This window comes from Methanooceanicella nereidis, assembly GCF_021023085.1.
In the GTDB taxonomy this organism is placed as follows: domain Archaea; phylum Halobacteriota; class Methanocellia; order Methanocellales; family Methanocellaceae; genus Methanooceanicella; species Methanooceanicella nereidis.
The window spans coordinates 1-57,671 of the sequence record NZ_PGCK01000002.1 but is presented as its reverse complement, the minus strand read 5'-3'; the positions used below and the strand labels follow the sequence as shown (position 1 = coordinate 57,671).

Genomic DNA, 57,671 nt, shown 5'->3' with positions numbered 1-57,671 from the left:
CACTATGTCTACGACTTCCCGGAATTCTTTTATGGCATTCTTGAGGCTGCCTTTTAGCCCGTATGCTATGCCCAGATTATAATGGGCTCCGGGGGAGTCAGGGTTGATCTTGACTGCTTCTTTCAGCTCTTTTATTGCCTCGTCCAGCAATCCTGCCTCGGTGAGTGCCTTGCCCAGATTGCTTCTGGCGTCGACGTATTGCGGATCTAGCTTTATGGCTTCCTTGAATTCCTTTACTGCCTCTACATGCGAGCCTTTTTGGGCATATGCGATGCCGAGGTCGACGCGGACTATGGCTTTGTCGGGATGGGCTTTTATGACCTCTTTGTATTCCTGGATGGCCTCATCGTATTTGCCCTGCGTCCTGAGCTCTTTTGCGAGGAAATATCTTGCAAGGGAATAGTCGGGCTTTATTCTCAGGGCCTCTTTCAGCTCTTTTATCGCTTCGTCCGACTTTTTTAGATCGCCGAGAGATCTGCCGAGATTGTAATGGGCGTCGACATACTCGGGATTGATCTTTATCGCTTCCTCGAACTCTTTCATCGCCTCTTCGATCTGCTTTCTGTCCGCCAGGGATGTTCCGAGGTTGTTGTGCGCTTCCGCATAGCTGGGCTTGATCCTGATGGCTTCCCTGTATTCGAGGATCGAGTTGTATAGTAGAATAGGATCTTCTTCGATCTGGGACTTTCTGGATAGTATGACGCCCAGGTTAAAGTGTGATTCGGCGTTGTCGGCCCTTATTCTTATGACGTCGCGGAACTCTTTCATCGCGTCGTCTAATTGTCCAATATCGCTGAGTATTAGACCGAGGACGTAGTGAGGGGCTTCGGACTCGCCGTGTTCTAGCCAGATGGATTCGCGGAGAGCGTGGATGGCGTCGTCTATGAGGCCTTTTTGGTAGCATGCGTAGCCGAGGTTGAACTGGGCTTCGGCGTATTTTGGCTCTATCTTTATGGCGTCCCTGAATTCTTGTATGGCGGCGTCTATGTCGCCTTTGGTGGCGTAGGCTATGCCAAGCGTGTTGTGGGCTAACGGGTCCTGAGGGTTCTTTCGGACCATTTCTTGTAGTTCTTCTATGTTCAGGGTGACCTGTTGCTGTATGTCCTGTTCTGCCATCTTGTCCCTCGTTCGTGAATTTAGTATGTTAGTGTGTTATGTTATAAATATTTGTTTTATGACAAAGTATATTAATACTTGTGATGGTTACGGTTGGTTGGTAGTTCTTTGGATAACAAATGGTTATATTGCTGATAGTATGAATATTTATTCAATGGTTATTTTATGTCGTGGATTTTAAGAAAGGATGAATGGCCTTAACGAATTTTTCTTGTGTTTTATCATGATGTTTTTGTGTTGTTCCTGTCGGATGGCAGGTAGATACAAATTTCACAGAAACACGGAAACACAAAAATTTTTAAATGATTTTTTAAGGTCTCTAAGGCACTAAAAGTTGACTCACAAAACCTCTAAGGCTCTAGCATCACCGTCAATGCACTAACGCCTCAAACGCTCAACTCAATGCACAAAAATACACTAATTCACTAACGCTAAAACAAGGCCCGAACCTCTCCAAAGCACGAAAGTTTAATAACCCGGTTTCGGTTAAAAAAGCTGGTGGTATAAACTTGTACTCTTTTGACATTTTTGTTTTACACGTTCTTTTTATTTATAAATAACATAAAATTATGTTATAAAACAAAAATTGATAATATTTATATATCATCAGCTATATCTTTTATAACCTGGATAGTAATCCATTATATTAGTATCAATTATTTGGGTGTAATTATGGATTTTTTCGAGTCCTTCAGGGAGATCACGGGGAGGATACTTAACAATGAGCAAAAACAGGCGATAATGGATGTTGAAGGCCCTGTACTGGTCACGGCAGGCGCAGGTACTGGAAAGACCACTATGATCACTGCCAAGACCGCTTATTTGATCAAAGAGAAAAAATTGAAGCCTGAAAGGTTATTGATGCTTACTTTTTCGCGCGAAGCCGCCGGACATATGAAAGATGAGCTTGTTAAGGTCGTTCCTGAAGGGCGCGATGTTTACGCTAATACGTTTCATGCGTTTTGCTCTAAATTTCTGAGGGATAATTCGGATACTACTGGCATCACCGATGATCATAAGATACTGGATGAGACTGACGCTAAATTTTTACTTTTTAAGGAACTGGATGTGCCTGCTTATAAGATTGGTAATTACATTACCAGTATACAGAGGGCGAAAGACCTTGACCTGTATCAGCATGACTTTGAAGAATATATTTCGGGTCTTGAATCTCAATTGAAGGGGTATTATTCTAAGAAAAGCGATCTTGAAACGGAAGTTTATAATGCACGTTTCAGGATCAAGACTTTACATCTGGATGTGCAGACAAAGGAGCTGAGGGAAGAAAAGAAACGGCTCAACGAATTCCTTGCGCTGTATGATGAATATGAGAAATATGTCGAGTTTTTAAAAGCATGGAAAGGCTATGAAGAGAAGAAAGCCGAAAAGAAAATGCTTGACTATGCCGACCTCATTAAATTGACGCTGGAGTATGCCAGCGATATCGATGATGAAGTACTGGCCGATCTATATGATTATGTTATCGTCGATGAATTCCAGGATACTAACAGGCAGCAGTTCAAGCTCCTTAAGATATTGACATCTAAATGTAAGAATATCACAGTCGTCGGAGATGAGAATCAGGCTATCTATGCTTTCAGGGGTGCATATCCGGAAAATATCGGGGACTTTAAGAAGGAACTGAAAGCTAAAGAGTATAAGCTTATAGAAAATTATCGCTCGACAGATACGATATTGAGGACTGCGCACAGGCTTATTGTCAATAATTATGATGATCCTGAAGATACTCCTCTGTTAAGATCGGCAAATAATACTGAAGGGGATAAGGTAAGGCTTATCAGCTTGAAAAACCCGAATGAGCAGGCCAGAAGGATAGTCGAGGAAGTTGAACTGTTAGTCAATAACGGCATAAAGCATGATGATATCGCTGTTCTTTTCCGTTCTCACTCGTCCGCGTCTATGATCCAGACTGCTTTTCAGCGACGGGGTGTGCCGTTCCAGCTTGTAAGCAATACAGGTTTCCTGAAGAGGCAGGAGATCAGGACCGCTCTGGCTTATCTTTACGTTATTGCTAACCTGGAAAACCCGAGATATAGCGCGGACCAGCAGTGGTGGAGTCTTTTACATTATAAGTACGGACTGTCTATGTCTGATTCTCACGTTCTCGCAAAAGCGGCAAAAAGGGGCAGCATACAAAATGTCATGATGGGAGCTTTGCCTTCCGGCCTGTCTAAGGAAGGAAGAAATAAGATCCGTTTACTGCTGGCAAAGATACAGGAATTGAGGAATAATAAAAATAAGCCTTTACAGGAACTCTTGCTTGATATTTATGATGTTTCCGGGCTTTCGAGACAGTTCTCGCATGAGGCGACTATTGATAATCGCCTTTCGATGCTTAATTTAAAGCATCTTTATGATGTCATACTGGAATTCCAGGAGTTTTACGGGACTGACCTGCCCGGATTTATTGAGTACATGGAGATGCTGGACGAGCTTGGCGATGACCTTGAGTCTCCACAGATCGAGGATGCTCATGGCGTGGTCTTGATGACCTGTCATGCGGCGAAAGGGCTGGAGTTTGATCATGTCTATATCGCTGATCTTGTGGAAAGTAAGTTCCCCATAACGTCGGGTGGAAGGGAACCTTTGATCCCCGATGAAATGAATGACCGCTATAAGGCGATATTCGAGGCCGGGTACGGATCTGAAAAAGAGATGGAAGAAGCGTTGAAAGCCAGGAAAAAAGAGTTGAGGATCAAAGAAGAAAGGCGTCTTGCATATGTCGCATATACCAGGGCAAAGAAGGTGCTGAATCTTTGTTATGCGAGAAGCTATGGGGATAAAGAAAGGGATCCGTCTGAATTTATCGATGAAGCATGTTATGAAAACGATGAATTGCATAAGGATGTAGAATTTGTTGAGGACATAACTGCAATAGTCGTCGGAATGGACCGGGATTCTGATCTCGATAGGAAGAAAGCAGAGATCAAAAATCTATTACTGGCCAATATGGATTCCGATCCGGAACTGGCTCTCTATAATCTTTTACTTTATCAGAGCCTTTCAGGGAACGGGCATTCGATAAACATACCTGAAGCGAAGACTGCTGCAGAAGAAGCCGGGATCATTCTATCGAATATTAGCGACGGTATTCCCAGAGGCTTAAAATTCGTTCCTGAAGAGTTTAAGTTATCTTTCTCCGCTTTGAAAACTTACCGCGAGTGTCCTAAGAAATTTGAGCTTTCCTATGTGTTGAGGATGCCTTCGCGCGACGATGACAGCGAAGGGGACAGCGCGTTAGGGTTTGGAAGCTTTGTTCATGAAGTGCTCGAACTTGCGGTAAAGAATAAAGTGAATTCGAGAGAGGACATTGATAAGATTGCAAAAGACCTCGCTAAGATGCAGAAATATAATGGAGTAAACATCAAGAGGGCTAATTTGATATTTGACGTGTTTTGGGCACGTAATAAGGATAGGATGTCAAATAACCTGATGACTGAGCAGATGTTCAATTTCGTTCTTGACGGGTATCACTTTACCGGCAAGATAGACCGTATAGATAGAATTGGCAGCAATGGCGACATCGAGATCATTGATTATAAGACTGGAAAGGAGCCTGCTGCCGTTGACCGGGATAGCCAGCTTGTGGTTTATAAACTTGCATTTGAGAATGATCCTGCTTTGAAGGCTTTGGGGTACAATCCTAAGAGGTTGACATTGGAGCTTCTTGAAGATGAGGTTCCTAGGGTGTTTGAGGTTTCAGATGATGGATGTATGAAAAATGTCAATGGGAGATGCAAGGCGGTTAAGATTGAGGATACCCTGGCGGATTTACTCAAGCTTGCAGATGGCATTAAAAATGACTATGAGAAAGGGTTTAATGTGATAGAGAACTGCGGTGGGAATACGGGGCCGGGGAGATATTGCCCGTACCAGATGTATTGTCCGAAATGGAGTTAATATTTCGTGAGTATACAATATATGATAACAAATTTTTTTCTTTCTAATTGAGTAACCTCCACATAATTTAACTTAGTGAAACGTATTCCTTAATTTTTACTCACTCATATGGCGCAGTCCCTAAAACAATCCCCAATATTTTAATTCTCATTTATCATAAATATTAAAAATTTGTGATAATAGAGGTTTTTTGTATAATTTATTTTATGATTATTATTCTTGGGTTTGCTATCTTTTTTCTGGTGAAGTACCTGTATTTGTCTTACTATTTGTGTCAATCATGTTTTTATCAGTTTTATAAATATTTAAGTGATGTTTACATACTTTAGGTAGGTTAGTATGAAAAATCACTCGGCACACATATCCAAATACTTTTACCCATTTATATAAAACATCTCTATTAAAATACAAATACAAATCTCTAAAAATCCAACAATATATCTTATTTATTATCGACAAAACCTATATGCCTAAACTATATTTCATGTTTTATATTTGGAATACACTTAGTGCTCTCGATTTTTCTGTGATAAATGTTGGGTAATACATTCTTTAAATATTACTCGGGTCATTTGGTTAGCTTAAGAATATTCCTCTTCTTGTTAGAACAATTTTTATATCATGCATATTAAAAATATTCTATGTTATTATGCATCATGAAAGTATTTTAAGAACAAAAAATCAAAGAGGAAAACCTGTACCTTTACGAATTAATAGGGAAAAAATGATAAGTGAAGCAATATCTTGGAATAAAGGCACAATAGACAATCCTTGTAAACATGTGGTAGAAATTTTATCCGACAACGTAGAAGTCTATTTTTTAAAACCTGGAAAAGAAACAGAAAGAGAGAAAAACAATAATCCATTTGATATGACCCCTCAGGTAGGAAACTCAGGTATAAAAATGACTTTTCAAGACATCTGGGGACCCTTATCTAAAATCGCTGGAATTAATGAAGATTATTTTAAGTATCTATTGGTTTTAATATATAGAAATGCATATTTATTGGATCACACTATAGTGAATGGGAAAGTAAGATATGAACCTAACGAGCAGATTCTATCTGTAATAACTGATATTGATGATTCTGTTGGGAAGTATCTGCCATATGGCACATTAGGTTTTTTGCATTTTTTAAATATTCTGGGATGGAATGAGGATGTTAAATATCATCATACTGATGATGGTAAACCTACATTTGATGGAAAATATGATTATAATGTCGGTCGGATAAATACTCTCCTAACATGTATTAGGATACCCTATGAGACTTATAAATTCGTTGAATATGTGCACGATATTCCTAATTTGAATAATATCGATTATAAAAAAGTATTTACTCAAATGCAGCAATTAGCGGTATCAAGAGGTACATGTGTTCCTACACAAACACAATTGTTGGAATGGCTGTCTCCGATTCTATATCAATAAAAATAATATAAATATTTATTTTCACAAAATTATTTTTTACACCATTTTTTTATCATATCTTTTGCTTTAATTAAAGATTTATAATATGGATTATTAATATCTTCATCCTGTTCATACATTTTTATTAAAATACAAATATTTAATGTTGCAGCAGTCAAGGTCACTAGAGGTATATCAGTATTATTAATCTCGTTTATAATTCTAGGATCTATTCGATTCGGATAATTATTATTATCTTTAATATGACTGATTCTAATCATTCTATTTTTTAAATGTAAAAATTCTTCGTTATTAAATAATAATAACATAATTGCATCTATACTGTCGAATATGTCTATTGGGCCTACATATCCATTCAAATCCGGGACATCAGTTGTAAATGCTTTTTGTAACAACGTTGTCGCTGGGAAATTTATTCTTTCTGCGGTAATATATGATAAATACTCATTATTATCCGCCAGCCATCCCGGGAACTCTGACCAATTATCTGTGAATTTTGGTGCTCCCTTATCAACCTCATTTATTCCTTCTCTTACCAGTTTTCTTAATAAAAATGAATCAAATGGTATACTTAAATCCAACAATATATTTGATATACTTGTCTCGTCTATATATACTTTATAAAATTTACTACCCATTCCCCTCTGTATACACGCTTTCCAAACTAAACTACCAGAGACCTTCCCATCTTCAGAGTCTGCATTCTCAAATATTACTACACTTGAATCCTGCTCTAATTTTGAAGATAATAATTTTCTACGAATGTTCTTCAATGGTTTTGCTTTAAAGGTCTTATGAACATTACCATTAATTATTGCTTCATCAACTATCTGTACTGGTCTTGATACTATAGGTCCATTATTATTCAAAACTTGCATATCTAATGTCGATTTTGCCCTTTCTTTAAAATCCATATCTTTTATTTTTGAATAGTTCATTTTTATTTTTGTAGATATTGCTTTAGCAAGCGCATAAGATAACTGGCATGGGACTGCATTTCCAATCAATTTATATCTATCATTCAACCTAGATGCCACTAACTGAAAGTCGAGGGGAAATCCCTGTATGCAGGCTACTTCTCGAACTTTTGGCTGTCTAAATATCTTTCTTTTTTTACCTTGGTATAATTGATACTCATCTGTCTCGAATATCAATGACTCTCTTGAGGACGATGTCGCTGTTGCCATGATAGTTCTTGCCGGTACGCTTGGGTCTTCTGGCAAGTTCATTCTACCATACTGAATATGTCGTCTTTTTAAATGTCGCATCTCTTCCCAATACATTGGATGTAAAGAAGTATTATAATTATAATCTCTCAGATCATCTTTTCTAATAAAGTGTCCTCTATAGTTAGGGTCTTCAATAAAGCCAGTTTTTTCACTCACAATTAAACTGTCTTTTAATCTTTTTAAGAGTCCACCTAAACTTACATCAACATCCTTTCCAACTTTTTGGTCATTCATTAATCCTATTGGAAAGTTACCCGCTATGAACCTTTTTCTATTCTCCGGCGCACCAAAATCTGAAGCTGTGAATACTTCACCATATGGTATCTCTAATGAGGATCCTTCTAGACCTAATTCTCTAAATCTATGGGTGGGTATCCCTAATTTTTCATATGATATAGTCCAACCGGAGTTTTTTGAACCATCGCATTCTTCGTTTAATACTGATTCTAATCTTGGAACATTCTCCATAAGCCAATATTTTGGTTTAAATAATGTGACGAACAATAAGTGCTTTCTTACTAAAAGCATACCTTTTTCAATATCCCCTCTACCGGCTTTCTTAGCATAGGAAAATTCTGTACATGGTGGGCTTCCAATAACGATGTCTATTTTATTATATTTTATTTCAAGTTCTTTTTTAATATTTAATATACCATCAACATCAATTTTTAAAAGATCTATGCGATCAGTTTCACCTAAGCCATTAATTGTATGTGTATCGCATGCGGGCTTCCAATTATCGATACCATACACTACATTATAACCTGCTTGATGGAATCCTTCGCTAAAACCCCCTCCTCCACAGAATAAATCGATAACTGTTATTCCTGATGCTTTTTCATTCATTTTGTAGTCACTGTCCTTATAGATGTCACTTTTCATATATAAGATTGACGATCAATCCTTACTATTCTCCTTGGACTTATAACTAATTATAGACCGCGGTAAAAGTATTTTACTATGATATTAGCAAATTAGAATAGGTAATGTATATGGAATTCATAAGGGACGGAAGGTCTCCTATACCCGAGTCAGAAGTAACCTCAAGAGTTATGAGCTCGATAAGGGGAAAAGATACCAAACCTGAACTAAAATTAAGAAAAGCATTAAGAGATGCAGGGCTATCAGGTTATCGGTTACATTGGAAAAAAGCACCTGGTAGACCTGATATTGCTTATCCTGGGAAAAAAATCGCAATATTCGTTCATGGTTGTTTTTGGCATAGATGCCCTAAATGCAATCCCCCGACAACGAAAACACATAAAAATTTTTGGGACGAAAAATTTAGGAAAAATGTTGAAAGGGATAAGAAAAAAACTGAAGCTTTAGTAAATACGGGATGGAAAGTTTTTGTTTTTTGGGAATGTGAGATTGAATCCGATTTGCAAAAATGTGTAGACCAAATACATGAATATATCTCGAATATCGATTACTAAAGATGTTTCAATATTTAATTTTATTATTAATATATTATTTTTACGAAAACCTTTTATACTCTCCAAATAAAACCATCCTATCATGCCTTCCGACTCTTCATCCACCGTCAACGACCTGAAATCCGAAGTCCAGCGCTTCTGCGAAGACCGCGACTGGGACCGTTTCCACAACGCAAAGGATCTGGCGATAGGCATCTCTACGGAAGCCGCCGAGCTACTTGATAACTTCCGCTTCAAGTCAAACAATGAGATAGAAGGCTTATTCTTCAAGGACGAGACCCGCGAGCAGATAACCCAAGAGCTGGCAGACGTCATGTTCTTCATCCTCAGGTTCTCCCAGGTATACGACATCGACCTGGCCGAAGAGCTTACAAAAAAGATGGAGATCAACGAGAAAAAATACCCGGTAGAAAAAGCTCGAGGGTCAAACAAAAAATACACTGAACTCTGAGTATCCAGATAATGATCATAGTTCCATTAATTCTTTTTTGATCTCTTCTTCGCTCTTACCCTCATTCATAGCCAGGTATTTAATAAGATTTCTCAGTGTTCCTTCCCGGATCTCATCATTTCCATGCACTGCAACTGTGATAATTGAACCTTTCCCATCAGCTCTCTTATAACTGTGATGGCTACCCTTGCACGATCTCTTGACGTATCCATGTTTTCTTAGATACTTAAAAATGTCTTTACCTTTAATGACCGGTAACTTTGACCGGGTATCGCCAGAAAAAAGAATTATTACAGGCCAATGATCCTGATGTCGACTTCCATGGAAGGCACATCAAAATGGCATTCTACGGCTTCATCGATATTTTTTAATAGCTCATCCCTATCTTTTCCATCCGTTAATATGCCCTGCTCAAGATCAGCGGCACAAAAATAGCCGTCCTTATCGACTTCGACTTTAAAAGTAGCAGAAAATCTTTTGGACATATCTATAATAACGTTGATCCCTGCGATTTTAAATATATTATGCCTTATTAAAGACATGAGTTGATCTCCCGAAACAAATACTAATGTTTTATACAATATAGTGAAAATTAGTATAAGAATTTATTGATTTTCTGATCTAATCACTTACGTTAATCCCTTCAGCTTAACATACCTTTAAATAAGTTACCAACAATAATTAACCATAACCCTCCTGATCTCATCGACAAAAGAGGCTTCCATAATGACCTCAGACATAAAAACAAGTAAGATCCTAAACAAAGCACTAAACGACCTAAAGTCGCTGTACAGGGAAGAAGGCTTCGAGCCAGGCAACCTTATCCGTCTTGCGGTCAAGCCCCAGTGGAATGTCCTTATAGGCTCAAAGAAACAATGCGGTATTTCAATGAACTATACGGGCATCCACTCGGTCTACGGCAAGTTAGACAAACAGGAATACATAAACTACATAAAAACCCTAGTGGGTAAGCCTCTTTTTGAGATCGCGGAAGAAACAATAAACACCGACGACATCCATAAAAGATCCATCGGCCTGGCAGCATTAAACGCCCTCTCCGGGCCACTCATAATCGGAGACCGTCTCTACGAAAAAGGCTATCGCAGCGATAAGGCCATAAAAGACTTCACCAGGCCTACGGACGTAATAACGATAGTAGGCTACGGCGGCATGGTAAAAGAGTTCCTTGGAAAATCCAAAGAGCTTCATGTAACCGACATCAGGCCAAAAGAATTCTTCGAGACAATAATAGTAGGCGATAAGATAGAACACGGCCCCAGGGACGTCATCCTGCACGGCGCAGAAGAAAATGAAGAAGTCTTGTCCAGGTCGGACGTCGTTTTAATCACCGGCTCAACGCTGATGAACGGCACCTTCGATGATCTGGTGAGCTATGCTAAGAACGCCCGTATCATAAGCATCTACGGCCCCAGCGCGCAGCTCTTGCCCGACTCACTATTCGACAGCGGAGTAAATGTCATACAATCAGTCATGATAGAAGACACAATGAAGCTGCAATATGACATGTATAACGAGCTGGATATGGAAATAGCGTTAAGGATGCATCAGTACAGGTATACCCTGTATAAAGAATGACGTATTAGCGCTTTATAAAGAGAATAATTGCGCCTGACGGATGGCAGGTAGGCACATAACCTCACAGAACCACAGAAACACAAAATTTTTTATATGATTTTTTAAGGGCTCTAAATCTCTAAAAATTACTCACCAAACCACGAAGGCTCTAGTATCACTGTCAACGCTCTAACACCTCTAATGCTCGGCTCAACGCACTAACTTCTCTAATTCACCAACGCTAAAACAAGGCCCGAACATTCTCCAAAACACTAAAGTTTAATGGCGCGGTTTGTGTTGTTCAATGATCGTATACCTGTTCACTTTTTTAGTCTGATGGATAAACTTATAATACTTTATTGCAACTAATAGCAAATTAGTATTGTTTTGTTAAGGTGATCATGATGGAAAGAAAATACGAGAAGTTACCTGATATCGTTGAAACAGCAGCAAAATATACTGTGGATTCGGCTTAACCATCCATAAAAGGCTTGGGGTCGGGCTTCCTGAAAAGACCTATGAGAGATTCATGGTTAAAGAACTCAGAAGCAGAGGGTTCAATGTCAAGACACAGATCAAGATACCTATAGTGTATGACGGCATCGTGTATGATGATGAGTATTTCATCCTGGACATGCTAGTCGACGACTGCCTGGTAGTGGACTTCAAATCCACAGACCAGGTACAGCCTATACACAAAGCACAATTACTCAACTACTTAAGGCTTAGCGGAAAAAGACTCGGCCTATTGATAAATTTCAACGAACAGAACATAGGAAAGGGAATAACAAGAATAATTAACTAAAACGCAAATTTTTTACAACACAAACCGGGATATTAAACTTTCGTGTTTTGGAGAATGTTCGTGCCTTGTTTTAGCGTTGGTGACTTAGAGATATTTGAGCGTTAAGCCGAGCATTAGGGGTGTTAGAGCATTGACAGTGATACTAGAGCCTTAGAGATTTCGTGAGTAACTCTTAGAGAATTTCGTGCCCTTAAAAAATCATATAAAAAATTTTAGTGTTTCCGTGTTTTTGTGAGGTTACGTGCCTACCTGCCATCCGTCAGGCACAACCACAAGATCAACAATATAGTTCAAGTTGAAAGCATAAAATAAAACACCCTATTTCTCGAATTATTTCTAATATTCAGTAATTTTAATCCAATCTTAATATTTTTTTCAATAATATTAAGGTCAATGACTATTATATATTAAATCAGGCAGTATCCATGCCCGATAACAAAAGCGAAGCCAGCGATAACGACAAAACCCTCGACCAGCTAAAAAATGAACTCGATGAGCTTCGCAGCCGCGTGAACGGCCTCGAGGAAGCAAGAAGAAAACAAAAAGAAGCCGAAGACGCGCTAAAAGAAAGCCAGCGATTTCTCTCAACACTCATAAGCAACCTCCCAGGCATGGTCTACCGCTGCCGCAACGACAAAGATTTCACGATGGAGTTCGTGAGCGAAGGCTGCTATCAGATCACAGGATATCTCCCGTCCGACCTTATACATAACAACAAGCTCGCATACAATGACCTGATACACCCCGAAGATCAAGAGCATGTATGGACGAACATACAAAAGGCACTGGAAAAACACGAGCCTTACAGGATAATCTACCGCATAAAAACCGCCACGGGAAAAGAAAAGTGGGTATGGGAGCAGGGACGCGGAGTATATTCATTTAAAGAAAAAGAGATGATGCTCGAAGGCTTCATCACCGACATCACCGAGCGTAAGAAATTCGAGGAAGAGTTAAAGCTTGACCAGTTCCTTGTGGACAAGGCCGCCGACGCGATATTCCTGGTGGACATCGAAGGTAATTTCCACTATGTCAACGACGCTGCCTGCAACTCTTTAGGATATACCTGCAAGGAGTTACAATCCTTAAAAGTGTGGGACATCGACCCGCTATTCACAAAAGAACGATGGCCGAGTCACTGGAAAGAGATCGAGATAAAATCCCCCTGCAAATTCGAATCAGAGCATAAGACTAAAGGCGGAAGGATCTTCCCGGTCGAGGTATCCGTTTATAAATTCACTTTCCATGACGAAGATTTCCACTGCGCTTTTGTCAGAGACATCAGCCGGCGTAAAAAGGCCGAGAAAGGCTTAAAAGAGAGTGAGGAAAAGTATCGGCGCATAGTCCAGGACCAGACTGAGCTGATATGCAGGTTCACTCCCGATCTCCTCCTGACGTTCGTGAACGATGCGTATGCCAGGTACTTCGAAAAGACGAAGGAAGAGCTTTTGGGCAAAAATTTCCTGCCCCTGGTCGAGCCTGAAGATCGGCAATTAGTTATTGATACAATTTATTCTCTTTCTCCTGAGAATCCCCTGAAGACACTGGAAGAGCGTGTTGTTCTTCCGGATGGAAAGATCAAATGGATGCAGTGGATAAACCACGCGTTCTTTAATGAAAAGGGCGAAGTCATCGAGTACCAGGCAGTGGGGCGAGATATGACCGAGCATAAAGAGTATGAGAGATTTTTAAAATGCGCCAATGAATATAACCGCAGCCTTATAGAGTCAAGCCTGGATCCTCTTGTCACGATCTCTCCCGATGGTAAGATAACCGATGTCAATGCCGCTACTGAAAAGATCACCGGCTTTGCACGGGAAGAGCTTATAGGCACCGATTTCTCTGACTATTTCCTGGACCCGGAGAAGGCGAGAGAGGGCTACAGGATAGCGTTCAAAACAGGCTCCGTTAAGGATTATAGCCTGGAGATCAGGCACAAGGATGGCCATATTACTCCCGTAGTCTATAATGCGTCAGTCTATCGGGACGAGTCAGGTGAAGTCATAGGAGTGTTCGCTGCGGCCAGGGATGTCACCGAGCTCAGGATGGCGGAAGATGCACTAAAGCTTGCCAGCGCGTACAACCGCAGCCTTATCGAGGCAAGCCTTGATCCTCTTGTGACCATTTCGCCCGAGGGCAAGATCACCGACGTCAATATCGCCACGGAAATCGTTACAGGTTATTCCCGTGATGAACTGATAGGGACGGATTTCTCTGATTATTTCACCGATCCGGAAATGGCAAGGGAAGGATATAGAAAAGCGTTCAAAGAAGGGCTGGTAAAGGACTACCGTCTTGAGATCAGGCACAGGGACGGCCATATCACACCTGTCCTTTATAACGCGTCTGTATATCTCGACGAGTATGGTAACGTAATAGGCGTGTTCGCCGCGGCCAGGGATATGGCCGAGCGCGATATTGTCGAACGGGCTTTAAAGCTAGCCAACGCTTATAACCGCAGCCTGATCGAAGCGAGTCTCGACCCTCTTGTGACGATATCCCCCGGCGGTAAGATCACCGATGTTAACATGGCGACCGAGAAAGTTACCGGGTACTCTCGAGATGAGCTTATAGGCACCGATTTCTCTGACTATTTCATGGATCCCGGGAAGGCCCGGGAGGGTTACAGGAAAGCGTTCAAGGAGGGTTTCGTAACTGATTACCGCCTTGAGATCCGGCACAGGGACGGCCACATCATACCAGTCCTCTATAACGCATCAGTCTATCGCGACGAGTATGGTAACGTAATAGGCGTGTTCGCCGCTGCCAGGGATATGACCGAGCGCGATAAGGTTGAAAAGGCGCTCAGGGAAAGCGAAGAAAGGTATCGCTCCATAGGGGAACTCATACCTTATGGCGTCTGGATAACCGGTCCGGATGGCGGAATGGAATATTTAAGCAGGTCTTTCCTCGAAATGGCAGGCAAGACCATGGAAGAGTGTAAAGGATATGGGTGGATGGATATTCTTACGCCTGAGGACAGGAAGCGAACGAAAAACGACTGGAAAATGTGTATGGATACAGCCTGTTTCTGGGATTATGAGTATAGTATCATAGGGGCTGACGGAAAATGCCATATCCTGTTATCCCGCGGAGTGCCGATCCGCGATGAAAAAGGCGATATAACTTCCTGGGTAGGGATAAATCTTGACATAACGCAGCGCAAGCGTACGGAAGAAGAGCTAAAAGAGGCAAAGGCACAGTCTGAACTATACGTGGATCTGATGGGCCATGATATCAATAACCTCAACCAGATCGCCATGGGATACCTTGAAATGGCACTTGACATCCTTAAAACGCAGGGGATACTCGAAAAAGATAATATGACCATGCTGGAGAAGCCTATAGAGATGTTACGGAGTAACTCCAAGCTAATAGAGAACGTCAAGAAGATACAGAGAGAGCGCACGGGCCAGATCAAGCCTATGGTGATGGATCTCGGTGTAGTCTTACAGGACGTGGTGAAGCAATATGCGGAGATACCCGGCAGGGAGATCACGATAAACTATATCCCTGTCATAGGCTGCTATGTACTGGCCAACGAATTGATCAAGGATGTCTTCTCTAACCTTGTGGGCAATGCGATAAAACACTCCACAGGACCGCTGACCATTAACATAATACTCAAAAAGGTCTGCGACATGGGCAGGGAGTATTACAAGGTGATGGTGGAGGATAACGGCCCAGGAATACCGGATGATATAAAAACAAAGCTGTTCGAAAGGCTGTCTCTTGCCAGGACACGGGAGTCAGGCAAAGGCTTCGGGCTATGCCTGATAAAGATACTGGTGGATGATTACAACGGGCGTTTCTGGGTAGAGGACCGCGTAGAAGGGGACTATACCAAAGGCTGCAGGTTCGTAGTGATGCTGCCCGTCTATGAAACAAAAGAATCATCATCAGCGCGTTAATAATTGTTACAAATCTCTATTATTTTACCACGAAGGCGACTAAGGTACACGAAACTGTTAACCACGAAGCGCACGAAGGCGACTAAGGTACACGAAACTGTTAACCACGAAGCGCACGAAGGCGAACAAGGTACACGAAACTGTTAACCACGAAGCGCACGAAGGCGAACAAGGTACACAATTTTTTTATTATTTTCGGATTGGTCATTGTTAATGTTTAATACTTTTTCTCATAATTTTGTATTAAAAATTTATTGTTTGGTGATGATAATGGATTTTGATGAGGAACGTTCTGGAAGAAGGGTTGCTGAATATGTTCTTAATGAGAGAAAAGCACGGGATTTTCAACCTATACCTGAGGAGACAGAAAGGATAGTTAAAGAGGTCGTAGATGCATGTTTTAGCGTACATTATGAGACCGGATCGGGATTGCTGGAAAGTGTCTATGAGGATTGCTTGTTGGAAGAGTTAAGAATGAGGGGCATATTCTCAGAATCACAGGTTGAGATCCCATTAAAATATAAAGGCACTAAGATCCGATCCAGATTAAGGCTGGACTTGTTAGTCGAGAATCAGATAATTATCGAACTTAAGGCCATTGACTCAATACTACCTCTTCATAAATCACAATTGATAACCTATCTGAAACTATCCGGTAACAGAGTAGGGCTTATAGTTAATTTTAATGCACAGCATCTCAGAGATGGCATTTCCCGGATAGTCTATTAATTTAAAATATGCTACAATTTTATTTTTTAAAAATCCTTTGTGTTCCTTGTTCGCCTTTGTGCGCTTTGTGGTTAGCAGTTTGGTGTTCCTTGTTCGCCTTTGTGCGCTTTGTGGTTAGCAGTTTTGTGTTCCTTGTTTGCCTTTGTGCGCTTTGTGGTTAGCAGTTTTGTGTTCCTTGTTTGCCTTTGTGCGCTTTGTGGTTAGCAGTTTCGTGTTCCTTCGAGCCCTTTGTGTACAATTTTATACTGGCCTAATAATTTGGGATCCTGCTAATAAATACCGGGCATGTTATATCAATAGACTCTTTTAACTCCTTTTTTCTCCCATTCCCTGAAAAGCTCCAGCGCTTCTCCCCGCATAAAATTCCCGACTATCTCCACAGGGCTATTCCCGAGCCTTTTCATATCCTCATTCGGTATAGTTAGCTCGCTAAAGCCGGCTTTCTTAGCGTCCTCGATAAGCGCGCCGTATACGATCTTCCCTATCTTCGCCCAGTGACAGGCGCTGAAGCACATAGTACAGGGCTCACAGGTAGTATAGATCTCACAGCCCGAAAGATCAATAGTGTTCAATTTTTCACATGCTTCCCTGATGGCAATTATCTCAGCGTGAGCCGTGATGTCCGTGTTTTCCCAGACAAGGTTATGCGCTGAGCTTATGATCTTACCGTCCTTCACTATACATGCTCCGAACGGTGTCTGGCCTTCTTTGATGCCTTCCCTGGCTTTCTCTATGGCCGCCCTCATGAAAAATTCGTCAGACATAGGACCTATCTCCCCGAGTAATTAACCGTTCATCATACTTTAATGCAGCGTATAAAAAAGATAAAAAAGGTGGGCAGGGGTATCCCTTTAGCAGGTCAGGGGATAGAGCCCGCGATCAGGTTAAACCCTTGAAATATCAAATAGAGCGGCGCGTAAGGCACGCAGCATGCCACCGGCTGATAGTCTTTACGATAAGCCTTGATCCATCCTCCTTCATAGTCAGGAGTAAGTTCAATGTTACCGTTATATGTCGGTGCAGGCGTATTATTTGGATCATATCCTGTGCCTGCCGTGGGGTTTGCGCCATTTCTTTCCGTGAGATATATCAGGATCGGCCGTGCAGTTTTATCAGAGTCTTCCTGGCCGCTTATGGTTATGATCCTTTTTTCAATGTCAGTAGCGACAGGCCTTGTACAGTTCATCTTTTTAGCCGCGTCATAGTCTTTGAAATGGTTAACGTATCTTCCGTTCTCGCCGAATACGAAGACACCGTTAGCGCTGGCGACGAATTTGCCGTCAGGCATCATCGTAATGGACGTGATCTTATCTTCGCCTTTATAGTCCAGCTTGATTGTGTCTATTTTGTTCAGGTACCTGTCATAAAGCGTAATTGTCTTGCTGTCCTCTTCAAGGAGGTGGATAGTGCCGTCCTTGTCCGCGAACAGGTCTGTAAGTCCGTTCGTGGGCGTGTTCATCTTGTTCAACAGCCTTCCGTCATAGCTGTAGACCAGGATCGCATGTTCTGACGGCAGGCTTCCCGTCGACGTATATATTCTGGTCATATTGTCCACGTAGATACCTTTCGGATAATGGTATGAGGTATCCTTGTACCTGTATATCCAGTTAGCGTTGGGCCATACGGTGAACTGCGACCTGTATTTGCCCTTCTCATCGAAGATGAGCACGTCATATGCGCTAAGGACGTATATCTTGCCGTCCTCGCCTACGTACAGTTCCGAAGCGGTGACATCATAATAGTAATTGGATGATATCAAATCTCCCAGCGGTGCCGGGTTCAATTCCTTCGTCGTTCTCTTTACGACGTCAAACGTGATCAGGTGGTTGCCATATTTGTCGTATATCGAAACGACCCTTTTATGGCGGCTGCTGTCGTTTATATCAATGTATGAATCATGGAGCACGTAGATGTTACAGTCCTTATCTGTGGCCACTGAAATGGGCCTGTATATCTGCCCAGTCCCGTTACCGTATTCGCCCTGCATCATGTCGGGCTTCAAGACCTTATTGTCGTATTGCGCCAGCCCTGTCACAGGCACGGCTAAAATAAACAAAGTTAGCAATAATCCTATTATCCAGTATCCTATTTTCATATCCAACCCCCACCCCAATTGAAGGCGTTTATATATTTATGAAATTAATGTATATGAGCTAATCGCTTGATCATGTGTCCTGTAGCCTGTCTACAATGCCTCCATGACCGCGCATAATCCGCTGTACAAGAGATAGAATGGCGCCAGCGGAGCAACACAGCATGGCGAATCCCCGTAATTGGACAGGGCTGACAGCGGATTATTTTCCATGGATGCCAGTTCCCAGGACAGCCGGTCGTATCCGGTCAGTGGTGCGGGAGCGCCGCTCTGGCTGTTTAACCCTGCCAGGACTAAAAGTCGGTCACTCGAATCCGATGCTACCAGCCTCTTCCAGTCGACTCCGTTCGCGATCCCGTTATCGGCAATGCGCACCTTCAGGGTCCCATCCTCATTAAATATGTATATGCCGTCAGCACTAACGGCTATTTTACCGTCGGAGAACTCTGTAAGGGATGTTATCTGGCCTTCATATCCTCCCATGTCGAGTTCAAGGAATTTGATTCCGCTAAGGTCGCCCGTATACTTATAGGCTTTATTCGTCTTTGACTCTATCAAAAAGATGTTGTCTCTTGCATCCTTAAAGAAAGCGGATGTCTGGTTTGCCGGTGACTGGATCCTCGTAGCAGGCCTGCCGTCAGGATTAAATGCCAGTATCTCATGCTCTTTTATACTGTCGCCTGTTGTCGTATATATGGTATTGTCGTCACCGATCACTATGCCGGCCGGGTACATGAATCTCATTCCTGCAGTGGTATTCTCTGCATATGACATCGATGACGAGACCGAGAATTGTGCTTTATATTTGCCGTCGTTTTCGAACATCAGAATATCATACGCGCTCAGCACGTATATCCTGCCGTCTTTCCCGACGTCAAAATCGCTTGACGTCTGGTCATAATAGAACCCTGGCCCATAATGCCCGGCGCTATCTCCGACACCTTCCATCGTCATTGATCTTTTTATTATATCGATGCTTTTGATGAAACTGAAGTTTTTATCATATACGGAAATTATCTTTCTGTACTTGCTCCCGTAGTTTATTCTCTGGAGCACGTATATGTTATCTTTTGAGTCTATCTTAATGCAGCAGGGGTCACAGATCTCCCCCTTATAGCTGCCAACATTATTGGAAAATGACCATGCCTTGTACTGCGGCTTAATGACCTTAAGCTCGCCATATCCCAGCGACGAAACAGGCACTACAAGAATCGATGTGATAAGTAATATAGAGATAATTAAGGCAGGTCTGCAATTTTTCATATAGCAATTGATTGGCCTTCTTAGATATAATCGTTATGTAAGATACGTTATTTGAAATTACTATTTTGAAATCGGTATCCCGTATATCCTGCGATCGCCTCGTAAACGAGCCTATAATGCCCAATAATAAAATAACCTTTAAGTAGCATACCTGTTAATTCTATACTCGTGAATTGACCTTGGCCAGGATAATAGACCACATAATAAAGCAGCCGATCATCATCGGGCTTATAGTGCTATTATTGATAGTTTCAGTTTCGGGTTGTGTTGATTTTGTCAGGAGCCTGGAAGAGACTGCTATTCCGGACTTGTCGGACCCCGTCCTCAAAAAAGCAGACCCGTACCTTGACGAGATGGTCTTCGACAATGTGACTCTCAGGGCTTATGCGGCCACGGCAGTAAGCGGAGGGCCGTCCGGGGACAAGGAGTACCAGGTGAACAAGCTGTACCGGTATGTAGTCGAAAATTATGCCTATTACAGCGATCCAAGGTCAAGAGAGTTCATCCAGGACCCGTTCGAGACGATACAGATAGGCGGAGGGGACTGCGAGGACCTTACCATATTGCTCTGCTCCCTGCTTGAGAATATCGGTATAAGGTCGTATTTCGTGATGACCGAGAACCACACGTATTGTCTGGTGGCTGGACTGGACGAGGAAAAGCTTCGCGGGTATGTCGATGGTTCCATTATAGAGGTTGCTGCCGGCGAACTTGCTAAAAAGGAAAAAATGGACACGTTGATCGAGGACGGCAAGCTGTACCTGGTCAACGAAAAGAGCGAATCGATGGTGCTTAAGGATAACTACCTCTGGTACTACGGCGGCGACGGTTCAAAGTTCAATCTGCCGATCCAGTACATGAACATGGAATACAGCGTCACTTCAACGCAGCCGATATCAATATACGTAGTGCCTTCGAAAGCAGACTATGAGGCTCTTCGCACGAGTAAGAACTTTAACGAATATCCTTCGAACAGGGCTGAGAACATCCTGAAGATAAGCGACATCTGCGAGACCATGCTCTCCCACGGCGGCCTGGTCCTCAAGAATGATGCCGGAAAGGATTCTATCGTCGACGTATTGATAAAGACCTATTATAGCTATTCCACGCAGGACTTCCTGAAGGATAAGGATATGACTTCATGCGTCGTAAATAACCAGACCTGCATCGTCCTCGACCCCACTGCCGGTATATACGGCTATGTGGGCGCAAGCGGTAAACCTGCGGACGGGGAGGTCGTGGCAATTGATCCCATTAAAAAAGATTACTATTATATTCAGACAGGCAATGTATGATCTAATATTTTTTATACATGGCGACAAACAAAATCGCGCAGGTTAATCACTAAGCGCACGAAGGCGAGTAAGGACCACTAATTTTTTTAGCATATACTATTCTTCTAAAGGAAGTCCTTTGTGTTCCTTGTTCGCCTTTGTGCGATTAGTGATTGAAAATTCTGGGGCGATCATTGCATAAGTGTACGTGGCGATTTGATAGCAGTCCGCTCCTGTCAATATTCCCTGAGTATAAAAATAACAAAGACGGACGAACCACCAAACGTTAAAAATCTTGGTATATCCTGCTTTCACCGCCTGTTTCTCACAGAACATAAAAATAAACACAAAAATAAGTTTTCATTATTAGTGGAGGGTTAAATTTGCCGTCTGAAGACTTCGACCAGCATCTAAAAAGTTTCGCGCAGGAGCTCGGCATCACCGACATAAAGCGTATACCGGTCATGGATATAATCGTCGATGACTGGGTCAGGCTGAAGTGCCAGTACGGCTGTCCTAACTATGGCAGGAGGCTTACATGCCCTCCGCACAGCCCTGCACCCGATGCGATGAGAAAAATACTAGAAAGCTACAGCAAGGCTTTCATCATAAGATACGATGTTCCCGGAGGCCAGGAAAATATGCAGAACGGGTCACATCTTGACGGGCTGAGCGTAGCGCTTGACACATTCTTCAAGCTGGAGCGCTTTACTTTTCTTAACGGCTACAGAAAAGTTTTCGTTTTCGGGCTGAACTATTGTCCCGGCTGCGAAGAATGCATCGTGCTGAGCGATCCTGACGCTCCCTGCCTGTATCCTGTTATAGCGAGGCCGTCACTGGAGGCTTGCGGCATCGATGTCCAGCAGACGCTGGAAAATGCCGGATGGGGACCCTTTGTCCGGGGAAGGGACCGGTTAATGCAGGACGATATCGTATCTATGATATCCATAATATTGGTAGAATAAATTAAGATGATTGGGCTTTTAGGGAATGTTTTTGTGTTGTTTCTTTCGGATGGCAGGTATGACAATAATTATCTCTCACGAAAGACCTAAAACAAAAATTAAAGAAAAAGATGAACTTGATGATGATCAAGTTCTATTATTTACTGTCCGAGGACTTTTCTGATAGCTTCTTTTGTGGCGTCGACCTCTATGGGGCTCTCGCACATCTTAATGACCGTCTCGGGGTCCTTAAGCAGGTGTCCCGTGGTTACACAGACCACACGTTCATCCTTTTCGATGACGCCCATCTTTCTAAGCTTTATCATTCCCGCGACAGATGCCGCTGATGCAGGCTCTACGCCGATACCTTCTTTTACGGCAAGCATCCTCTGTGCCGCAAGTATCTCTTCGTCGGTGACAGTCTCAGCTGTTCCGCCAGTGGTCCTGATAGCGTTAAGCGCTTTAACCGCATTCACGGGGTCTCCTATCCTGATAGCGGTAGCGACAGTCTCGGGCTTGGACTCGACAGTGATGTTCTCGGAGCCGGATTTTATCGCCTTTACTATGGGTGCGCTGCCCTCTGCCTGAATTCCCGTCATCATCGGGACGCGGTCGATCAATCCGAGCTTTTTCATCTCGTTAAGGCCCTTTGTTATTGCCGTGATGTTACCCGCGTTGCCTACCGGCAGTATGATGCGGTCGGGGACTTCCCAGCCGAAGTAGTCTACGATCTCAAACCCGATAGTCTTCTGGCCTTCAAGCCTGTACGGGTTTATCGAGTTCAGAAGATATACGCCGTTCTCGATGCACATCTCTCTTACGAGCCTGAGCGCATCGTCGAAATTCCCGCGTATGCTCAGAACTTTGGCGCCGTGCATCAATGCCTGTGCGATCTTGCCCAGGGCCACTTTGCCCTGCGGAAGTAATACTATCACAGGTATTCCGGCCCTGGCACCATACACTGCCAGCGACGCCGAGGTGTTACCGGTAGATGCGCATGCGACGCTTGTCATTCCCAGTTCGAGCGCCTTGGTGACGCCTACGGTCATGCCCCTGTCCTTAAAGGATCCTGTCGGGTTCATGCCCTCGTGCTTGACATGGGCGTCCTTAATGCCGATCTCTTCTCCTATGCGGCGTATGTGATATACTGGCGTGCCGCCTTCTTTAAGGGATATCGGCTCCCTGCTGACCGGAAGGAGCGCCCTGTATTTCCATACGGACAAGGGGCCTTTCAGGTCCTCTTTGCTAAGCTCGATCTTAGAATAATCATAAACGACGTCCAGCAGTCCGTCACATTTTTTACAGGTATATATGATCTCGTCGGGTGCGTACTTTGCCCCGCATTTTATACATTCAAGGTGGTACATCCCGTGTAACTCCGTGGTATTAAGATACAGCTTTATCTTTTAAACCTTTTGCTTTCCTGCGTTCATTTTTATTAGCTGTGTTTTCAAGTTTTTCACAGTCTCTGATGCAGGAAGTTATGCACGAACTTAATGCATCTTCATATCAAAGACTCAAAGAAGATCTCAATGATTTTTAAAAGAAACTTTGAGTCTTTGATATGAACGTGCATCATATTCAGGCACAGCATACAAAATCAAATCACATACTATCAGATTATAAGATAATATAAACCAACAAGTTAACGGGACTCATCAAAGAGTATAAAATTTACTATTTTCCATGAATACAATGACAATTGAGCTTATGGCGATTGCTTTACGCAAGTTTAGTTATCGAATAAAATTAATTAATAATTTAATAGTATTATTCATTGAATATGTTTTGTTATGTATTTATTTGTACATAAACATCGAAAATAATACATTGAAGCCAATATTTATTCTCCAACCAATTTTCCTGTGCATTAGCCAAATTTATTCTAATAACGATACTAATAAGTACCAAGAATCTTATACGATATGCTAGCTGTTAGTTGTCAAGCACTGACACACTGACATTTTTTGTTATATTAAGAGGTGAAAATTATGGATAAGAGATTTGGGAGGAAACTGGCTACAGCCCTTATGATCTTTATAGCGACCGCAGCTATACTGGTAGCAGGATGTACCCAGCCTGAAACTACTGCGACACCGACACCGACGACCGGGGAGCCGATCACGATCGTATCGATGGTATCCGGAGAGCCGGAGTCGCTTGACCCGGCATATGATTATGAATCCGCCGGCGGAGAGATAATTCAGAACGTTTACGAGACACTTATATTTTATGAGGGTTCCGACATAACCAAGCCTGTCGGCGTTCTGGCAAAGTCCTGGGACATATCTGAAGATGGTCTCACATACACGTTCCACCTCCAGGAAGGAGTCAAGTTCCATGATGGAACTGCATTCAACGCATCCGCTGTCAAGTATTCCTTCGACAGGGGCGTTATCATGAACCTCGACCCGTGGCAGGCAGTCATAACCCCGCTGTTATACGGCGGTTCAGAGTATATGAACTCCGAGCAGTCACAGGCCGACATTGACGCATATCTCGCAAAGGAGACCGTCAAGGTCATCGACGAGAACACCGTCCAGGTCAAGTTAGCGAAGCCATACAGGCCGTTCCTTGACTGTCTCGCTTTCTACGCAGCTTCAATCATAAGCCCGTCATATGACCAGGCGAACGGTGGATACAAGCCCAACGAGCAGAGCGAGTTCATGACCGAGCACATGTGCGGTACCGGTCCGCTCAAGTTCGTCTCCTGGGACCACATGGACAAGATCACCATGGTCAAGAACGATGACTACTGGGGAACCCCCGCAAAGTGTGACAAGGTCATCGTCAGGTACGTAGAGGACTGGAACACCAGGTTCCTTGCCATGAAGAAGGGTGAGGCCGACATCATATACGCTCCGTTCCAGTACGCTAACGACATTCTTGCAGAGCCGGACTTTGTGTTAGAGGCTGGAGATCCGACCGTTACAGTGTCATACATCGGTTTCAACCAGAACGCATCGATAACCCCGATGTTCACTGACAAGAGGGTAAGGCAGGCATTCATCGAGTCGTTCGACACCGAGACCTTCGTTAACGTCGTTAACCTCGGCTACGGTAAGATCCCGAACGGACCTATCCCCGAAGGATTACCCGGATACAATCCCAGCATACCCAAGCAGAAATTTGATCCCGAGCACGCAAAGCAGCTTCTTATCGACGCCGGATACAGCAAGAGCAAGCCCACATCCGTCATCCTTTACTACAACGCAGGTAACGATGGCCGTAAGAGCGCATGCCTGATGCTGAAGGACCAGATCGAGAAGTACGACTTAGGCATTAGCGTCGATGTCCAGGAACTTGACTGGCCGACCTACGTCAAGAAGAACAGGGATAAGGAACTTCCGATATTCTACCTCGGATGGATCGCCGACTACCCGTCCGCTGACAGCTTCATAGAGCCGTTCTGCGTATCATACGGTTACTACGCTGACAAGGTCTCATACGTTAACGAGACCATAGACGGCATCTATGCTGACGCAAAGTGGGAGACCGATCAGGCAAAGCAGACCGAAGCATACACTCAGATCATCGAGGGTACGAATGAGGACTGCGCATACATCTGGACAGCCCAGGCAGTAGAGTTCCAGCCGATGAGGAAGGAACTGAAAGGCTACTGGTACAATCCGATGAACAGCAACCTGATCTACTATACCCTGTATAAGTAACAGAATGTATTAATAAAATGAGCTTTAAGTGGCTGTTGGACCAAATAAACAGCCACTTAGAATTTTTTACTAAGGGGTGTTGAAACAATCTAGAAAACGTGATGGGTATGAAGTTACGCGATTATATCTTCAGAAGATTTTTATTGTTGATCCCTGTGCTTATAGGGATAACATTCATAACATTCACTTTATCGCATATGGTGGGAGACCCTGCCGCTGCCTGGGTATCCGATAAGACTACACCGCAACGATATGCGATAATTATTGAGCAGCATCATCTTAACGATCCTTTACCGATCCAGTATATGTATTATATTAACGACCTCGTTCATCTTGACCTGGGAAATTCGGCGTCTCAAGGCGAAAGGCCTGTGATCAACTGTCTCATCAACTACTTCCCGGCCACGCTCGAACTTACGATGGTGGCGATGACGATGTGTTTGTTTATTGGGATCCCGCTTGGCATTATCTCTGCCATTAAAAAGGATAAGCTTCCTGATCATGTCGTTAGGCTGTTCAGCCTCTGCGGCGTTTCCGTACCGATATTCTGGTTCGGTCTCATACTGCAATACATATTCTATTTACAGCTTGACATGCTCCCGCTCGGAGGCAGGCTTCCTCTATTTACTACTCCGCCTCCCAACGTCACGGGGCTTTACCTGATCGATAGCCTGTTAGCAGGGAACGTCGACCTTTTCTTTGAGTCGCTAAAGCATCTTGTCATGCCGGCTTTCTGCCTGTGCTTCACTTATCTGGCGGTCATATCCAGGATGATGAGATCGAGCATGCTTGAGACCATGACGCAGGACTTCATTAGGACGGCAAGGGCAAAAGGTCTCTCAGAGAAGGCCGTGATCTTCAAGCACGCTCTCAGGAACGCGCTTACTCCGACCACGACCGTGGCAGGGTTAGCTTTCGGAGGGCTTCTTTCGGGTGCTGTGCTTACGGAGACAATATTCATGTGGCCGGGTATCGGCAAATATTCGGTCAGCGCTATCACTTCATCGGATTTCGCTTCGATCATGGGGTTCACGCTCCTTGTCGTTTTGATCTATGTATTCACGAACCTGGTGGTAGACGTACTGTACGCATATCTTGACCCGAGGGTCAAATACGGGTGATCAAAAATGGCAACGTCACAAGAGGTCATAACAGGAGCATCCAGGAAAGGCTCAATGGTCCAGGACTGGAAAACGAAAAACGAATCTAAGATAAAAGAGATTAAGTATTCGATCCACCTGTTCAGGAAGAGCCCTCTGGCAGTCCTTGGATTTTTGATCATATTATCATTCTTCCTTGTAGCTATATTCGCTCCCTGGATAGCGCCGTACAGCGCCGAGCACAGGGACTGGAAGCAGCTAAAGCTGGCACCCAGCGACGAGCATCTGTTCGGTACCGATGATACCGGCGGAGATATCTTTAGCAGAGTGATATGGGGCACCCGTATATCCCTGTATATCGGTTTCAGCGTAGTGCTGGTCTCCGTTTTAGTGGGGACCGTAGTGGGAGCCATATCGGGTTATTACGGTGGCAAGATAGACGAAGTGATGATGAGGATCACGGATATCTTCCTCGCTTTCCCCAGCCTTGTACTGGCGATGGTCATTTGCGCGTCGCTGGGCAGAAGCATCGAGAATGTCATGCTGGCCATGACTATCGTGTGGTGGCCGATATATGCCAGGCTGGTGAGAGGGCAGGCGCTATCGATTCGAGAACGGACATATATCGAAGCCGCAAAGGCGATAGGCGCTAACGACCGAAGGATCATTCTCAAGCACCTCGCCCCTAACTGCCTATCCCCTATAATCGTCCAGGCGACGATGGACCTCGGTACTGTCATACTTGTCGCAGCCGGCCTGAGTTTCATAGGTTTCGGCGCCAAGCCGGGGCAGGCCGAATGGGGAAGGATGATATCCGAAGGTGCCGCTTACATGATGAACCAGCCGTGGATGGCGACGTTCCCGGGGCTTGCGATCCTGATCGTTTGTCTTGGGTTCAACCTGTTCGGAGACGGATTGAGAGACATACTTGACCCGAGGCAGAGGAGATAACCGGAGGAAAAACATGTCAGAAGTTCTTCTTAGCATAAAGGACCTGAAAACTAACTTCTACACTTATGCAGGCGTAGTTAAGGCTCTGGACGGGATCAACCTGGACATCTTTAAGGGAGAGACTATCGGGCTGGTGGGGGAGACCGGATGCGGAAAGTCCGTCACTGCGCTCTCTATCATAAAGCTTATACAGTCGCCTCCGGGAAGGATAGACGAGGGCAGCATACTGTTCGAAGGTAAGGACATCCTTAAGTTAAAGGACCATGAGCTGCGCAGCATACGCGGTAATCAGATCTCAATGATATTCCAGGAGCCGATGAACTCGTTCAATCCTGTGTTCACCATAGGCGATCAGATAGCCGAGGTCATAATGCTGCACCAGAAGCTGGATAAAAAGGCCGCCCACGACAAATCGATCGAGATGCTTAAATTCACTGGCATTCCGGCTCCCGAAAGGGTAGCGAAGAGCTACCCGCATGAGCTGTCCGGAGGAATGCTCCAGAGGGCGATGATATCGATGGCGCTTGCCTGTAATCCAAAGCTTCTCATCGCCGACGAGCCGACGACTGCTCTTGACGTGACGATCCAGGCGCAGATACTTGAGCTGATGAAAGACCTGAAGAAGCGCACAGGAGCATCGATCTTAATGATCACCCACGACCTTGGCGTGGTCGCGGACGTATGTGACCGCATAGGCGTGATGTACGCGGGATGCATAGTAGAGCTGGGCGATGTCAGGACCATATTCTTTAACCCGTTACACCCGTACACGAAAGGCCTTATCGGCTCCATCCCGAAGATATCGCAGAACGTCGCTTCGCGTCTGGATACGATACCGGGCTCGGTGCCTAACCTTATCACGCCCCCGAACGGATGCAGGTTTCATCCCCGGTGCAGCAAGGCGATAGATATTTGCAGGAAAGAAAAGCCGGATGTTTACGAGGTAGAGGGCGGGCACTTTGTGATGTGCCATCTGTATGCCGATAAAAAGAGGGTGAGCTAAATGTCGGAAATACTCCTTGAAGTTAAGGACCTTAAAAAATATTTCCCGATCCAGGGCGGCATATTCTCAAAGACCGTACAGAACGTCAAGGCGGTCGACGGCGTCGATCTTTATATCAAGAAAGGGGAGACGCTGGGCCTTGTAGGCGAGAGCGGCTGCGGCAAGACGACCGTTGGCAGGACAATATTAAGGCTTCTGGAGCCTACCGGCGGGCAGATACTGTTCAACAATGAAGACATAATGAAATATAACAAAAAGAATATGCTGAAGCTCAGGCAGAACATGCAGATCGTCTTCCAGGACCCTAATTCATCGCTGAACCCGAGGATGACCATCAAGGACATCATTGCAGAGCCGCTGATAATTAACGGGCTTGTGAAAGGCGAGGATGTCGAGAACACGGTTACCCAGCTTTTAGAGGCCGTGGGCCTTAACCCTCAGCACCTCCACAGGTATCCGCATGAGTTCAGCGGCGGGCAGAGGCAGAGGATAGGCATCGCAAGGGCGCTTGCGCTGAACCCGAAGTTCGTGGTGCTTGACGAGCCGACATCGTCTTTAGATGTTTCTGTGCAGTCGCAGATCCTTAACAAGCTTAAAGACCTGCAGAAAGAGTTAGGCCTTACGTACCTGTTCATCTCGCACAACCTGATAGTAGTGAAATATCTCAGCGACAGGGTGGCCGTGATGTATCTCGGTAAGATCGTGGAATCCGCAAAGACGCAGGAGCTTTTCGATAAGCCGCTACACCCGTATACCCAGGCGTTACTATCGGCGATACCGGTCCCCGACCCGAACTGTAAGAGGAACCGTATCATACTCGAAGGCGACGTTCCGACACCGATAAACCCGCCTTCAGGCTGCAGGTTCCATACCAGGTGCAAGCACAGGATGGATATTTGCAGCAAGGTCGAGCCCGAGATGAAGGATACCGGCAACGAGCATTTCGTGGCCTGTCATTTAATGGATAAACAGTGACCTGTTTATCCTTTCTGTCTTTTTTGCCTGAAAATGTTTATATCTTGTAAAGCATTTCATTATTGCTAAGGTGTCCTTTAATGGTCGATTTCATCCAGATTATTTTCATCGCCGTGATCGCGCTTCTGCTTTTCGGGCCGGATAAGATGCCCGAATACATACGCCAGATCGGTAAGTTTTACGCTGAAGTCAAGAAGGCACAGCGAGAGTTCGAGATGGAGATCAATAAGGATTCGCTGATATCTCAGAGCTCCATAGTCCCGAAAATGCCGTCTGAAAAGGTCATCGAGATAGCGAAGAAAATGGGAATATCCGTTGAAGGTAAGACCGAAGAGCAATTATTGAACGAGATCAACCGGGCGGTAACAACTTCCCGTGAAGTGAAAGAAAATTGATACACGCATGTGAGTTTTTTATAGATAATTTATTTCATCTTCTTTTCCAGCACATACGCCTAACATTTTTCGCCACGAAGCGCACGAAGGCGAGTAAGGACCACAAAATTTTTTTAAAAAATGCTAATCTTCTAAAAAAGTTCTTTGTGTTCCTTGTTTGCCTTTGTGCGCTCCCATGAAAAACTTTTTAATGGTCTCTGTAAAGACTTGCATGTAACATCTATTATGGTATCGATGTTCTGCAGTTGTGCCTGTCGGATGGCAGGCAGGCACGTAACCTCACAGAAACACGGAAACACAAATTTTTTTTTAGAATTTAAGGTCACGAAAACCCAAAGGTTCACTCACCAAACCACAAATGCTCTAGTATCACCGTCAACGCACTAAAGTCTCTAATGCACGGCTTAATGCTCGAAGTGCTCTAATTCACCAACGCTAAAACAAGGCCCGAATATTCCCAAAAACACGAAATTTTAACTGCACGGTTGACGCTTACACGATCAATATCCCTGTTATAGGTCAAGGGGAACACAGACCGGGATATTAAACTTTAGTGATTTGGGGAATGTTCGTGTCTTGTTTTAGCGTTGGTGACTTAGAGAGGTTGGTGCGTTGAGCCGGGCGTTAGAGGTGTTAGTGCGTTGACAGTGATACTAGAGCCCTTCGTGGTTTAGTGAGTAAATTCTTAGGGTTTTCGTGCCCTTAAAAAATCATATAAAAAAAATTTTGTGTTTCCGTGTTTCTGTGAGGTTACGTGCCTACCTGCCATCTGACAGGCACAACCATAAAAACTTCATCTCAAAGACCAGTAAGTAAGACACTTTTTCATTCTTAAAACCTGAGCAAGACCCCGCTCATAAAAGATTTTGCGGTTAGCAGTTTAGTGTTCCTTACTCGCCTTTATGGTGAGTCTGATCAGTTATAGTTATGAAAAGTTCCAATCTTTCCCATAGAATATTCCAATTTTGTATATTTATGATTATGTTCAATGATACTCAATAACACTTCAGAATCCAGAGAGCCTTAATATAATATCGAAGCATTTCTCATACTTTTGCTTTGAGGTACAGGGCATCATTGTATTAATAGCCTTATGATGATGCATAGAGCAGGAAAGATATATAGCATAATAGTGATATTTTTATTCTGTATGCCGTTATTCGTAACGTTCAAAGGTTCCGGTATGAAGATCCCGTACAAGAAACTTCTTCTATCAAAGCCGAAAAGGGACCCGGATATTGAATGGGACAAAATGAACTCCGACGTCGTAAAACTGTATGTACCCTACAAAAAGACCCATGTATTAAAGGTATTAAGCAAATTCGTTGACATACCTGATGAAAGGATGTTCAGGTTCAACCCGCTCGGGTCTCTGGTATGGGAGCTATGCGACGGGACTCATACGGTGCAGGAGATCAAGGACATAATAATAAAGCGCTCGAAAGGAAATGAAAAAGACATCGAGAAGCGGCTTTTTAAGTTTATAAACAAGCTGATAAAAAATGAGCTTGTGATCGTAGAACTAAGCTAACCTTTAAATTTTCCCATCACAGCCAGGTGGTCATGATGGAGCGGCTCAAGGGATACCTTTTCCAGTATCTCAAAACTTTCTTCCAGTAAGCTTACCTCTCTTTCCAGGATACTTTTTACGTCTTCCGAGATACTGATACTTTTTGCCTTTATGGCCATGACGCCTATACCGCCGGGACGAAGATACTTTGTAGCGTTTGATACCATTATCTCAGATTGATTGGGCTGTGCGATGTCCTGGTAGATAATATCCACGCTGTCTATGAATGGCGGATAGCTTTCCGGGTACCTTGCGTCGGCGAGCATGGGCACGACGTTTATCCTGTCCCTTACTGCCTGTAACAGGTCGCGTGTCGGCCTGGGCGCGAACTCTGCCGCGAACACGATACCGTCGCTCGCTATATCGGCGACATGCGAAACTGTCGTACCGCTCGCCGCCCCCAGGTACAGGACTTTTGAGTCGCTTTTAATGGGGACTTTCATCCCTTTAAGTAGCATAGAGGCGAGCTTGCTCGTGGACGGGTTCCAGGGCCTGTATATTATACCGCCGTGCATGATGCTATCCTCTTCCATGAATGCCGAGGACGTGGCAAGAAGCTCTTCGCTTTCGGTTTTAATGATATAGGTATTATCCGGCATGTATTTCCGGATACTCTTTACCTGCCTGACTGACGGCATTATTTTTTCCTCCGGGGAGTCTTTGCTTTCATGGCTTCGACTTTCTCTTTAAGCCCCTGGCCGAGGTTCAGGCGCTCTCCCGAATAATTATCGACTCTGGCGGCAATGGCTGCCTTTGCGGCGAGCATTCGCGATACTTTTCCCCTGATCCTTTTAGGTGAGCCGCTTACCAGCGGATGCTGGTATATAAGCCCGTGCTTTGGCGACGGCGTACCTTCCCTGAGATGCTTGAAAAGGGCTTCTCCCGAGCCCATAACCTGTATAGTGCTTGCCGGCATCCGGGAAAGCTTCTCGAGGCTTCCCGCGCGGGCTATGAACCTCGCGCCCAGAAGCGGTCCCAGCACGTCCGATAAGTTCGGCGCAAGCTCTTCCATGCTTTCAGTGATATATTTTTCCAGGGACTTTCTCTCATCGAACAATCTTTGTGCGCCCGACGCCATTCCCTGTATTGCTGCCACATCGTCCGGGGACATCGGGGCTCCCATAGAAGTTAAGGAACTTTCGTCACCTGAATTTTCCCTGGTGCCTCTCATTATGGCCTTTATCAGTTCCTGAGGCCTTGCCTTGAACTCCGGGAAATGGATCCCATACCATTCTGCAAGCCTTTCTGTTAAACGGTTATATGAAAAATTAACATCGTCCAGTGATTTGACGGCCTGGGCAACATACATGTCCTTACCGGAGAGGCTTAGCGAGATACGCTCCCTGGCGACCGCCATCGCTGTCTCATGCATCAGCCTCTTATATTCTGTGGGCGATCCGCAGAGGCCTCCCATTATGGAGACTTCTTCGAAGTCAATGCCTGTGCAGGTGTCTTTACTGCCGATAACGCCTGCCCATCGCGCAAGCTCTCCCGGATCGCTCCCGGCCAGCCGGATATTTTCCTTTCTAATGTTATCAGCGTCGAATTCCCCGAACCAGGCTTTCATATTCTTCACTCGTATGTTATCTCGCAACCAGTATTTTTTGCCTTTGTCTTTATTACGATACAATCGGGATTATATTTTTTAACTGCAGATTCTATCTTACCGGGCGAATCCGTGACGGCATAGATCGCAGGCCCGAACGAGCTCATGCCTGCACCGGCGGCGCCAGCCGACCTGATGACGTCTATCAGCTCCCTTGCCCCTTTCTGAAGGTCCAGCTCTCTCTTTTTAAATCCTATCTCCTGTATCGAGTTTACCGCCTTGCCGAAGTTATCCATGTCTTTCTCCACGATGGCAGGAAGCATCTGCATCAATATGATATGCGAGATCTTTTCCACCTCGTTCAGGGGTATGGGACATAATTTCGCGAACATGTCCTTTTCATAGACGTCATAGGCTCCCTTTGCCGGAGGTATCGTGAGCACAATGTCCCAGTCGGGAAACTCGTATCTAAGCAGTATGGGGGCTGGCGGCACTCCTTTTGAGAACGAGCTTGGTAAAAATGCTTTTTTAGAGTTCATGCGGTGGCCTCCGTCCAGTATGAAGCCGCCTGTCTCAAAAGCTCCTATCCCTATCCCGGAAGTCCCTCCTCTGCCTATCAAAAACGCGATATCCCTCGCCGAAATGTTCAGGCCGTAAAGTTTCGCCATGGCAGTGCCGGCTGCAAGGGCCGCCTGAGTCCCGGAGCCGAGCCCTATGTGGTTCCAGTAAGACCTTATGATGTTGATCGAAATACCTTCCCCGGGACATACGACTTCGCAGGCCTTTTTCATTCGCTCCGTAAGCTGCGGGTCTCCATTGACCTCGACCTTGTCGCTTTTTTCGGCCGTGATCTCGATGGATGGTTCCTCAAGAGTTATGCCTGCTCCGCCATCCACTCGCCCGATGGAGCCATTAAGGTCGATGAGTGTAAGGTGTATGCGGGAGGGTGTTTTAATTCTGATCATCTATCCTCCGGTATTATTTTTCAAACGTGCACGTTCATCGTACATAATGTTTTCTAACCGATATTATCCCGAATCTAATTTTTATATTTACGGCTAGAACATAATATTTCGGGGAGATATTTTTGCCCAGAAGAGCAAAAGATATGCCATTTCATCTTGACCGGGGTACGCACGCGTACAGGAAAGACCTGGCCGTAGAGTTCAGGGAAAAGCCGGGAGAGGGCAGCGAAGATATTGAGCGCATTCTAAAGGAAGGCATGGAAAAAATGTGCCCTGTAAGGCAAAAAAGGTTCAAGGAATATGCCATAATTTACCCTTCGGATAACGAGATAGATTATTATTGCCCTCTTTGCGATGCCCTGGTGATGCATGTGAGCAGCGAAAGCGGTAAATATACGACTGAGATACTTGACCGGGATCACATTAGCGAATAAGTCATGGGCTGAAACTTAATCTTTTTAATATATGGGGCCCATATTACCGGCTAAGGAGCATGGGACCATATGCCCGGGATCGAAGATAAAGCAAGCCTTTTTTATATGTATGATTCTCTTTACGGGCAATTGCTCGAAGCTTTTGGCGGCCGGGACGGCGATAAGGGAGCTCTGGCCCGTACATATCTTGATAATATCATTTTTCAGCGCGCGATGGATAAGCTCGGGATAGATGTCAGCGATATGTCACCGGATGGCGGTGAAATCCCCTCTTCTATGGCCACGTCCATACATTCAAACATAAGTAAGTTGCTGGAAAACAACGGCGATATTACCGGCAGGGTTTGCATTTTACTGGACAGGTCCGCAAGCATTATGCACGGGATAAAGCTGCGGGATGACGGAGCGTTCTTTACGCCGAAACCCCTTGCCAGGTATATTTGTAAAGCCGCTATAGGCTCTTATATCCTGAACTATTCAAGAAAAGCCTTCGGTAAAGAGCATCGCACTGTCGATGAGATGCTGCGGGGACTGAACGCGGGGGAAATAGATGATCTTATCGGGAAGATCAAAAACATCAGGATCATAGATAGTTCGTGCGGCACCGGGATCTTTCTTGAAGCGGCACTAGAAGAGCTTTTAGGGCTAAGGCTAAAAGCGCTTCAATGCTGTGATAATGTGCCGGATATCGAATACGGGATAATATCGGATGTTATCGCCGGTAACCTCTACGGAATGGATATTGACGGTTATTCGGTCGGGATCGCAAGAAAAAGATTGATCTTATCCCTCGCAAAATGCGCGTATAGAAAAAACGTTCCCTTTAAAACACCGAATATCAATGTCGCATGCGGGAATGCCCTTCTGCCGGATGGCGGCTTGAAGCATGCCGGCAGTTTCGATGTCATAGCCGGAAACCCTCCTTACATGCGTATAAAAAGCATGTTTTCAGACGTCGACCTTCAGGACAGGGCGGGACTAAAGAAGGAAATGTCTGCCTTGATCTCGGGCTCCGGACTATACCGGTTACAGGAGGGCAATCTTAACCTGTATAAGCTTTTCATAGAGCGCAATCTCGGGCTTCTTCGCGATGGCGGGAGCATGGGGCTTATATTCCCTTCTTCGTTCTTGAATGAGATATCCTCGCAAAAATTGAGGCAGCACATATTCCGGGAAAACACTGTCGAGGAGATCGTCGAGTTCCCGGAAAGATCCCGGATGTTCGGGGACGTGAACCAGGCGACGGTAATATTAGTTTGCAGGAAGGAAGCACCAGGTAACGGAAATTTTTGCATAAGGCAGGGCGTGCACTTTGAAAGCCTGAACGAAGATCGGGACGATAGGATCAACATAGGTTATAAAGAGCTTGATGAAATGACTTGCGGCGGCATGGAAGTGCCTCTGTTATCATGTCCTGCGGCAGAATGGGACATGATTAAAGATGTCAGGCGATTTCCTCCATTCAAAGGAGACGGCTCAGCCCCTCCGGTGGGGACTATCAGCGTAGGCCATGTGGACGAGACTATATATAGGTCCTATATTTCGAGCTCACAGGAGGACGGCATATTTGTAAAAGGGATACACCTGAAAGAATATTCCGTAGATCTTTCCCCGGAAGGAAAGCAGCCCAGGTACGTGAAGAAGACCGAGTTCATGAAAGATAAGCCCTCTGCGGAAATGGTCGTATCAAAGCCGCGGATCATCGGCAGGAATACGCAAAATAAGGCCTGCAGGAGAAGGCTTAAGTTCGCGCCGCTCCCGCCGGGCTATTTATGCGGAAATTCTATAAAACAGATAGTCGTGACGGATAAGGATATGAACGGGCTATACCTTTTAGCGCTGCTTAACTCCTCTGTCTTGAACTGGTACTTTGAACTTTTCTGCTCCCAGAATAATATCAGGAACTACAGCATAGAGGCACTGCCCATCCCTCGTGCGTCGAAGGGCGTACAGGACATATTCGCCAGGGTCGCAGAAAGCATTATTATCGCCGGCGGAAAGAATAGAGAGTTTTTGGACAGGACGATCATGGACGCGATGGCATATGAACTGTACTTTTTAGGTGCCGGAGAGGGCGGATTGATAAAAACCGCGGGCCGGCTGATCGAACATTACGGGCCTGAACATATCCCTGATATACTGTCAAAGAACAAGATCATCAAAAAATTAGCGGACGGCATATCCGCACAGGACCGTTTCACGATCATCAAAAAAGCGGCATATAAGTGATGCCGAAAAATATATTTTCTAGGTGCCATTTCTTAATGGGATACTATGAAACTCACCACTGAAGTAGGCGGTCTCACGCTTGACAACCCGACCATACTGGCCGCGGGCGTGCTCGGCACTACCGGAGCTTCCCTGAAGCGCGTCGCCCGTATGGGTGCCGGTGCCGTTGTCACTAAGTCGATAGGGACGGAGCCAAAGTACGGGCATCCTAACCCGTCTATGGTAAGGCTCGAATGCGGCTATGTCAACGCCATGGGCTTGCCTAACCCGTCGTCTAAGGAATTTTTACAGGAATTAAATATCGCTAAAGAGTCCGGCGTGCCCGTCATAGCAAGCATATTCGGGGGTACCGAGGATGAGTTTAAGGCGGTCGCGGAGGGGCTTCCGGGAGCTTCGGCATACGAGCTCAACGTGAGCTGCCCTCACGCCAAAGGCTACGGGATGCAGGTCGGGACCGACCCGGAGCTTGTAAAGAAGATCACTCGCATCGTAAAAAATACGGTCGACGCGCCAGTTTGGGTAAAACTCACGCCCAACGTCACAGATATAAGGCACCTGGGCATTGCGGCGCAGGACGGGGGCGCTGACGCGATAGTGGCCATAAATACGTTAAAGGCGATGGCGATAGACATCGATACGGGCTATCCGATACTGGGTAACGTCCACGGGGGCCTTTCAGGGCCTGCGATAAAACCAGTGGCTGTCAGGTGTGTCTATGATCTATATGAGGCGCTTGATATCCCCGTTATAGGTGTCGGCGGCATATCTAACTGGGCGGACGCCGTGGAATTCATGATGGCGGGAGCGAGCGCGGTCGAGATCGGCTCCGCCGTTTACGAGGACATCGGGGTGTTCGCTTCGGTGTCGATGGGAATATCCGATTACCTCGATAGAAAAGGAATGCGGCTAAAGGAACTTATAGGGTTGTCACACAGGTTGGTGAAAAAATGAGGCCTATCAGCTCTACTATCACTGAGATCATTGACGAGACGCCTACGATAAAAACGTTCAGGCTTGACGTGAGCCACTGGCTAAACGGCAGGCCGGGACAGTACGTCATGGTATGGGTAAGGGGCGTCGACGAAGTGCCCATGACGCTTTCATACGATAATGCGATCACTGTCCAGAAGGTTGGCGAAGCCACCGAAGCGCTGTTCGGCCTTAATGAAGGGGACTCGGTCGGCATCAGGGGGCCATACGGCAACGGATGGGAACTTGTGGGCGACGATATACTGATAGTCTCCGGGGGCGTCGGCTCTGCGCCACTCGCACCATTCGCCGAAAAGGCGGCGTCGGCAGGCGTCAGTGTGACGACTGTGGCAGGATACCGTACGAAGGAAGAAGTGCACTTTGACTCCCGGTTCAGAAAGTCCGGAAAGACGATCATAGCCACGGACGACGGCAGCTATGGCCATAAGGGATTCGTCACGGAACTATTAAAGACCCTCGACTTAAGCTCGTTCTCTCAAATATACTGCTGCGGCCCCGAAAAGATGATGTTCAGGGTGCTGGGCATCCTGGATGACGCCGGTGTGGCGTCAAGGTCACAGTTCAGCCTGCAGAGATATATTAAATGCGGCCTGGGGGTCTGCGGAAGCTGCTGCATGGACCCGGAAGGATTAAGGGTATGCAGAGACGGACCGGTCTTTAAAGGGGACGTTTTGATAGATTCTGAGATGGGGCGCTATACCAGAGATGCTAGCGGAAGGAGGATCAACATATGACAGTGATAGGCAGATTCATGGATAACGGTATGATATTCGAGGGCGAGGTAGTCGGGGACAAAGTGATTTCCCGGGCAGACTTCAGGGAATATGGCCTCAATGAGCTAAAGATACTTCCTCCGTGCAGCCCCTCAAAGGTCGTCTGCGTAGGGCTCAACTACAGGGACCACGCGGAAGAGATGAAGGACAGGATACCCGATGAGCCTGTCCTGTTCCTGAAGCCGCCTTCCAGTGTAATAGGCCACGGGGACAATATCATTTATCCGGCGCAATCTAAGCGTATTGATTATGAGGCCGAGCTTGCTGTCGTGATCGGGAAAAAGACAGGCCATATCCGTGCAGATAAGGCCGATGACCATATACTCGGCTACACTTGCCTTAACGATGTCACGGCCAGGGACTTACAAAAGAAAGATGTGCAGTGGACGCGTGCCAAGAGCTTCGATACCTTCTCGCCGATCGGGCCGTTCATTGTTACGGGCGTAGATCCTTCAAGCCTTTCGATAAAGTCCAGGTTGAACGGCGAGGTAAAGCAAAGCTCGAACACTAAAAATCTCATCGTCGATGTCCGCAGGTTAGTCGAGTTCGTTTCCGGCGTCATGACACTGGAAGCCGGCGACGTAATAGCGACGGGCACCCCGTCCGGCATCGGGCCTATGGAAAAGGGCGATGTCATAGAGATCGAGATCGAGAAAGTGGGCACTCTTATGAACCTGGTGGCATAAAGCCATCAGGCCAGGCCTTATAATTAAAAAATCAGGGGTGTATCTCAACCCCGCTTTATTTTTATCATGTCAGTCGTCTATGTTTAGCAGAATCCGCATATTCCGGATATTCCGGGATATCCAAGAAGGCCGGTTCTACCTAAAAGACCTCCGTATCCCAGGCCTCCGTATAAGCCCCGGTATCCGGCATATCCCAGGCTGCCATACAGTCCCGTATATCCCGCATACCCAAGAGATCCATATGATCCCGGATATCCACCGTACCCGAGAGAGCCATATAGCGCGGGACTGCCCAGAGATCCGGGGTATCCGCAAAAGCCTGCATAAGGCGCACATCCCCGATAACCGTAGAAAGCTTCCGCCGGTATAATGAATGCTGCCAGAAGAAGCATTACGGTAGCCAACAATAAGATTTTTTTAAGCATAGTATTGGTATACCTCCTCTATAAATAAGATATAAGGATAAAATGTTTAAGATTATCTGGGCTTTTAGTGAAATATACTAAAATTTTACTTATTATGAATAATAAGTATATATTATTGGTTATTTTGTAATAATATCCTATTTTTACCTTTTATTAATCAAAATATAGCTAAATTTATCCCTGTTTACACTAAAAATAGTAGTTTTACTAATTAAATCGTAATCAAAAATGTTGTAAAGGGTATAAAATAATATAAAATAGAAAAGGGGGTTAATGCTAATTTTCCATTAGCTCCCCTGCCGTATCCCCGGATACTGCCCGGCGACCTCTTATCACAAGATATGCAAGCAGGATGATCGTCAGCACGGACACTGCTGCGGTAAGCATGAATATATCGCTGAAGGCTTCTCCCATACAATCCTTTACCAGGTTAAGCATCATCTGATCCATGCCTGTTCCGGACGGAGGCATCGTCATCGGCGTATCCCCGCCGGTTCCGGGCATCATTGAGGCTTTAAGTTCTTCGATCTTTTTAGAGCCTCTTGACAGGTAATAGCTTCCTATCGTCGGTCCTATGATGCCTCCAATATTCATGAAAACGTTGACTATGCCGCTTGCGCTGCCTTTGTACGAGTCTGGCACAAGGGACATCATAAGGTTCTGGAAAGAGCCCATACAGAAGCCCACGCCTATTCCCATCACGAGAAGTATGGTTGCCAGTATCAGTGAACTGGTGGAGAAATATACCAGGCCGAACAACGATATGCACATAATGGCGGCTCCCAGCAATATGATCGGCTTGATGCCGTACATGTCCATCAGCTTACCGCCTAAAACGGCCATCACCAGCACGGATAATGTAAGCGGTGTAAGTATCGTGCCGCTATCCTGTATCCCGAGGCCGAGTATGAGCTGGGCAAATGAGGGTATGTATAGGACCACTGAGAAGAAACAGAAGCCGAATGTCAGTGCTGCCAGGTTAACTGCAAGCAGGTCCCCTCTGGAAAGCAGCGGTATATTAAGTATCGGCTCAACTGTGCGTTTCTCATACATGACAAGTAATATGGCAAGAGCCGCGGCTGCTATAAAGAACGGGTATACGGTAACGTCGCTCAGGGGTAGTTTCTCGATCCTTACGATTCCGAGCATGAACGACAGCAGGCCTCCTGCAAGCAGGATCGCGCCCACAATATCTATCTTATGCTTTTCAGTCCCATAGGTCTCAGGGAACTTTAATGCCAGCAAGATCGCCAGTATGCCGATGGGCGGGTTTATGTAGAAAACATATCTCCAGCCCAGGTTTTCTACCAGGAAGCCTCCCAGGTTAGGCCCTATTATAGCTGCGACAGCATTCACAGCCATCATTATGCCAAGGGCCATGCCTCTCTTCTCTTTTGATATGCTGCTCCCTATTTCCGCAAGCGCGGATGGGAATATCATACCGCCTCCTATGGCCTGGATTATCCTGAAAAACAGCAGCGAGTTAATATCCCATGCGAGGCCGCAGGCGAGGGAACCTATAGAGAATAGGCCGACACCAAAGATGTATAACCTTTTTCTTCCATACAGGTCGGATATCTTGCCGGCCAGCGGCATGGTGACCGTAAACGCAAGCATATAGATCGTGACGGTCCAGATGACCCATTCAAAGGTCGTCTTGTATTCAGAGACTACGCTGTTCAGCGCCGGAACAAATATAGTCACATCGAGCTGAGCCATGAAGACGCCTATGGCCAGTACTGCCAGGGTGTAAACAGGCGATATGCTCTTGCTTTTTTCAACACTTTCCATTTCTATCATCCCTGTAAGGGTTCGTTATCACAGACTGTTCCCATATGCTGATATGGGCAAACGATACGGCCATGGTTTTTTATGGCCTTGCAGAACAATGTCAATTCATGCTTAAATAATTTTCTAAAGTTGTTGCTATCAGTACAACTAAAAAATAATCATATATCCATAGGCTATAAAAAAATGAGCTTATCTTTTATGGTTCGGTTGTGTCCTGTATAACAACCTTATTATATGAAAAAGCAAATTATAGTTTTATCGGAGATTGACCATGGCAGAAATTTTCAAGAACATACTGATCGCGACGGACGGGTCTAAACGAACGATGAACGCTATAAAAAAGGGAGTTGAACTGGCAAGGCTTCAAAACTCCTCCATATATGCGGTCTATGTCATTGATAATACCGTGTTCAATAACATACCTGTCGATTCAGTGTGGACCGGCATGCACGACCTTCTGGAGAAGGAGGGCAATGAAGCCATCAATATGGTCAAAGAGGCTGCCGGTGACGGGGTGGCCATAGAGGCACACGTCGTCGAAGGAAGCCCGGCCATAGAGATCACGAAATTTGCCGGAGAGCATAACATAGACCTGATAGTTGTCGGCACGCTTGGCAAGAGCGGCATTGACCGGATATTGCTGGGAAGCGTGGCTGAAAGTATCGTGCGCATGGCTGATTGTCCCGTACTTGTGGTCAAAAGCCCGGAAGAATAACAGGATTCACCGCAGTACAGGCTATTAATATTGATGACCATGAACCCGATCACAGGCAGGCTTATCGATTCTCTTCATATTCTGGGTCTTACCGAATATGAGGCCAAGGTCTATTCCGCGCTGGTCTTACTGGAGACCGCCGATGTAAAGCAGATATATGAATTTTGGGGAGCGTCGAAGCCGAACGTATACCAGAGCCTGAAGAGCCTTACTGATAAAGGGCTGGTAATGGTGGTCAGTTCCCGGCCTGCCATATACCGGGCGGTCCCATATGAGTCCGCCCTAAAACATATGGTGGAAGCACATCACAGGGCTGCCGACGCCGCCCGGGAGGAGTTCAGGGACCTTGAGAAGCATCGCGAGTCTCAGGGGTCTCCGGATGTGCTATGGACGCTATTCGGAGAAAGAAACATCGAGCGTAAGCTGGGGGAGATGTTATCCTCGGCAAAACGCTCTGTCAAGGGCATTATCCCGTCGGACCATGTTGACGTTCTAAAGCATTTAACGGGTAAAGAGGTCTTCGTTGATCTTCTCGTGCTCGGGGCCCCCTCTGACCTTGCAAAAAAATACGGGATAAAAAACGCGCGTGTCAAATACCCCAAAAAAGGCCAGGAAAAAAGCAAATTTATGGAAGACGAGGATTTCGCGGAGTTCCACCGGATGTTATCCGATGATGTGCTATTGTTCATAGTCGATGACCGGGAACTGATATATTTGCTCCCGGTGACCGGAGCTTCGCATTCCGGCATCACTTCCATCAACCCGAATATAGTTAAGATGGCTAACCTGATTTTCAGCGCTGCATGGCGAAGATGTGAATAGTAAAAAATTGGACTATTATTTTTAAATTCCTTTAAATTTGTATTTTTAAAATATGAGAAATACTCCTTCGCTTCATAAGTAACTGATTGGTCGATAAGCTTTTTATCAATAAGGATATACTAATACATAATATCTATCTCTGGATATATTTCATCGAGCTATAATTGATAAATCGATGATGGTGTATCGGGTAGTATAGGTTGGGGGGCAATGAACGTATTTAAGAATTATTTTGATGTCGTATTCAGGCGACCGTACGGGGATAGTCCGGACCTTGAAGATGACATCCGAAAAGTGCGGGGTAAGCTGATATCATGGACTGGCGATGAAACCCCTGAAATCGGCTTCAAGGATCAACACACAGGTAAGAACCAGCTGGAAAAGGATATAAAAAATTGCCTTATCTCCGTGTCGCTGGACCCAAAGAACCCCGATACGCATTATAATCTGGGCGTAGCCTACGCAAAAGCCGGAAAGCTGGATAAGGCTATAGAAGAGTTCCTCAAGACCACGCGCCTTGACGGGGATCATATCGAAGCCCACTATAACATAGGTGTCCTGCTATCGAAAAAAGGCCTGTATGAGAATGCAATTTGGGAATATAATAAAGTTTTACGCTTACAGCCTAACCATTATAAGGCACACTATAATCTCGGCCTTTTACTGACTAACAGGGGCCTTCTGGATTACGCCATGCAGGAGTTCGAGGCTGTCGAACGTATCAGGCATGATAAGGCTAAAGAACACTATAACAGAGGCATTAAGTTCGCTAAAAGGGAAGAATACGCCAATGCCATACAGGAGTTCAGGGAAGCCTTACGCCTTAAGCCCGACCTCTATGAAGCTCATAATAACATAGGAGTTATCCTTAACGACCAGGGACTGGTCGAGAGGGCTATCGAGGAATATAATAAAGCCCTTACCATGGCAAAGGAAGATGCGGATGTTCATTTTAACCTCGCCCTGACCTATTATAAGAAAGGCGATCTGGGAGAGGCTATACGGGAGTTCCACGAATCGTCGCGCATCAGGCAGGGATTTGCGGAGGCTCACTATTGTGCCGGACTGATCTATATGGACAGAGGCGAGCCGGATAATGCCGTGATCGAGTTTGAAAAGGCCATAATGAACAGGCAGGATTACGATATGGCATATTATCACCTGGCTATGGCGCTGGAGGAGCTTGAGATAAACAAAGAAGCGATAAACGCATACCAAAACTTCATAAAATACGCACATGACCATCCTGATATGGTCAGGTATGCGAATTCCCGGCTAAATGAGCTATTTAAAAAGTAAAGCATCAAATAATAACCCCCCCATTTTTTGATGCTTTGGCATTTTGTTTTTTTAACAATGGTATCATCTGCGGACCTACTGCTATCGTGCATATTGACGAATACTATTTATAGTTAGGAAGATTATTTTCTCTAAAAAAATTGGTCCATATACGCCGATTTACCGGCGACGTCATCAATTTACCTTTATTCGAGCATCAGAGGCATATTTCATGAGAGAGTTAGCGAAGAAGTACGACCCGAAGGAAATAGAGCCCGGGATACAGAAGTTCTGGGAAGATGAAAAAGTGTTCAAGTTCGACCCGAATAGCGAAAAGCCGACGTATTCTATCGATACGCCGCCGCCGACGCTGTCGGGATACATTCATATGGGCCATGTAATGTCCTACTCACAGGCAGAGTTCGTGGCCCGCTACCAGCGCATGCTTGGCAAGAACGTTTTCTACCCTATGGGCTTTGACGATAACGGGCTTCCCACGGAAAGGTTCGTAGAGAAAAAGTATAAGGTCAACATTAAGGATATCGGGCGCGAGGAGTTCGTAAAGCTTTGTTTAAAGGAGACGGAGATAGGCGGAGCGAACTACCGTAACGTATGGACGAAGCTCGGCATCTCCGTGGACTGGGACCTTCTCTATTCGACCATTAACAAGCGCTGTCAGCGTATATCCCAGCGCTCTTTCATCGACCTGTATAAGCAAAAGCGCATGGAGCGCCGCAATGAGCCAGCCATATGGTGTCCGCTTTGCCAGACATCCCTTGCGCAGGCAGATGTGGAAGACTCTGACGAAAAGCGCTCTTTCCTTAACACTATAAAGTTCAAAGCCGCCGATACTGGCGAGGATCTTTTGATCGCGACGTCAAGGCCGGAACTCATATCCTCCTGTGTGGCATTGATCGTGAACCCGGAGGACGAGAGGTATAAAAAACTTATCGGCAGAAAGGCGATAACCCCGATATTTAACGCAGAGGTGCCGGTCATAGCCGACAGAAAGGTCGAGATAGACTTCGGTACCGGTCTCGTGATGGTATGTACGTTCGGAGACAAGACCGATATCGACTGGTGGAGAGAATATGACCTTCCGCTAAAACTTTCGATAAACGCGGACGGCACCATGAACGAGAACGCGGCCAATTACAGGGGCATGACTCTTGCAGAGTGCAGAAAGCAGATAATGGAGGACCTTAAGGGATCGGGACTGCTCGTCGAGCAGAAGCCCATCACCCATGTCATGAACGTCCATGAGCGATGCAGCACTCCTGTAGAATATTTTGTCACTCCGCAGTGGTTCATCAGGATACTCGACCTTAAGGATAAGCTGCTCGAGCAGGGTGCCGGCATTAACTGGTATCCGGAGCACATGAAGGTCAGGTATGATACATGGATCAACGGGCTGAAGTGGGACTGGTGCATCTCCAGGCAGCGCTACTTCGGAGTACCGTTCCCGGTATGGTATTGTAAGAAATGCGGCGAAGTGACAGTGGCCGAGGATAGTCAGCTTCCAGTAGACCCGATGGCGGCATCGCCATTACACCCGTGCCCGAAATGCGGCTCTACAGAATTCGAGCCTGAGAAGGACGTTATGGACACATGGGCTACCTCATCGGTGACGCCCCTGATCAATTCAAACTGGGGAGAGCCGGACTCGATCATCAATAAGATCTACCCGATGAGCCTCAGGCCGCAGGCACACGAGATCATCAGGACATGGCTGTTCTACACTGTCATAAAGAGCTATCTGCATACCGGCACGCTGCCCTGGACCACCGTGATGATATCCGGGCACGGGCTGGACTCGAACGGCAAGGCGATGCACAAGTCTAAAGGTAACATTATCGAGCCTCTGCCTGTCGTAGACAGGTTCAGCGCCGACGCGCTGAGATGGTGGGCCGCGTCCGCCAAGCTGGGCGACGACCTGTCCTTCAAGGATAAAGAGGTCGTTTACGGCCAGAAGTTCATAAATAAGCTGTGGAACGCTTCAAGGTTCGTGTCAATGCATCTGAAGGACTACAAGCCGGGCGATGATTTGCCCGAGCTGGAATTGATCGACAGGTGGCTTTTGACCAAGCTCAATAACGTCATACGTGAAAGCACTGACAACTTCAACAGGTACGAGTACAGCAAAGCGAAGGTTATCACTGAACAGTTCTTCTGGGGCGACCTGTGCGACAATTATCTTGAGATGGTCAAAGACAGGCTATACAAGGAAGGGTCTGATAGCTCCGGGTCCCGAGAAGCTGTCCTGTATACGCTTTACACCACTCTGCTCAGCTGCCTGAAGTTGCTGGGGCCGTTCACGCCTCACGTGACAGAAGAGATATACCAGTGCATGTTCAGGGATTCACACGGCGCGTTAAGCCTGCATATCTCCTCGTGGCCGACACCGAACGAGTCATGGGAGGATGCGGACGCGCTAAGGCTGGGTAATATGGCGGGCGTTCTCGTATCGACCTTAAGGCAGTACAAGAACTCCAATAACCTCGCACAAAACTCTGTCCTTAAGAGCCTTAAGATATACAGCGACGGACTTGAAGAGGACATTAAGCTCATCGAGCCCGTATTAAAGGACACCATGAAGATCGGCGAGATCTCGTACGGCCCGGTTGAGGAAGCGGACGCCGTATCTACTCTGGGCGATGTCCAGGTGCTGATGAAGATCGAAAGATGATCCGGATAAAAAAGTAGATCGCATCAAATTTGATGACCAAATTTGATGCCCGACTTTTATTTTTCTTTTTAAGATATCACTCTTGCCGGCGCTACAGTCTTTCCCGAGACCCAGTCAAATGCCAGGCCGAGCACTGCGCCCCATATCACTGCGGCTACAAGCGCGGATAGTATGCTCGATGCGGTTATCCCTGCGGGCAGGCCTACGCCGGCTCCCAGTACCAAAGGTAATAATAACCCGAATATCGCCCATACCACCAGCATAAATACTATGCCTTTTGTTATCGAGCTACGTGTCGGTATGTTCTCATATATCGCGCCATATACGGCTCCGAGTATGAGGCCTATAATGGATGTGAACAATAGGAACGTTATCATCGCTGTCAATGATGCTGCAGCGGTCCCCACCGCCGGGAGCAGGCCGCCGAACACTGTCCTGATGTCTATGAACGCGGTCAACGAGGCCAATCCTATAAGTACTAAAATTATAGTAAATAACCCCATCACTATACCGGCTATAATACCGGCAATAGAGCCATCACCTATTTCTTTTGCTGACATGTTTTCCTCCTGTCAATTTTTTATTTGTTTTATTTTTATAAAATAATATTATCCAAATAATTGATTTTATGGAAGAATCAATAAAAACTCTTTTTTCTTTTTTCATAATATTATTCCAATTTAAAAACAGGTATATACCCCGCCGATTTATCAAAAATTGAAAAGTATCTTTTACGGCCATATCTATAATTGCATGAAAAATAGCTTTAACAAATACTGGCGATTGAAAATAGTCGGCAGAGAACTTTATTGGTATCCTCAAGACCATTATACATTTTTTGAATCAATTGTAAAAAACCGGGGTTATATTCAACCATTCGTGTTTAAGTACATGACTATATGCATATGGGTAGTAACCATTTTATATCCAATCGATAAGATAGTCCAATACTATGAATGATCAAACGAGAGTATTCCTGAAACAAAAGTTCAGAGAATATTACTCTGAAAATCCTGTTTATCCGCCGCCGGAATTACCCGACCGTGAATGGGGGTTCATACTATTCGACGAGACCCCCGGCGTCGCGATGCGCAGGCATAAATCATTCAATACCGTAGGGGAGCTTAGCGATTATCTGAGCGGCATGGCGCCAAGGCATGCATACCACTCGACCGCTTATTATACTCATCCTGCCGCGCCCACCATGGTTGAAAAAAAGTGGCAGGGAGCAGACCTCATATTTGATCTTGACGCGGACCATCTTCCCGGTAACTTTAATTCTTATTCTGAAATGCTTGAGAACGTAAAAAAAGAGATAATCCGGCTCATTGACGAATTTCTCATAGATGATATGGGATTCAGGGAAAAGGATATGGATATTGTGTTCTCGGGCGGCAGGGGATACCACGTCCATATCAGGGATGAAAAGGTCAGGTCGCTTAAAAGCCCTGAACGAAGAGAGATCGTCGATTATGTGCTCGGGACCGGCCTCGACCCGGAAAATATGTTCGTCAGGTCCAGGATGACCGGCATATGGCGGATCCGGGGCTTCGATGATGATAAAAAAGGGAGCTATGGATGGAATATGCGGGTGGCCAGGTATATAGCCTCTAAACTTCAGGAGATCGGTAAAATGCCGGAAAAAGAGGCCCGTGAGAATCTCAGAAGGTTCGGGCTTGATAAAAACCTTAAAAAAGTGCTAGAGATGGCGCGCAATCCCGAAAGCTATGAAACTATATTAAATAAAGGGCTGATCGAGCTATCCCCGGGCAACATGGAGAATTTTTTCAAGAACATGCTTGCCGGTACGATAGACGATTTCAAGGTCGATCTCGCCGGCAAGACTGACGAGCCTGTCACGGCCGATATAAAAAGGCTTATTAGGCTTCCCGGCTCTATACATGGCGGCTCAGCGTTCAGGGTGACGCCGCTAGTGCGCGACCGGCTGGAAACCTTTAATCCTCTGAATGACGCTATAATATTTAGTGATTCACCGGTAAGGGTGCTCGTGACGAAGCCGCAGCAGGTAGAGATAAAAGATAAAGTTTACCGTGTCAGCGAAGGCGTGGGGCGCCTTCCGGAGAATGTAGCCATGTTCCTCATGTGCCGCGGGTGTGCCGAATATGAACCTTGAAGAATTAGCTCGAATATTGACAGTGGAGCGGGAAAGCGATAAGCTTCAAGACATAGAGGACTCTTTTTACGAAGAGTGCGCACGCTATATCCGCCAGCTTGAGCAGGACAAGGCGGAAGCGGCAAACTACAAGGAAGCGTCGATGATAGACGACGAGATCAAGAACGCGCGCATCATCATCGAGGGCGTATTCGACCGGCGGGTCAGCAAGATACTGGAGTATGCTTCAATATCCGCTTCCGGGACACGCTTGAGCGCGGAAGGACTGACGTCCAAAGAAAAATCCCTGTACGAATCCCTTGTCTCCGCTCTGGAGAGGGGGAGGAGCGAGATACTTATACCTATCCTGGAGTTGCCCTCCAGGTCGAATCCGGGCAAAAATATATTAGGTGGGACGACCACAAAGGAAAAGCCCATCGAAAAATCTTTAACCCATGATAGTGATTTAAAGGAAGAAGTTATGATGGTTAAAGTGCTCAAAGATATACCCAGGTTCGTGGGTGTCGACGGGCGACATTACCAATTATCCGAGGAAGACGTGGTTGTTCTGCCAAAGGCAAATGCGTTGGTGCTATGTAACAAAAACGTAGCTATACCACTTCAAAACCAGTAAGGATAGGGATAAACCGTATAAAATTTCAATAAGGTGAATAATTATGAAGATGCCAAAGAAGTTCAGGACATACTGTCCGTACTGCAAGACGCACCGGGAGCATGAGGTGGAGAAGGTAAAGAAAGGAAGAGCCTCCACCATGACCAGGATCGAGAGGCAGAAGAGGAGATCATTCGGCATCGGTAACCGCGGTAAGTTCTCAAAAGTACCCGGTGGAGACAAGCCGACAAAGCGCGTGAACCTACGCTACAGGTGTCTGACCTGCAAGAAGGCTCACCTGAGACCGTGTTTCAAGGTACAGAAGTTTGATCTTGTTGAGGAGTGATTAAAATGGAAGGACCAAAGAGCAAGTTCCTGAGAGTTAAGTGTAATGACTGCGAGAACGAGCAGATCATATTCGGCAACGCGACCTCCAAGGTAGACTGCACGGTATGCGGCAGGACTATCGCCGAGCCGAAGGGCGGCAAAGCCGTCATTAAGACCCAGATAATCGAAGTTCTGGAGTAAAAAAGAGGTAATCATGAGCAAGGGATGGCCTAATCAAGGTGAATTAGTCGTCTGCACGGTCACTAAGGTGGTCGATTTCGGAGCCTTCGTACAGTTGGATGAATATGAAAACAAGGAAGGCCTTATACACATTTCCGAAGTCGCATCCGGATGGGTTAAGTATATCAGAGACCACGTAAGAGAGGGTCAAAAAATAGTATGCAAAGTGCTTGACGTTAACCCCAAGAGAGGGCACATCGACCTATCCTTTAAAGATGTAAACGAGCATCAGAGAAGAGAGACGATCCAGCTCTGGAAGAATGATCAGAAAGCCTCAAAGTGGCTTCAGTTCGCGGCGGATGAAGTTAAGATGAGCCCGGCCGAGCTTGAAGAGCTTAATGATAAGCTCAGGGACGAGTTCGGGAACCTGTATGCTGTCTTTGAGGAAGCCGTACAGAGCGGGACCGGCGAGCTCACCGGTATGGGCATACCGGCAAATATCTCTGAAGCTATCCTTAAGGTGGCTAAAGAAAACGTTAAAGTGCCGTCTGTTAACATCAGCGGTTACATCGACCTTATATGTCCGCTGCCGAATGGCGTGGACGTCCTCAAGAGAGCCCTAAAGGCTGCGGGCTCTATCGATGGCGGTGAAGGCGTTACGGTCGACATCACATACGTTGGCGCTCCGCGTTACCGTGTCAATGTGATCGCGCCCGACTACAAGAAAGCCGAGAACGTTTTAAGGAACTCGGCCAAGATTGCTATCGACTACATTGAGAAGCATGAAGGCGAAGGCGAATTCCACAGGCATATGGAAGAGGCCAAGTCATTCTCGTGATCCCTGATGAAGACCAAGATGAAAAAATGCGAGAAATGCGGGGCCTATACTTTTAAAGAGCGGTGCAAATGCGGAGGCGCGGCCATTAATCCCGTCCCCGCAAGATACTCGCCGCTTGACCCGTATGGTAAATATAGGCGAAGTATCCTTAAGTAATAATGATGGTATTATGATAGAGACGACTGTCGTTGAATACAAGGAAGTATCGCCAAAGGACCCTGTCATGATCGTCGGGCTTCCCGGCATAGGCTTGATAGGTAAGCTCGTGGTCGACCATCTTATAAGCGAGCTCAAAGCCGAAAAGATAATGGAGATATTCTCCCCGCACCTGCCTCCGCAGGTGACGGTGAACGCGGATGGCACGACAAAGCTCGTCAGTAATGAAATATATTTTTTAAAGGGGAACGATAAGACCCCGGACCTGCTTTTACTTGTTGGCGACCACCAAAGCGCCACTAACGAGGGCCATTATGAGCTGGCAGGCATATATCTGGACATCGCAGAAAAGTTCCAGACAAAGCGCATTTATACCCTGGGCGGATATGGCACAGGCAAGCTTATGGACGTGCCGCATGTGCTATATGCGACAAACAACCCCGATATAATCGAAGAGATCAAGTCCTACGGGCCCACTTTTACCGAGGGCGAGCTATCAGGCGGCATCATCGGGGCATCGGGACTGATACTCGGATTGGGCGAGTTACGCGGGATGGAAGCCGTATGTATCATGGGCGAAACTTCCGGCTATCTTGTCGATCCCAAGAGCGCGCAGGCGGTTCTCAGCGTGCTGAGTAAAGCATTGAACTTCGAAGTCGACACTAAGGAACTCGAGGCAAGGGCTCAGGAGATCGAAAAAATTATAACAAAGATAAAAGAGATGGAAGAGACTCAGTTACCCAAGGAATATGGGGCTGAGGACAAATACATTGGTTGATCTTTTCTATCTTACCCTTTTTATGCTATTAAAAGATCTATAAAGCCTGCCGATCTTAACGTGGGACTCTTCGTTAACCTTTTTGATCTCGTCTATCTCATCTCTTTGAAGCCTGGTCTTTACGTACACTAAAAATATGCCCGTCAGGAAAATAAACCAGACCATCGATACTACAAATAATGCCATTTCCATTTGGTCTTCCATATCCTCACCAAATCATTGATTAATTTGCTTATTATCGTTAAAGCATAAATTATTTTTGGATGAAGCGCATGGTCTCCGGATCTATAACATTTTTTCCGGGCATATCATTTTAAAAAACGCTTATTATATTGAATAACCCGTAGTTTTTCTTAATAAAAGTTTGATAAACTTTAATGATTTCATTTTGTATAATATTGTTTGTATATTATATGCCTTTGCTATATAATAAACAGGTATATCGATCGTCCGGGAGGTGACAATGAAATGTGCGACACCTGCGGCTGTGGAAAGAAACCCAAATAATGATAAAACAGCAAATTTGGAAGGGCTTTTTACGCCCTTCATTTAATATGCTTGATGTTCCTTTTTTTAAAAAACTTCAGGTTATTGAATCGAATTGAGTTCTCTTCAGTTCACGGCGCCTTCTTTCAAGGTATCCGTAGACCGCGCCATGGGGAGCGCCTCCGATCAACATGTCCATAGCTGTGCGTATGGTCGTGATCTGATCCGCGTCGCCTATGATGCTGATAGTTTTTCCGTATACTGATATTTTAGCACCGGTCATCGATTCCATTATTTCCCTGGTCTTGCCGCCTCTTCCGATTATTCTGCCTTTTAACCTGGTGATGTCCGACGGAGAATCCGATACCTTGGATATGTCTATCATATCCAGTATCAGATCTTCATTTTCGAGCAGCTTGAATGCCTTATCGGGGCTGAACCCCCTGGCTATTGCTTTTATTGTCTCGCTGGCCTTTAATGCCTTAAACGGGTCGCCTGTCGACTCTATGACCACGACCCCGCTTTCGCTGTCCACGTCTATAGTGGTCTCGCTCTTCTTCTCTATTTGCTCCTTTATTTTTCCTTCGGGGCCAATTATTACTCCGATCCTGTCCTGCGGGACTTTAATATGTTCTAACATGATCATCAATCCTTTTTCAAAATTTCCGCCTTTAGTTCCTCTTCACTACAATCAACGCCCAGTTTTTTAAAGTACCTTACTATATTTTTTATATCCCTGTCTAAAAAATCACCCGACATAGGGTGGTCTATCAATACGGATTGTCCCATATCTATTATTACCGGCTCATCATCATATAATAATATGTTAAATTCGCTCAGGTCGGAATGTACAAGCTTTGCGTCCTGATATAATTTTTTCATATAGCCTTTCACAATTTCATATATGCGCTGCGGATCATCCAGGCCGATATCACGAAGCCTTGGCGCAGCAACGCCATCATGGCCAATGAATTCCATTATCAGTATGTTCCTGTCGGTCTCTATGGGTACCGGTACCCTTATGCCTGCCTCTATCGCCCTTTCCAGGTTTCTCATCTCTTTTCTCGTCCAGGCAAAAATAATGTCTTTCCTGCTATGCCTTATATTTGAAAAGCGCGGGTCTCCGAGAAGATAGTCTTCCATCTTCTGAAAGTCGGTGGTAGAGATACGATAGATCTTAATGGCCAGTTCCTTTTCATCTTTGCCTATGGCATGGAATATATTGCCTTCCTTACCTGTGGATACCACTCCGCCCATCGCCGTTATCACTCCTTTGTTCGCGAACTTATACAGCGACTTCAGGGTAGCGGTGTCAAATACTTCTCCGTATGCCTTCAGATCGTTAGAGTCCTTTATCTTGGTCCGGTAATCATCGATACGCTGGTCGATACGTTTTTCCTTCTTACTTGGTTGCATATAACATCCTGTTTATAATTCTTTTAGTAATGATCTTACAGTGAGCCTTACGCTCTCTTCTGAGTTATGGGTTGGTCTCCACCCGGCGGACTTCATTTTTTCTATAGATAATGCCATGAACGGCACATCGCCTTTCCATCCGCGGTCTCCGCCGGTGTATTCAAACCTTACTTTGTCCAGCCCCATTTCTGCCGCGACAATCTTTGCTATGCTCGTAACATCGATCTTATCCTCAGAACCGATGTTAAATATGTTCACCTTTTCTTTAGAGTTATCTATGGCATACAGCATGCCATCGACACAATCGCTTATATGGAGGTATGATTTTGACTGTTTCCCGTTTCCAAGTATCTCGAGCTTTTCCGGGTCCCTGTTCAATTTATTGATAAAATCAAATATGACCCCGTGAGTACCTCTGTCACCTATTATATTGGCGAACCTGTAGATATACGAGTTCATATCAAAGGTATGTGAGTATGAGCATATTATCGCCTCGGAGGCAAGCTTTGATGCGCCGTATAGTGATATGGGGATAAGCGGGCCGTAGTGTTCCGGTGTCGGCACGATGCTCGCCTCTCCATATACCGTGGATGTCGATGTGAACGCGATGTTCCTCACATCGTTCTTTCTCATCGCCTCCAGTACATTATATGTGGCGAGAATATTGTTATCAAGGTGTGTCCTCGTGTCGCTCGCCCCTATCTTAACGTCCGGGTTTGCCGCCAGGTGGTATACGAAACCGGCACCTGCAAACTCATCCTGGAATTTTTGACTGTCCAGCAGGTTGGCCTGCACGAACCTGATCTTACCGTTAGTGATATGAGGCTTTATAAACTCTATATTGCCTCCTGATAGATTATCGATGACTGTAACATCGTCGCCACGCCTGATCAGTTTGTCTACAAGATGGCTACCGATGAAACCGGCTCCACCGGTCACTATAGATTTCATGATATACCATTCACAATATCCTACTAATAATAATTTATGGTTCTTCTTAAAGGAGCCTTTCTCTCCTTGAATACTTAAGCAATACCCGGGAAGTTGATCCAAATCTACTATATTCTCCGACTATACGTACGTGACATTGCATTATAGGTCCGGTATAGATGTCCGGCACGGGATCTTAACCGATAGATGCTATGCAATATATTTTGGATAGATTTATGTCCATTGTTGTAATTTTTATAATAGTATCTCTTATCTATTCTGGATGGTCGACCGATGAGAAAGACAAAGATAGTATGCACGATAGGCCCTGCCTGCGATACGCAGGAAAAGCTCGAGAAACTGATAGAGGCGGGCATGAATGTCACCCGGCTTAACATGTCCCATGCGGACCATGAATATCACCGGAAAACAATTAAGAACATTCGCTATGTGTCAGAAGCCCTCGATGTGCCTGTGGGCATACTGATGGACCTGCAGGGGCCTAAGATAAGGATAGGGACGCTAAAAGAGAAAGTGATACTTAAACCAGGGGAAGAGTATGTGCTGACCGCCCGGGACGTCCCTGGCGACAGCCATGAGGTGAACATACCGTTCAAAGAGCTCCCTTCGTCAGTATCTAAGGGGCAGACACTGCTTATTGATGACGGGCTGATAGAGCTAAAAGCCGAAAACGTGACGGGAACGGATATTATCACGCGTGTGATCAGAGGCGGAGAGCTAAAGGAAAGAAAAGGCATTAATCTGCCCAATACTTCGATAAAGGCGAAATCCATAACGGACAAGGACGTAAGAGACCTTTTATTCGGGATCGACGAGGGCGTCGATATGCTGGCCATGTCGTTCGTGCGAAGCGCGGATGATATTCTGGACCTCCGGAAGATAATGGAAGACAACAGTGCCGACATCCCGATAATCGCAAAAATAGAAAAACACGAGGGCGTAAAGAACATCAACAGTATCATCGACGTCGTAGAGGGGATAATGGTGGCTCGCGGAGATCTAGGGATAGAGATACCTATGGAGGAGGTGCCGCTCGTCCAGAAGATGATCATCTCTAAATGTAACGCAAAGGGCATACCTGTGATCACGGCCACCCAGATGCTCGATTCGATGATAAGGAACCCCATGCCGACGCGGGCCGAAGCGACCGATGTCGCTAATGCCGTGTTCGACGGTACTGACGCTTTAATGCTTAGCGGCGAAACAGCCTTCGGGGAATATCCTTTAGAGGCCGTTAAGGCCATGGCATTGATAGCAAAGAACACTGAAGACTCGGATTGCTATAAGCAGGCCATAGCCGCCAAAACGCCAAAACCATCTTTATCCATAACAGACTCAGTGGCTTTCGCTACCACGGAATCCGCCCGCTACCTTAAGGCACAGGCGATCATAACGGCGACACAGACCGGATTTACTGCAAGGAAGGTATCCAAGTACCGTCCACAGCTTCCGATACTTGCGGTAACTACCGACCAGAAGGTTATGCGCCAGCTAACACTGTCATGGGGAGTATTCCCTATCAAGATCGGTGAAGAGCCCGACATAGATCGCCTGATCAGCGACTCTATTGAAAACTGTCTTAAAAAAGGCTATCTGCATACTGGCGATCTGGTTGTCATCACTGCCGGCATACTGGTCGGTATACCCGGCAGCACAAATATAATGAAGATACATGTGGTCGCTAAAGAGCTGGCTAAAGGATTGGGTATAGGTAAGAATATAGTTAAAGGCACTGTCGTCAAGGCGGTCAAAACTGAAGACTTTGATAAGATAAAAGAAGGGAATATACTTGTCATTAAAGAGGCCGACGTTGATAAGATCGAGAAGATCAGGAAGGCCGGCGCCATACTTACCGAGGAGCAAGGCCTTACTTCCTACAGCGCGATAATCGGAAGGGAGGTCGGAATTCCCGTAGTCGTGGGCGTCAAGAATGCAACGTCAATATTAAATGACGGGATGAAGGTGACCGTTGATACTATCCGCGGTATTATTTATGAAGGATATATCCGGTTGCCAAGCGATTAGAGTCCAACATCGAAAGCTATATATACCTTTGATAGCATTATAAGGGTTCGCTCAATGTTAAGGGCGCATTCATACGTGAATGACGTTTGACATTGTTGGATAGATCGTTCAAAGTTTAAGCATGACACTCGAAAGAGAAATGCTTATATACTAACAACGATTATTACATCCCGCGCGATACAAAGCGATCGCGTCAAAAGATCACCTCCTTTTATCCATGCCTGGCATGGATATAGAACCCTTAAAATTTCCGGACAATGATGTCTGGAAAGGTATAAATACTAAGAGTTCTATTACAAGAATCTCGCGCGCTGCGAAATGAAACGCAACGCGGCAAAACGAGGACATTAATACGATATTTTAATAAATGTCGTATAATTATGCCCTGATTTCGTCAAATAAACGCAATGACGAAAGATATATATAGAATCATAACTAATATAAGATTCCCGAGAATTTTCGGGAATGATTACATTAATAGTGAGGAGTCGAGGGGTGCACCTGTTTGTTGGTGTTATCGCGATCTCTGATGTTTGGTTGGTTGTTCGATATTTTCTGGCTGGTGTACGTTGTGTTTGTTTGCGTATGCTAGTTGGTTTGTATCG

At 45.5% G+C, this 57,671-nt stretch carries 52 protein-coding genes (1 of these 52 running past the window's edge); 34 read left to right on the top strand and 18 right to left on the bottom strand.

Annotation, left to right across the window (positions count from 1 at the left end):
* Nucleotides 1-1,116, bottom strand: the 5' portion of a protein-coding gene (locus CUJ83_RS02520; protein WP_230740295.1) for a tetratricopeptide repeat protein. 1,323 nt of this gene lie to the left of the window's left edge; only the first 1,116 of its 2,439 coding nucleotides appear in the window; its start codon is at nt 1,114-1,116; its stop codon lies off the left edge, out of view.
* Nucleotides 1,117-1,788: 672 nt separating this feature from the next.
* Here CUJ83_RS02520 and CUJ83_RS02515 point away from each other — a divergent pair.
* Nucleotides 1,789-5,037, top strand: a complete 3,249-nt coding sequence (locus tag CUJ83_RS02515; RefSeq protein WP_230740293.1) for an ATP-dependent helicase — start codon at nt 1,789-1,791, stop codon at nt 5,035-5,037.
* Between the two features lie 724 nt (nt 5,038-5,761).
* Nucleotides 5,762-6,469 (top strand): hypothetical protein, encoded by a 708-nt coding sequence (locus CUJ83_RS02510; protein ID WP_230740291.1) that lies wholly within the window; start codon nt 5,762-5,764, stop codon nt 6,467-6,469.
* A gap of 29 nt (nt 6,470-6,498) precedes the next feature.
* Here CUJ83_RS02510 and CUJ83_RS02505 read toward each other — a convergent pair whose 3' ends face one another.
* The gene (locus CUJ83_RS02505; protein WP_230740289.1) at nt 6,499-8,544 is read right to left on the bottom strand and encodes a DNA cytosine methyltransferase; all 2,046 of its coding nucleotides are present in this window, start codon (nt 8,542-8,544) and stop codon (nt 6,499-6,501) included.
* A 146-nt stretch (nt 8,545-8,690) separates the two neighbouring features.
* Here CUJ83_RS02505 and CUJ83_RS02500 point away from each other — a divergent pair, with 146 nt between their 5' ends.
* Entirely contained in the window at nt 8,691-9,134 is a 444-nt protein-coding gene (locus CUJ83_RS02500; RefSeq protein WP_230740287.1) for a very short patch repair endonuclease, read from the top strand.
* A gap of 82 nt (nt 9,135-9,216) precedes the next feature.
* The gene (locus tag CUJ83_RS02495; protein ID WP_230740285.1) at nt 9,217-9,585 is read left to right on the top strand and encodes a nucleotide pyrophosphohydrolase; all 369 of its coding nucleotides are present in this window, start codon (nt 9,217-9,219) and stop codon (nt 9,583-9,585) included.
* A 15-nt stretch (nt 9,586-9,600) separates the two neighbouring features.
* Here the strand turns inward: CUJ83_RS02495 and CUJ83_RS15850 are convergent, their stop codons facing one another.
* Nucleotides 9,601-9,819, bottom strand: coding sequence for a type II toxin-antitoxin system HicA family toxin (locus CUJ83_RS15850; RefSeq protein WP_369423866.1), 219 nt, complete (start codon nt 9,817-9,819; stop codon nt 9,601-9,603).
* 56 nt (nt 9,820-9,875) lie between these two features.
* Nucleotides 9,876-10,070 carry a type II toxin-antitoxin system HicB family antitoxin gene (locus tag CUJ83_RS02490; protein WP_230740283.1) on the bottom strand — a complete coding sequence of 65 codons (195 nt, stop codon included), beginning with the start codon at nt 10,068-10,070 and terminating at the stop codon, nt 9,876-9,878.
* Between the two features lie 241 nt (nt 10,071-10,311).
* Here CUJ83_RS02490 and CUJ83_RS02485 point away from each other — a divergent pair, with 241 nt between their 5' ends.
* The 4 genes from CUJ83_RS02485 to CUJ83_RS02470 all read left to right on the top strand — a co-directional run bounded on the left by CUJ83_RS02485 (nt 10,312) and on the right by CUJ83_RS02470 (nt 16,605).
* Nucleotides 10,312-11,181, top strand: coding sequence for a Rossmann-like domain-containing protein (locus CUJ83_RS02485; RefSeq protein WP_230740282.1), 870 nt, complete (start codon nt 10,312-10,314; stop codon nt 11,179-11,181).
* Between the two features lie 433 nt (nt 11,182-11,614).
* Complete coding sequence (locus CUJ83_RS02480; RefSeq protein WP_369423865.1) at nt 11,615-11,965, top strand: GxxExxY protein; 351 nt, start codon at nt 11,615-11,617, stop codon at nt 11,963-11,965.
* 425 nt (nt 11,966-12,390) lie between these two features.
* Nucleotides 12,391-15,876, top strand: a complete 3,486-nt coding sequence (locus tag CUJ83_RS02475) for a PAS domain S-box protein (RefSeq protein WP_230740280.1) — start codon at nt 12,391-12,393, stop codon at nt 15,874-15,876.
* 270 nt (nt 15,877-16,146) lie between these two features.
* Nucleotides 16,147-16,605, top strand: a complete 459-nt coding sequence (locus CUJ83_RS02470; protein WP_230740278.1) for a GxxExxY protein — start codon at nt 16,147-16,149, stop codon at nt 16,603-16,605.
* A gap of 293 nt (nt 16,606-16,898) precedes the next feature.
* On the opposite strand, the gene CUJ83_RS02465 is transcribed toward CUJ83_RS02470, so the two are convergent.
* The 3 genes from CUJ83_RS02465 to CUJ83_RS02455 all read right to left on the bottom strand — a co-directional run bounded on the left by CUJ83_RS02465 (nt 16,899) and on the right by CUJ83_RS02455 (nt 19,960).
* On the bottom strand, nt 16,899-17,369 hold the full coding sequence (locus CUJ83_RS02465; protein ID WP_230740276.1) for a nucleoside deaminase: 471 nt from the start codon (nt 17,367-17,369) through the stop codon (nt 16,899-16,901).
* 95 nt (nt 17,370-17,464) lie between these two features.
* Nucleotides 17,465-18,700: an NHL repeat-containing protein gene (locus CUJ83_RS02460; protein WP_230740274.1), complete on the bottom strand. Its 1,236-nt coding sequence runs from the start codon at nt 18,698-18,700 to the stop codon at nt 17,465-17,467.
* 90 nt (nt 18,701-18,790) lie between these two features.
* Nucleotides 18,791-19,960 (bottom strand): NHL repeat-containing protein, encoded by a 1,170-nt coding sequence (locus CUJ83_RS02455; RefSeq protein WP_230740272.1) that lies wholly within the window; start codon nt 19,958-19,960, stop codon nt 18,791-18,793.
* Nucleotides 19,961-20,139: 179 nt separating this feature from the next.
* Between CUJ83_RS02455 and CUJ83_RS02450 the strand changes: the two genes are divergently transcribed.
* Nucleotides 20,140-21,255, top strand: a complete 1,116-nt coding sequence (locus CUJ83_RS02450) for a transglutaminase-like domain-containing protein (RefSeq protein WP_230740270.1) — start codon at nt 20,140-20,142, stop codon at nt 21,253-21,255.
* A gap of 362 nt (nt 21,256-21,617) precedes the next feature.
* A complete protein-coding gene (locus CUJ83_RS02445) occupies nt 21,618-22,199 on the top strand; it encodes a DUF2284 domain-containing protein (RefSeq protein ID WP_230740268.1) in 582 nt (193 codons plus the stop codon).
* 140 nt (nt 22,200-22,339) lie between these two features.
* Here the strand turns inward: CUJ83_RS02445 and thrC are convergent, their stop codons facing one another.
* Nucleotides 22,340-23,545 (bottom strand): threonine synthase, encoded by a 1,206-nt coding sequence (gene thrC, locus CUJ83_RS02440; protein ID WP_230740266.1) that lies wholly within the window; start codon nt 23,543-23,545, stop codon nt 22,340-22,342.
* 624 nt (nt 23,546-24,169) lie between these two features.
* Here thrC and CUJ83_RS02435 point away from each other — a divergent pair.
* From CUJ83_RS02435 to CUJ83_RS02405, 7 genes are all read left to right on the top strand, one after another.
* Complete coding sequence (locus CUJ83_RS02435; RefSeq protein ID WP_230740264.1) at nt 24,170-25,849, top strand: ABC transporter substrate-binding protein; 1,680 nt, start codon at nt 24,170-24,172, stop codon at nt 25,847-25,849.
* A gap of 107 nt (nt 25,850-25,956) precedes the next feature.
* Nucleotides 25,957-26,970, top strand: a complete 1,014-nt coding sequence (locus CUJ83_RS02430) for an ABC transporter permease (RefSeq protein WP_230740262.1) — start codon at nt 25,957-25,959, stop codon at nt 26,968-26,970.
* 6 nt (nt 26,971-26,976) lie between these two features.
* On the top strand, nt 26,977-27,900 hold the full coding sequence (locus CUJ83_RS02425) for an ABC transporter permease (protein ID WP_230740260.1): 924 nt from the start codon (nt 26,977-26,979) through the stop codon (nt 27,898-27,900).
* Nucleotides 27,901-27,913: 13 nt separating this feature from the next.
* Nucleotides 27,914-28,903 carry an ABC transporter ATP-binding protein gene (locus CUJ83_RS02420; protein WP_230740257.1) on the top strand — a complete coding sequence of 330 codons (990 nt, stop codon included), beginning with the start codon at nt 27,914-27,916 and terminating at the stop codon, nt 28,901-28,903.
* On the top strand, nt 28,904-29,878 hold the full coding sequence (locus tag CUJ83_RS02415) for an ABC transporter ATP-binding protein (RefSeq protein WP_230740256.1): 975 nt from the start codon (nt 28,904-28,906) through the stop codon (nt 29,876-29,878). It abuts the gene before it with no gap.
* An 80-nt stretch (nt 29,879-29,958) separates the two neighbouring features.
* Complete coding sequence (locus CUJ83_RS02410) at nt 29,959-30,273, top strand: Sec-independent protein translocase subunit TatA/TatB (RefSeq protein WP_230740254.1); 315 nt, start codon at nt 29,959-29,961, stop codon at nt 30,271-30,273.
* A gap of 1,150 nt (nt 30,274-31,423) precedes the next feature.
* Nucleotides 31,424-31,804 carry a PqqD family protein gene (locus CUJ83_RS02405; RefSeq protein WP_230740251.1) on the top strand — a complete coding sequence of 127 codons (381 nt, stop codon included), beginning with the start codon at nt 31,424-31,426 and terminating at the stop codon, nt 31,802-31,804.
* Here the strand turns inward: CUJ83_RS02405 and CUJ83_RS02400 are convergent.
* The 3 genes from CUJ83_RS02400 to CUJ83_RS02390 are packed head-to-tail and all read right to left on the bottom strand — an operon-like array spanning nt 31,801 to nt 34,354.
* Nucleotides 31,801-32,481, bottom strand: coding sequence for a fibrillarin-like rRNA/tRNA 2'-O-methyltransferase (locus tag CUJ83_RS02400; RefSeq protein ID WP_230740250.1), 681 nt, complete (start codon nt 32,479-32,481; stop codon nt 31,801-31,803). The genes CUJ83_RS02405 and CUJ83_RS02400 overlap by 4 nt on opposite strands.
* On the bottom strand, nt 32,481-33,410 hold the full coding sequence (locus CUJ83_RS02395; protein WP_230740248.1) for an NOP5/NOP56 family protein: 930 nt from the start codon (nt 33,408-33,410) through the stop codon (nt 32,481-32,483). The genes CUJ83_RS02400 and CUJ83_RS02395 overlap by 1 nt, the downstream gene beginning before the upstream one ends.
* Before the next feature lie 5 nt (nt 33,411-33,415).
* Nucleotides 33,416-34,354, bottom strand: coding sequence for a beta-ribofuranosylaminobenzene 5'-phosphate synthase (locus CUJ83_RS02390; protein WP_230740246.1), 939 nt, complete (start codon nt 34,352-34,354; stop codon nt 33,416-33,418).
* 122 nt (nt 34,355-34,476) lie between these two features.
* On the opposite strand from CUJ83_RS02390, the gene CUJ83_RS02385 reads away from it, so the two are divergent.
* The 5 genes from CUJ83_RS02385 to CUJ83_RS02365 all read left to right on the top strand — a co-directional run bounded on the left by CUJ83_RS02385 (nt 34,477) and on the right by CUJ83_RS02365 (nt 39,466).
* The gene (locus CUJ83_RS02385; RefSeq protein WP_230740245.1) at nt 34,477-34,788 is read left to right on the top strand and encodes a hypothetical protein; all 312 of its coding nucleotides are present in this window, start codon (nt 34,477-34,479) and stop codon (nt 34,786-34,788) included.
* 69 nt (nt 34,789-34,857) lie between these two features.
* Entirely contained in the window at nt 34,858-37,017 is a 2,160-nt protein-coding gene (locus tag CUJ83_RS02380; protein ID WP_230740244.1) for an Eco57I restriction-modification methylase domain-containing protein, read from the top strand.
* A 45-nt stretch (nt 37,018-37,062) separates the two neighbouring features.
* On the top strand, nt 37,063-37,968 hold the full coding sequence (locus tag CUJ83_RS02375; protein ID WP_230740243.1) for a dihydroorotate dehydrogenase: 906 nt from the start codon (nt 37,063-37,065) through the stop codon (nt 37,966-37,968).
* Nucleotides 37,965-38,741: a dihydroorotate dehydrogenase electron transfer subunit gene (locus tag CUJ83_RS02370; RefSeq protein WP_230740242.1), complete on the top strand. Its 777-nt coding sequence runs from the start codon at nt 37,965-37,967 to the stop codon at nt 38,739-38,741. The genes CUJ83_RS02375 and CUJ83_RS02370 overlap by 4 nt, the downstream gene beginning before the upstream one ends.
* The gene (locus CUJ83_RS02365) at nt 38,738-39,466 is read left to right on the top strand and encodes a fumarylacetoacetate hydrolase family protein (RefSeq protein WP_230740240.1); all 729 of its coding nucleotides are present in this window, start codon (nt 38,738-38,740) and stop codon (nt 39,464-39,466) included. The genes CUJ83_RS02370 and CUJ83_RS02365 overlap by 4 nt, the downstream gene beginning before the upstream one ends.
* A gap of 83 nt (nt 39,467-39,549) precedes the next feature.
* Here the strand turns inward: CUJ83_RS02365 and CUJ83_RS15800 are convergent, their stop codons facing one another.
* The gene (locus CUJ83_RS15800; RefSeq protein WP_305067634.1) at nt 39,550-39,891 is read right to left on the bottom strand and encodes a hypothetical protein; all 342 of its coding nucleotides are present in this window, start codon (nt 39,889-39,891) and stop codon (nt 39,550-39,552) included.
* A 276-nt stretch (nt 39,892-40,167) separates the two neighbouring features.
* Nucleotides 40,168-41,682 carry an MFS transporter gene (locus tag CUJ83_RS02355; RefSeq protein WP_230740238.1) on the bottom strand — a complete coding sequence of 505 codons (1,515 nt, stop codon included), beginning with the start codon at nt 41,680-41,682 and terminating at the stop codon, nt 40,168-40,170.
* A gap of 271 nt (nt 41,683-41,953) precedes the next feature.
* Here CUJ83_RS02355 and CUJ83_RS02350 point away from each other — a divergent pair, with 271 nt between their 5' ends.
* The 4 genes from CUJ83_RS02350 to CUJ83_RS02335 all read left to right on the top strand — a co-directional run bounded on the left by CUJ83_RS02350 (nt 41,954) and on the right by CUJ83_RS02335 (nt 47,183).
* Entirely contained in the window at nt 41,954-42,397 is a 444-nt protein-coding gene (locus CUJ83_RS02350; RefSeq protein WP_230740236.1) for a universal stress protein, read from the top strand.
* Nucleotides 42,398-42,436: 39 nt separating this feature from the next.
* Nucleotides 42,437-43,219, top strand: a complete 783-nt coding sequence (locus CUJ83_RS02345) for a TrmB family transcriptional regulator (RefSeq protein ID WP_230740234.1) — start codon at nt 42,437-42,439, stop codon at nt 43,217-43,219.
* Nucleotides 43,220-43,429: 210 nt separating this feature from the next.
* On the top strand, nt 43,430-44,518 hold the full coding sequence (locus CUJ83_RS02340; protein WP_230740232.1) for a tetratricopeptide repeat protein: 1,089 nt from the start codon (nt 43,430-43,432) through the stop codon (nt 44,516-44,518).
* A gap of 211 nt (nt 44,519-44,729) precedes the next feature.
* Nucleotides 44,730-47,183 (top strand): valine--tRNA ligase, encoded by a 2,454-nt coding sequence (locus CUJ83_RS02335; RefSeq protein ID WP_230740230.1) that lies wholly within the window; start codon nt 44,730-44,732, stop codon nt 47,181-47,183.
* Between the two features lie 68 nt (nt 47,184-47,251).
* Here CUJ83_RS02335 and CUJ83_RS02330 read toward each other — a convergent pair whose 3' ends face one another.
* On the bottom strand, nt 47,252-47,743 hold the full coding sequence (locus CUJ83_RS02330; RefSeq protein ID WP_230740228.1) for a DUF6789 family protein: 492 nt from the start codon (nt 47,741-47,743) through the stop codon (nt 47,252-47,254).
* A 392-nt stretch (nt 47,744-48,135) separates the two neighbouring features.
* Here CUJ83_RS02330 and priS point away from each other — a divergent pair, with 392 nt between their 5' ends.
* The 7 genes from priS to CUJ83_RS02295 are packed head-to-tail and all read left to right on the top strand — an operon-like array spanning nt 48,136 to nt 52,188.
* Nucleotides 48,136-49,317: a DNA primase catalytic subunit PriS gene (priS, locus tag CUJ83_RS02325; protein ID WP_230740226.1), complete on the top strand. Its 1,182-nt coding sequence runs from the start codon at nt 48,136-48,138 to the stop codon at nt 49,315-49,317.
* Entirely contained in the window at nt 49,307-49,930 is a 624-nt protein-coding gene (locus tag CUJ83_RS02320) for a DNA replication complex subunit Gins51 (RefSeq protein ID WP_230740224.1), read from the top strand. The genes priS and CUJ83_RS02320 overlap by 11 nt, the downstream gene beginning before the upstream one ends.
* A gap of 43 nt (nt 49,931-49,973) precedes the next feature.
* Entirely contained in the window at nt 49,974-50,255 is a 282-nt protein-coding gene (locus tag CUJ83_RS02315) for a 50S ribosomal protein L44e (protein WP_369423862.1), read from the top strand.
* A 5-nt stretch (nt 50,256-50,260) separates the two neighbouring features.
* Nucleotides 50,261-50,437: a 30S ribosomal protein S27e gene (locus tag CUJ83_RS02310; RefSeq protein ID WP_230740222.1), complete on the top strand. Its 177-nt coding sequence runs from the start codon at nt 50,261-50,263 to the stop codon at nt 50,435-50,437.
* Between the two features lie 13 nt (nt 50,438-50,450).
* Entirely contained in the window at nt 50,451-51,254 is an 804-nt protein-coding gene (locus tag CUJ83_RS02305) for a translation initiation factor IF-2 subunit alpha (protein ID WP_230740220.1), read from the top strand.
* A gap of 6 nt (nt 51,255-51,260) precedes the next feature.
* Nucleotides 51,261-51,410, top strand: coding sequence for an RNA-protein complex protein Nop10 (locus CUJ83_RS02300; RefSeq protein WP_230740218.1), 150 nt, complete (start codon nt 51,261-51,263; stop codon nt 51,408-51,410).
* A gap of 13 nt (nt 51,411-51,423) precedes the next feature.
* A complete protein-coding gene (locus CUJ83_RS02295; RefSeq protein WP_230740216.1) occupies nt 51,424-52,188 on the top strand; it encodes a proteasome assembly chaperone family protein in 765 nt (254 codons plus the stop codon).
* Between the two features lie 6 nt (nt 52,189-52,194).
* Here the strand turns inward: CUJ83_RS02295 and CUJ83_RS02290 are convergent, their stop codons facing one another.
* The 4 genes from CUJ83_RS02290 to CUJ83_RS02275 all read right to left on the bottom strand — a co-directional run bounded on the left by CUJ83_RS02290 (nt 52,195) and on the right by CUJ83_RS02275 (nt 55,041).
* The gene (locus CUJ83_RS02290; RefSeq protein WP_230740214.1) at nt 52,195-52,392 is read right to left on the bottom strand and encodes a hypothetical protein; all 198 of its coding nucleotides are present in this window, start codon (nt 52,390-52,392) and stop codon (nt 52,195-52,197) included.
* 379 nt (nt 52,393-52,771) lie between these two features.
* On the bottom strand, nt 52,772-53,314 hold the full coding sequence (locus CUJ83_RS02285) for a KH domain-containing protein (RefSeq protein WP_230740212.1): 543 nt from the start codon (nt 53,312-53,314) through the stop codon (nt 52,772-52,774).
* A 5-nt stretch (nt 53,315-53,319) separates the two neighbouring features.
* Nucleotides 53,320-54,090 (bottom strand): serine protein kinase RIO, encoded by a 771-nt coding sequence (locus tag CUJ83_RS02280; RefSeq protein WP_230740210.1) that lies wholly within the window; start codon nt 54,088-54,090, stop codon nt 53,320-53,322.
* Nucleotides 54,091-54,102: 12 nt separating this feature from the next.
* Entirely contained in the window at nt 54,103-55,041 is a 939-nt protein-coding gene (locus CUJ83_RS02275; RefSeq protein WP_230740208.1) for an NAD-dependent epimerase/dehydratase family protein, read from the bottom strand.
* A gap of 273 nt (nt 55,042-55,314) precedes the next feature.
* On the opposite strand from CUJ83_RS02275, the gene pyk reads away from it, so the two are divergent.
* Nucleotides 55,315-57,066, top strand: a complete 1,752-nt coding sequence (pyk, locus tag CUJ83_RS02270; RefSeq protein ID WP_230740206.1) for a pyruvate kinase — start codon at nt 55,315-55,317, stop codon at nt 57,064-57,066.
* Nucleotides 57,067-57,671: the final 605 nt, after the last annotated feature.

What these genes read in the sequence shown, in the direction of transcription:
- CUJ83_RS02515 (WP_230740293.1), top strand. Translation starts at nt 1,789, where the DNA reads ATGGATTTTTTCGAGTCCTTCAGGGAGATCACGGGGAGGATACTTAAC.
- CUJ83_RS02510 (WP_230740291.1), top strand. Translation starts at nt 5,762, where the DNA reads ATGATAAGTGAAGCAATATCTTGGAATAAAGGCACAATAGACAATCCT.
- CUJ83_RS02505 (WP_230740289.1), bottom strand. Translation starts at nt 8,544, where the DNA reads ATGAATGAAAAAGCATCAGGAATAACAGTTATCGATTTATTCTGTGGA.
- CUJ83_RS02500 (WP_230740287.1), top strand. Translation starts at nt 8,691, where the DNA reads ATGGAATTCATAAGGGACGGAAGGTCTCCTATACCCGAGTCAGAAGTA.
- CUJ83_RS02495 (WP_230740285.1), top strand. Translation starts at nt 9,217, where the DNA reads ATGCCTTCCGACTCTTCATCCACCGTCAACGACCTGAAATCCGAAGTC.
- CUJ83_RS02490 (WP_230740283.1), bottom strand. Translation starts at nt 10,070, where the DNA reads ATGTCCAAAAGATTTTCTGCTACTTTTAAAGTCGAAGTCGATAAGGAC.
- CUJ83_RS02485 (WP_230740282.1), top strand. Translation starts at nt 10,312, where the DNA reads ATGACCTCAGACATAAAAACAAGTAAGATCCTAAACAAAGCACTAAAC.
- CUJ83_RS02475 (WP_230740280.1), top strand. Translation starts at nt 12,391, where the DNA reads ATGCCCGATAACAAAAGCGAAGCCAGCGATAACGACAAAACCCTCGAC.
- CUJ83_RS02470 (WP_230740278.1), top strand. Translation starts at nt 16,147, where the DNA reads ATGGATTTTGATGAGGAACGTTCTGGAAGAAGGGTTGCTGAATATGTT.
- CUJ83_RS02465 (WP_230740276.1), bottom strand. Translation starts at nt 17,369, where the DNA reads ATGTCTGACGAATTTTTCATGAGGGCGGCCATAGAGAAAGCCAGGGAA.
- CUJ83_RS02460 (WP_230740274.1), bottom strand. Translation starts at nt 18,700, where the DNA reads ATGAAAATAGGATACTGGATAATAGGATTATTGCTAACTTTGTTTATT.
- CUJ83_RS02455 (WP_230740272.1), bottom strand. Translation starts at nt 19,960, where the DNA reads ATGAAAAATTGCAGACCTGCCTTAATTATCTCTATATTACTTATCACA.
- thrC (WP_230740266.1), bottom strand. Translation starts at nt 23,545, where the DNA reads ATGTACCACCTTGAATGTATAAAATGCGGGGCAAAGTACGCACCCGAC.
- CUJ83_RS02435 (WP_230740264.1), top strand. Translation starts at nt 24,170, where the DNA reads ATGGATAAGAGATTTGGGAGGAAACTGGCTACAGCCCTTATGATCTTT.
- CUJ83_RS02430 (WP_230740262.1), top strand. Translation starts at nt 25,957, where the DNA reads ATGAAGTTACGCGATTATATCTTCAGAAGATTTTTATTGTTGATCCCT.
- CUJ83_RS02425 (WP_230740260.1), top strand. Translation starts at nt 26,977, where the DNA reads ATGGCAACGTCACAAGAGGTCATAACAGGAGCATCCAGGAAAGGCTCA.
- CUJ83_RS02420 (WP_230740257.1), top strand. Translation starts at nt 27,914, where the DNA reads ATGTCAGAAGTTCTTCTTAGCATAAAGGACCTGAAAACTAACTTCTAC.
- CUJ83_RS02415 (WP_230740256.1), top strand. Translation starts at nt 28,904, where the DNA reads ATGTCGGAAATACTCCTTGAAGTTAAGGACCTTAAAAAATATTTCCCG.
- CUJ83_RS02410 (WP_230740254.1), top strand. Translation starts at nt 29,959, where the DNA reads ATGGTCGATTTCATCCAGATTATTTTCATCGCCGTGATCGCGCTTCTG.
- CUJ83_RS02405 (WP_230740251.1), top strand. Translation starts at nt 31,424, where the DNA reads ATGCCGTTATTCGTAACGTTCAAAGGTTCCGGTATGAAGATCCCGTAC.
- CUJ83_RS02400 (WP_230740250.1), bottom strand. Translation starts at nt 32,481, where the DNA reads ATGCCGTCAGTCAGGCAGGTAAAGAGTATCCGGAAATACATGCCGGAT.
- CUJ83_RS02395 (WP_230740248.1), bottom strand. Translation starts at nt 33,410, where the DNA reads ATGAAAGCCTGGTTCGGGGAATTCGACGCTGATAACATTAGAAAGGAA.
- CUJ83_RS02390 (WP_230740246.1), bottom strand. Translation starts at nt 34,354, where the DNA reads ATGATCAGAATTAAAACACCCTCCCGCATACACCTTACACTCATCGAC.
- CUJ83_RS02380 (WP_230740244.1), top strand. Translation starts at nt 34,858, where the DNA reads ATGCCCGGGATCGAAGATAAAGCAAGCCTTTTTTATATGTATGATTCT.
- CUJ83_RS02375 (WP_230740243.1), top strand. Translation starts at nt 37,063, where the DNA reads ATGAAACTCACCACTGAAGTAGGCGGTCTCACGCTTGACAACCCGACC.
- CUJ83_RS02370 (WP_230740242.1), top strand. Translation starts at nt 37,965, where the DNA reads ATGAGGCCTATCAGCTCTACTATCACTGAGATCATTGACGAGACGCCT.
- CUJ83_RS02365 (WP_230740240.1), top strand. Translation starts at nt 38,738, where the DNA reads ATGACAGTGATAGGCAGATTCATGGATAACGGTATGATATTCGAGGGC.
- CUJ83_RS15800 (WP_305067634.1), bottom strand. Translation starts at nt 39,891, where the DNA reads ATGCTTAAAAAAATCTTATTGTTGGCTACCGTAATGCTTCTTCTGGCA.
- CUJ83_RS02355 (WP_230740238.1), bottom strand. Translation starts at nt 41,682, where the DNA reads ATGGAAAGTGTTGAAAAAAGCAAGAGCATATCGCCTGTTTACACCCTG.
- CUJ83_RS02350 (WP_230740236.1), top strand. Translation starts at nt 41,954, where the DNA reads ATGGCAGAAATTTTCAAGAACATACTGATCGCGACGGACGGGTCTAAA.
- CUJ83_RS02345 (WP_230740234.1), top strand. Translation starts at nt 42,437, where the DNA reads ATGAACCCGATCACAGGCAGGCTTATCGATTCTCTTCATATTCTGGGT.
- CUJ83_RS02340 (WP_230740232.1), top strand. Translation starts at nt 43,430, where the DNA reads ATGAACGTATTTAAGAATTATTTTGATGTCGTATTCAGGCGACCGTAC.
- CUJ83_RS02335 (WP_230740230.1), top strand. Translation starts at nt 44,730, where the DNA reads ATGAGAGAGTTAGCGAAGAAGTACGACCCGAAGGAAATAGAGCCCGGG.
- CUJ83_RS02330 (WP_230740228.1), bottom strand. Translation starts at nt 47,743, where the DNA reads ATGTCAGCAAAAGAAATAGGTGATGGCTCTATTGCCGGTATTATAGCC.
- priS (WP_230740226.1), top strand. Translation starts at nt 48,136, where the DNA reads ATGAATGATCAAACGAGAGTATTCCTGAAACAAAAGTTCAGAGAATAT.
- CUJ83_RS02320 (WP_230740224.1), top strand. Translation starts at nt 49,307, where the DNA reads ATGAACCTTGAAGAATTAGCTCGAATATTGACAGTGGAGCGGGAAAGC.
- CUJ83_RS02315 (WP_369423862.1), top strand. Translation starts at nt 49,974, where the DNA reads ATGAAGATGCCAAAGAAGTTCAGGACATACTGTCCGTACTGCAAGACG.
- CUJ83_RS02310 (WP_230740222.1), top strand. Translation starts at nt 50,261, where the DNA reads ATGGAAGGACCAAAGAGCAAGTTCCTGAGAGTTAAGTGTAATGACTGC.
- CUJ83_RS02305 (WP_230740220.1), top strand. Translation starts at nt 50,451, where the DNA reads ATGAGCAAGGGATGGCCTAATCAAGGTGAATTAGTCGTCTGCACGGTC.
- CUJ83_RS02300 (WP_230740218.1), top strand. Translation starts at nt 51,261, where the DNA reads ATGAAGACCAAGATGAAAAAATGCGAGAAATGCGGGGCCTATACTTTT.
- CUJ83_RS02295 (WP_230740216.1), top strand. Translation starts at nt 51,424, where the DNA reads ATGATAGAGACGACTGTCGTTGAATACAAGGAAGTATCGCCAAAGGAC.
- CUJ83_RS02290 (WP_230740214.1), bottom strand. Translation starts at nt 52,392, where the DNA reads ATGGAAGACCAAATGGAAATGGCATTATTTGTAGTATCGATGGTCTGG.
- CUJ83_RS02285 (WP_230740212.1), bottom strand. Translation starts at nt 53,314, where the DNA reads ATGTTAGAACATATTAAAGTCCCGCAGGACAGGATCGGAGTAATAATT.
- CUJ83_RS02280 (WP_230740210.1), bottom strand. Translation starts at nt 54,090, where the DNA reads ATGCAACCAAGTAAGAAGGAAAAACGTATCGACCAGCGTATCGATGAT.
- CUJ83_RS02275 (WP_230740208.1), bottom strand. Translation starts at nt 55,041, where the DNA reads ATGAAATCTATAGTGACCGGTGGAGCCGGTTTCATCGGTAGCCATCTT.
- pyk (WP_230740206.1), top strand. Translation starts at nt 55,315, where the DNA reads ATGAGAAAGACAAAGATAGTATGCACGATAGGCCCTGCCTGCGATACG.